Origin of the sequence: Variovorax multivorans, assembly GCF_051216835.1 — a bacterium.
GTDB lineage: Bacteria > Pseudomonadota > Gammaproteobacteria > Burkholderiales > Burkholderiaceae_C > Variovorax.
This window is the reverse complement of the sequence record NZ_JBPJZL010000007.1, coordinates 218,970-276,191: the sequence shown is the minus strand read 5'-3', so window position 1 is coordinate 276,191 and position 57,222 is coordinate 218,970. Positions and strand designations below refer to the sequence as shown.

Here is a 57,222-nt window from a genome sequence, read left to right as displayed (position 1 = left end):
GGAGCCCGTGATGCTGCGGGAAAACGACCTCAAGGCTCCCGCGTAGGGCCTCAAACCTTTCGCTTGAGCACGATCCCGCGGATCGTTGCGAGTAACAGCCGCGCGCCCTCCCCCAGCTCGCCGCTGCGGCGCACCGTGAACCCGACCGGGCCTTCGGTGCTCGACGTATCGATGGCCACGCGCTTCAACTCGCCGCGCGCGATGAAGCCTTCCACCGCTCCTTGCGGCGCGAACCATACTGCGTCGCAGCGCTGCAGCAGCCCCACCACGAAGCTCGTGTCGGTCGCCTCCACCAGCCGGTTGGGCAGCGCGAGGCCCTGCGCGATCAGGAAGGCATCGGCCGTGTGCCGGATGAGCGTGCCCGACACCGGTAGCACCAGCGGGTGTGCGGCCAGTGCGTCGAGCGTTGGCTTGCGCCGTGACGCGAGCGGATGGCCGGGGCGCACCACCAGCAGCAGCGGCTCGCTGAAGAGCTGCTCGAAGGCCAGGTCGGCCATGGCAGAGGCCTGCGCGAGGCGGCCGAGCACAACGTCGATTTCGCCCTGGCGCAGCTGCGTCATCAGCTGCGCGTTGGTGCCGCTCATCACGCGCACGCGCAGCGCGGGGTGCGCGTCGTTCAGCAGGGCGACGGCTTCGGGCAGCAGGTTGGCCACCATGTTCGGCAGGGCGCCGACGGCCATGCGCAACTGGTCGGCCTCGGGCTGGTCCATCGCCAGGCCCATGCCTTCGCGCAGACCGCGCAGGGCAGAGACGGCATGGCGCACCAGCACCTCGGCGGCCGGCGTGAGCTCCACGCCGCGGCGGCGGCGCAGCAGCAGCTGGCGGCCGACGATCTCTTCCAGCTCGGCAACGGTCTTGGACACCGCCGGCTGCGTGAGCGAGAGCGCCTCGGCCGCGCGCACGAGGTTGCGCTCTTGCGCCACCGTCACGAGGCATTGCAGATGGCGCAGCTTCAGGCGTGCAAAGTTCATGGCTGACATGGGGCTTTCCTTGAGCGAGCGGCCGTTTGAATATAACCAGCAGGAATACCTGGCAGAAGAGCTTTCAGTTGTGCAGTCCGCGCTGGCCTCCTAGAGTTGCCTTCGACACGAAGACATAAGGAGACAACAGAGACATGACCACCGGTTCACCGAACGCCTTCGGCGGCACGCGCCGCCTTGCCATTGCCATCACTACCTGCGCGGCACTCGTCCTTGGCACCATCTCCACCCACGCCACCGCAGCCGACGCGCCCTACCCCACCAAGCCGGTGAAGTTCCTCACCAACTTCCCGGCGGGCGGCCCCATCGACATCCTCGCCCGCGCGCTGGCCGATGCGCTGCAGAAAGACCTGAAGCAGCCCTTCATCGTCGACAACCGGCCCGGTGCCGGCGGCAACATCGGCGCCGACCTGGTCGCCAAGAGCCCGGCCGATGGCTACACCGTGCTGCTGGGCATCGACAGCACCTTCACCATCAACCCGCATCTGTACGCGTCGATGCCCTTCGCGGCCAAAGACCTGAAGCCGCTGATGATCTTCAGCTCTTCGGGCCTGAGCTTCGGCGTGGCCCCGGGCGTCAAGGCGAAGACGCTGCCCGAGTTCATCGCGCAGGCCAAGGCCGAGCCGGCCACCTTCAGCTCGGCCGGCAACGGCAGCCCCGGCCACATTGCCGCCGAGATCTTTGCAACCGAGACGGGCGCGAAGATCACCCACGTGCCCTACAAGGGCAACTCGCCGGCCGTGCTGGCGCTGATGGGCGACGAGGTGCAGGCCGGCATCCTCGCCACGCCGGGCCTGCTGCCGCAAGTTCAGTCGGGCAAGCTGCGCGCGCTGGCCGTTACCGGCAAACAACGCTCGCCGCTGCTGCCGCAGGTGCCCACCGTGGGCGAACTGGGCCTGAAAGGCCTGGAGTTCGAAGTGCTCTATATCTCGATGGTGCCCGCCGCCACGCCCGAACCGGTGATGCAGACGCTGCGAGCCTCGCTGCAGAAGGCGATGGCCCTGCCCGAGGTCAAGGCCCGGCTGGCCTCGCTAGACATGGTGCCGCTCGCAGAAACCGGCAACGCAGCCAGCGAGCACCTGGCCGCCAGCCAGGCGCGCTACGGCCGCATCGTCAAGGCAACCGGCATGAAGGTGGACTGATGAGGCCGGTGTTGTCGCGGGGTAAACCCCGGCAATGGTTGATTTGATCAATCGAACGCAGCGTCTTCAGAATCGTCCGCAACCGCGAGCCTCGCGGTCACACTTACTGGTCACCGCCCGACCGAAGACGACGACAAGGACTTGCCCATCATGCTGCCGACCTCCCTTTTCACCCGCCGCACCGCCGGCCTGCTGGCCATTGCCGGCTTTGCGGCAGCCTTCGCCACCCAGGCAAGCGCCCAGGCCAAGTTCGACACACCCCTGCACATCGTGGTGGGCTACGCTCCCGGCGGCGCCACCGACCGCGTGGCGCGCATCGTGGGCGACAAGCTCGGTGCAAAGCTGGGCGTGGCGGTGGTGGTAGACAACAAGCCCGGCGCGGGCGGCCGCCTTGCGGCGCAGCAGGTGAAGATCACGCCCGCCAACCAGAACGTGCTGATGCTCGCCAACCCCGCCGTGATGATCGTGGCGCCGCTGGTCTTCAAGGACAACAACTACGACCCCGAGCGCGACTTCGTGCCCGTGTCGTACGTCAACGACTACAACTTTGCGCTGGCCGTGTCGCCCAGCCTGCCCGTGCGCGAACTGAACCACCTGCTCGCGTGGATGCGCGCCAACCCCACGCAGGCCAATGTGGGCGTGCCGGCCACCGGCAGCCTGCCGCACTTCTTCGGCCTCATGGTCGGCGAAAAGGCCAACGTGCAGACCCAGGTGATCGGCTACCGCGGCTCGGCGCCGCTGCTGAACGACCTGATCGGCGGACAGGTGCCCATTGCCGTGGACACCGAAGACGTGGTGCTGCCGCAGCACGCGGCGGGCAAGCTGCGCATCCTCGCGCTGTCGGGCACCAAGCGCTCGCCCTTTGCGCCGAACGTGCCCACCTTCAAGGAAGCTGGCCTCGACCTTGCCGCCACCGGCTGGAACACCTTCTTCGCGCCGAACAGCATGCCGAAGGACAAGGTCGAGCGCCTGTCCAACCTGATCCGCGAAGTCATGCAAGACCCGGACACGCAACGCAAGTTCAAGGACTCCGGCATGACCCCGGTGGTGAGCACACAGGCGCAGACCGCCGCGATGCTCAAGGCCTACCGCGCGCAGTGGGCCCCTGTCGTCCAGAAATCGGGCTACCAGCCCTGAACCCCTTCAGAGAAAAACGTCAAAGAGACATGACCAGACCCAACATCATCTTCATCGTTGCCGACGACCTCGGCTATGCCGACCTCGGCTGCTACGGCGGCCGCGACGCCGTGTTCGGCCCCGTGTCTCCCGTGCTCGACGGCCTGGCCGCCAATGGCTTGAAGCTCACGCAGGGCTACGCAAACTCGCCCGTGTGCTCGCCCACCCGCTTCGGCATGATCACCGGCCGCTACCAGTACCGCCTGCGCGGCGCCGCCGAAGAGCCCATCAACAGCAAGAGCCGCGGCAGCACCACCCTCGGCCTGCCCACCGACCACCCCACCCTGCCTTCATTGCTGAAGGCCAGCGGCTACCAGACCGCGCTCATCGGCAAATGGCACCTGGGCTACCCGCCCACCTTCGGCCCGCTGCGCTCGGGGTACGACGAATTCTTCGGGCCCATGTCGGGCGGCGTCGACTACTTCACCCACTGCGATTCCACCGGCCGCCACGACCTGTGGCTTGGCGAAGAAGACAAGCAGGAAGAGGGCTACCTCACCGACATCCTGTCTAAACGCGCGGTCGAGTACGTGGAGCGCATGTCAGAGCAGGAAGCGCCCTTCTTCCTGAGCCTGCACTACACCGCCCCGCACTGGCCATGGGAAACCCGCGACGACGCGGAGAAGGCCCCCACCGTCAAGGACAACCTGTTCGACCTGGCCGGCGGCAACATTCATGTGTACCGCCGCATGATCCATCACATGGACGAAGGCATCGGCTGGATCATGGCCGCGCTGCAAAAGCACGGCATGGCCGACAACACGCTGGTGGTGTTCACCAGCGACAACGGCGGCGAACGCTTCTCGGACAACTGGCCACTGGTGGGCGGCAAGATGGATTTGACCGAAGGCGGCATCCGCGTGCCATGGATCGCGCACTGGCCTGCGGTGATCGGCAAGGGCGGCGAGAGCACGCAGCTGTGCATGACCATGGACTGGTCAGCCACCATGCTCGACGCGGCCGGGGTTTCAGCGCACTCGGACTATCCGCTGGACGGCGTGTCGCTGATGCCCGTGCTGAAAGATGCGAAGAACAGCTTCCGCCGACCGTTGCACTGGCGCATGAACCATCGCGGGCAAGAAGCGATGCGCGATGGGGACTGGAAGTACTTGAAGGTGGACGGGAACGAGTACCTGTTCAACATTCCTGCGGATGAGCGCGAGCGGGCGAATCTGGGGAAGAAGGAGCCCGAACGACTGGCTGCTATGAGGGCGGATTGGGCGGCTTGGAATGCGACGATGCCTGCTATTCCGGAGGATGCGACGGTTAGTTTGGGGTATTCGGTTAGGGATATGCCGCAGAGGTGAGGGGCCCGCGCGTAGCCGCAGAACACGCGTAAATGCGACCTCCAAAGTTACAAGGATTGCTTTACTGAATCGCTTCAAATTCGCCGTCGGCCAACCAGCCGCTATCCTTTATTCGCGTTAGAGCAGCCGCAGGATCGGCAGACCAGAGCACCAGCGCCAACGACTCTTGGGCACGGCTACAGGTGACGTACAGGAGGCGCAAAGTGCGGTCGATAGTCGTCTCCTTGCCTATTTCTACGTTATGCCTGTCTGCCTTGCTGAGCTCGGTGCCTCCAAAAATCTTGTCGTAGGAAATTTGGTTGCCGCCGGCCTCCGTGTCGTCCATCACCACCATGACATGGGGGAATTCAGAGCCCTTGACGACCTGGTGGGTGGCAAGCACAGAATTCCCTGCAAGGTAGGTGCGGTACTTTTGGAGTTGATCCCAGGGGGAGGCAAACAGCGCGCACCAGCCACGACGCATCCGGTCCTGTTTGGACTCCTCTTCACCTCGGCCAGGCGCCGAAGGTGCGGGCGACTTGTCGGCATACGCCGCTGAAAGGCGTTGGTCAACCTCAAACAGATTTGCGCTCAAAACCGGCTTCAGCACCTCTTCCACAGTGGACTTCGGATTTGCACAGGCGGCGGCGAAAGCCGCAATGGCTTTAAGCATCTCTTCGACACGGCTTGTTCGCGCTGCCGTGTCTTCTGGCATGTCCTCGAGGCGACCGTAGCGCCGAAAAACTTCTGTGGCCTTGAACTCATCCACAGCACCATCGGCGCCGATGCATGCCTCTAAATAGGCAAGTTCGTTCAATAAAACCTGTACTGCGGCGGGACCCTTGTTTTCGCCACTTCCAGTAGGTGCGGCAGCATTCGGGTCTAGCAGGACCATGGCCCTAAATGCATCGAGAAACGAGCCGCGAGTTGCGACAAGCTTGTGTTCCAAGGCGAGCAGTTGGAATTCGCCTTGACTCCAGGCGACTGCCCCGCTCGCCTGCCACATCTGGTCTGCGCACCAACGTTCGCCACGCACCTTGTCTTCCGGAGTAAGCGACGTGTCACCGACGTAGAGCCGAACCACTCCGCCCGTCTTCTCTGTTCGTGGATGCTGTTCGACACCACTTGCAGGTTGGGTCCGGCCTTCGAGCTCCGCTTCCCAGATTCTGTTGATGAGGGTGACGATTCGGCGCTGGCTGCGATGATTCATTTGCAGCTCTGGCGTAGCCCAGCTCGGCGGAACCAAACTCGGAAGGTCCGAGTGCCCGTCGGGATAAATGCGTTGTCGATGGTCGCCAAGCAATCCGAGGGTCAGACCGCTACCCCTTGGCTCCGCAAGGCCCATCAAGGCATCCAGAACGCTCTTCATCGTGTCCTGCGACTCATCGATGAGTACGACGGGGTGACGGTCCTTGAGGATGGTCTGGAGCGTAGGCCTGTTCCGGAGGAGCCAAGCCGTGGCGTCGAGGACGTAATTGTGAGCAAGCGCTCCGGGGCCGTATGTATTCCGGTCCGGATGATAGATGAACACATCCGTCGTTCTAAACGCTTCAATGTCTTCCTTGATTTCATCAAGGTCCCGCTGCTTAGTAGGGGTAATTCCCCTTGGCTTTGCTAACGCCTCCGATGTTTCCTTTTCGAGTTGAGCTTCCTTGACGGCGATGAGTGCCGCTCGGATGTCGTCATTGAATCCGCTGATGAGCTCCCAGCAAAACGAGTGGATGGTGGATACCCCGACCAAGTCGTTATCCCCAAGGCGTCCATTAATGACCGAGACCGCGTTCTTCGTATATGTGACCACCCGTATGGACCGTCCATACATCCGCAGGCGTCGAGCAAACTGTCCTCCCCTCTCATGCTCCAGGACGCCTGTCAGCCGACGTAGCACTTCAACTAGCGTTCGTGTCTTCCCTGAGCCTGCGCCGGCGAAAAGGAAGTAGCTGCGGGGCGACTCCTCAGTGAGATAGCCACAGATTTCTTCGACAACCCCAGCATCGCGGTCGTTGTCGGCAAAGATGGGGACCGCGCTCATACCTTCGGTTCCTGGCTAGGCTCAAGTTGCGCCTGCAGCCAGCCCAGAGCGTCTGCGATGTACTTTGGGCATATGACCGGCTCTTCGGTCGAGACCCTTTCGAAGATGCTTGCTGCGAAGTCCCCTTTTTTGAACGAGTTATGCATGAGCGTGTGCAGTTTGCCTAGAAGGTCAGGGACGCTTCCGGCCTCAGCAACCCTTTTGGCGACAGAGCGAAGTGCCCCTGTGGGTGTTTCAATCTCAACGCCATCCTTATCAACCTTCTCATCCATCAGGCCCTTAAACCAGGGCATATTCGCGAGAACGAGCGAGTCTTCAAACGTGCTGGGCCAGCTGCCGTCTGCTTCGGCGACTGGCAACTGCCAGGCGAACCGTACAAGGCAATCTGCTGTCTCGTTCCAAACCAACTGAGCGTCAGTCGGAGTCTTGAAATCTTCGAGCTTGTGCAGCTTCGGATGCCAGACTCGGAGAGTTGGGTTGCCGCAATAAAGGCCAGCTTGACCCGTGTTCGCAACGGCGACCAGCTTCTTAGTCGGCTCACCATTCTTCTTGGGCTTGCCTTCCTTTTCTTCTGAGGGGTCGATGTCGGTAATGATGACCGTGGGAATCCTAAGTTTTTCGACCAGCGGCCTGAGCCGATGGGCATGACTCCCGCCGATATCAAGAAAAGACACGTAGCGGCTATTCAGTGCCTTGAAGTCCCGCTCAATGAAAAGCGGTACCAGCATGCGCTCTGCGGCGCCCTCCACGAAAATGGCCGCGTTGGCAAATAGAAGGTCTGTGTGCTGAACGCGGAAGTAACGTTCCGCGAATTGGCGCGTCTTCTCGTCATCACCAAAAACCTGCCCAAGATTGACCACTTCGGTCGTCGGCATTGGGCTCGCGGCGCTCTTTGCGATGCGCCGAACGTATCGAAGCCGGTCGAAGTTCTCCGCATGAGCAAGGTGGCTGGAATGGGTACTGATGAGTAGCTGACTTTTGAGAGCCGACCCATCCTTCTCGGTCGGGCTGATGAGCTTGTGTGCCTTGTCAGGAAAGATGCGCTGCACCTGAACATGAAGGTGTGCCTCAGGCTCCTCAATCATCACCAGATGAACGGGTGCCGGAGACCCTTTCTCAGGCTTGAGCCGGGCTGCTTTGAAGGAGACCAGTTGGTAGCTGAGTGACTGTAGATTCTGGTAGCCGAGCCCGATGGAGTATTCGGGGAGGAGCTCCTCGAGTGACTCCTTCTGCATGCTGTACTGGACGGCGGTCCCATGGTCGAGCAAGTCAGCCGTCTGGATGCGCGTGCGGAAGCGAATCTCCTGAGGGTCATGCAAGCCCGGATATCCGAGTTCCTTCACCTCCTCAACCGAATCGGCTATGGCCTCGTGGATTTTCTTGTCCAGGTCCCTCTGTGCTTCGGCCACGGCCTTGATAAGGTCCGCGCGATGGCCGTGTCCGGTGCTAGCCACGTTCAAGTGCTGTCGGGCAAACTTGAGAAGTTGGTTAGAGAACATGCCGACCCGATGCGGGCCCGAGGCAGACCGCGAATCGGCTTCTTCGCTGCCGAGCCCGCGCTGGGCTGCGACGAAGTCAACACGTATCAACTTCGATAGGTGCTTACGTTCAATTGGGCTCGCGTCCGCGGCCAGTGTCTGAGTACCGTAGGTCGCGAAGCCAGTCACCGGGTTGTTATCTGCATCTAGCTTATACGCGCGAACTTGGCCGAGCTTCGATGGCTCACGTAGCCAAAAATCGAGAAGATCAATGGGCCAAGCCAGCGAGTCCGCACCCATGTCCTTTACTGGCAACCGTGCCGTGTGATACGTCCAGGCCAGCTGCTTCAGCTCATCGATGCTTGCGGCCGGCTCCAGTCGCAAGCGAACACCGACGGCGCCTCCCGTCCAGCTGAACTTAGAGAGGAACGGCGCGACATAGTGGTACATGCCAGCCTCTGCATCGAACCAGAGGTCCAGTGTGGGCATGGCTGAAAGAATTGCCTGGAGCTGCTCCTTCCACACGTCTTCGGGTCCGGCCACTGTCAACGGGTCTTCTGTCAGCGCTTCCCAAGCTTTGCCAAGAGCTCGCAGTTTTGGCCACTGCGAGAGGCTGATGTCGAAAGCGCCAAAGGGCACCCCGTCTGCAAGAAAGTGGCGGAGAGCGGCAAGCACCGAGGTTTTCCCACTGTTGTTTGCGCCGACAAGGATGGTGGTCTTCTTATCGATATCCAATTGGACTTTGCCGAGGCGGCGGAACTGGCAGAGCTCTAGGAATCGCAGCTTGATGTCGCCGGATTCCGGGGTGGCAGGGGCAGCGTTTGGCATAGATGTACTTCTCAACCGAAATGTAGGGAGGCACCGTTACACAAACAGTGCGGGAGCGCCGGGCAACAAGCCCATATCTGACTCATGGAAACAATTCACGGAATACGTCCTCACAGTCTGAGTCCGAGCAGATAGAGTTGTGAAACCGAGCGGACAGTCTGCTCCTAGCGGCTTGCGACTGTCGGCTTCTGGCAGCCATACGGGCGCTCCTACTGCTCATGCCGAATAGCCGCAACCGTCGCATATATCCGACGACAGGATTCTGAGGACCACACCAGCGGCAACTGGCGCACTGTCGACCGACAGCCAAGAACTCTTCTTGGCTTAGTGAACTACCCGCTACGTCACCAAAGAGATAGCCGCGCCAAATCATTTGAAGGCTTAGTAGATCGCGCGCCAGTCAATCGACCGCATAGTCACCAGGAGATGCCACCGTCGCATTCGGCGCTAGTCGAAATACGCACTCCACATACGGCCGAACCTCCAACCACTCCGCTTGGCGGTCATAAAACTGCGCAAGCACCCGTCCAACGTCCACCGCACTTGGTGCTCCAGAAGACCAGTGAGCGGAAAACGCAGCCCGAACATCCGCGGCGGAATGCTTGTCCGAGTCTTGGTGACCGTAAGCGTGAAACTCTCTGATGGCGCCTGGCGCCGCGTAGTCGCTGGCGCCCGGGCACTTGGCTCCCTTCGTTACTTGCTCTCGCTCGACATGCGCGCGAGAGAACGAATCCTGAACGGTGTGCAAGAGGCTTCCGAACGCAACCGCGCCCAGATAGGAAGGTTTACGGATGTTCGGGTTGCCGAGAGCAAAAAGGTCTTGCACGCTCCATCCGTTCAAGCCGAAGACATCGCGAATACCTGCCACGTCCTGGTTCGCAACGATGCCATTGGCAGGGATTTTTCTGGTCGCGACCTTCCACGTGAACTCGGCCCACATCATGATGCGCCCGTAGGTGATGTCCGGCGGCTCACCATCGACCGAGCCCATTGCATGGAGAAACTGCATATCCCCGAAGTGGGACCGTACAAGCAGCGGCGCGGTCTTGGCGTTCAGCGCTTCACCGCGAGCTGCCCTTTTCTTCCCGTCGTAGAACACTCGCCCCCAGCACTCCGGTTGCACTACAAGGCGCACCGTGTCTCCGGCCTTGCATCCTCCGTACTTGCCGAACGAAGACTCGAATCTGAATGGAGGGTCATCATTCCAACGTACTCCAGCAAGTACGTAGGCCTGCGCCGGGTCCCAATCAGGGTCGGCGCAGATATCCGCGTCTCCATCGCAATCCAATGACCGGTTTGCGATCTCTTCGTGAACCGGGCTGCCGAACTTTCGAACGCCCAAGTCCACGAGCTTGCTGAGCAACTTGTCTCCGGTTGGTTGCCCCTTCTTCGCGAGCTTCTTCTCGAAGGACGTTCCGTCCGGCGATAGCTCGAAGGCGAAGGATGCGCCCGGCATCAACATGAATGCCGCTGTGGCTACGCTCGCCGCTTTCCAAAGCATCTTCGGCCTCCCATACCTTTGTGGTACTCCCCTGCACTACGGTAGCGGGGGTGAGAGGTCCTGGGCATCCCTACTTTGTGGGATGCCCAGTTGAAGTCGACTGAGAGCGCTAACGCCTGCGGCGGCCAAATTTTGATTTGGCCACTCTGTCGGAGTTGAACCGCGGCAGAGCGAACAAGGTAAGTGTCTAAGCGAGTCATGCTTGACGCTTACGAACAAACTCCTGGTATCACCGGCACCCTATGATCCGCGCCCCCCAAGCTCAGAGCCCACCAAGGCAGCAGCACCCGCAACCAGCATCGCCATGGCCCCAACAGCGATCTGAGTGAGCATCAGGTAGTTGCTGGTCGCCGAGAATGCCCCTCCCCTCCATCCGAATGCATAAACAGCCCAGAAGAGAACAACCAAAACGAGCCACGCGATCAGTGAGACAACAGTGGTCGCCCGCGTGATGCGCTTTCTCCCGAGGAAGGTGTGAAGGAACTTGCCGACCAGTGCGCCAATCGTGGATCCCACCAGGATGGCATAACCGAATGCTGGATCGGGCACCAGCAGCTTCGACGCCGGCACTGTCAGGATGGCAGCCACAATCGCGCCACCGTATTCCATCAAGAGCTTCTTCATTCTCCGCTCGCCACGGTGGGGAAAGTGAACACGTACCAGACCACCTTGTCACTGGGGCTGAAGACCATAACGGGCATGTCTTTGATCTTCTCCGTCTTGGACGGAAGAGAAAACTTCACTGAGAGGCCGTCGCTGCTTACCTTTTTGGTTTCGAGCACCAAGACGCGCATCGAGTTGAATTGCGTTTTGATCAGGCTCTCCGACTTGGTGCCACGCACGCTTCCAAGGCAAGCCTTGGCGATCTCATCTGGGCTTGAAAGGATACGGGCCTCGGAGACGCCTTGCGACTTAAGGCCCTTCAGCGTGTCTTCCTCGTTCCTCCGCAGCGCACCCTCTGGCAGCCCGATGCAGGTGATCATGCTGGATGGGAAGTCAACTCGAAACTGAACCGTTTCGCCAACCTGCCCACGGTAGGAGTTGATGACCACGCGGCGCTGTGGCTCGCTCGGCATTCCCTCAGGAAGCGAATACCCCGCAGCCGTAACCCAGTCGAATACCTTGCGCGTCCAGCTTCCCTCGTCAATGACGGTGGAGATCTTTTTACTGGTCAGTTCACGCGTCACAAGAACCTCGCGCAAGTCCGGCTTGCCAATAGCTCCAACGGGCGGCCGACTGTAGAAGAAGCAGCCTCCAGCCTTCGGTGTGTTCAACGCACCGCTCCAGAAGCCAGCTCCTTTCCAAACGAAGTACAACTCCGGGCCAGAAAGATTGCACACGCGATAGCTTAGGCGCTCATCCTTGGATCCCTTTGCCCCGATGGAGTCGGAAAAGAAGGTCGCCTCGAAGTTCTGTGCTTGCACGCAGACTCCTTTCCCGATGTCACCGCCCCCGGCGTGGCTTAGGCAAGGCTCTTCAGCGGGGGGCCAAGCATGAGCTTGGCCGCACATCAGCAGAAGGAGAACCGGTGTCCAAGCCAAGTAGCCTCGAATCGTCATACAGACCTCCGCGGTGGTTTGGGTGATGAATCCTCGTGAATGCAACCTAGCTTAAGACGGCCGCTCTGTACCCTCGGCAGTTACCACACGGCATCCAGCGCCGGCAAAAACTTCAACTCCGCGAGCCGTCGAAACCCCTCAGGCGTGGGATGCAATTCATTGGCCCATTGATCCATCGCCAACGTACCTGTCGTCTTCAGCGCAACGATCTTTCCCAAGCCAGGCTCTGCCACCAATGCGTCCTGTGCTTTACCAAAGGCAGCTACAAGATCTGCGAAAAGTTCTTTGCGCAAGGAGGTCGGGACCTGGCATTTCTCCATCGGCACCTTGAGCCAATCTGCCGGGCCAAAAACGCCATGGCCAGTTGCGTACGCGTCGTCATAGTTGTGGAGTACGACGACGGCAGTCTGGTTATAGGTTCTGAAGAGTTTGATCAGCCTTCGGTAGTGGCCGATGATCTTGTCCAGTGCTGTCGAAGGCTGCCCATCCGCGTAGCAGGACGGAACCGACTGACAAGCCGAGCAATTGGCTTTGATCAGTTTCGGAAAATTCTTCTGTCCCACGATGTCGTTTCCACCGCCGCTAAGCAGCAGAGCCTTGACCAGAGGGCCGCGTGCATAGAAATCGAAAGTGGCCTTGATCGACCCGGCGTACTTGCCCTGCCACTCCGAAGCCTCTGAGCCGTTGTAGCCTGCCACGACTATCGACTGCAAAACGCGGCGCGTCGCGATCTCGCCGAGCAGGTTGTCGAACGGGTACCAGAACCAGGAGTCGCCCACGGCGAGCGTTGTCGGAGACGCGCCGCGCGTCAGGCCATCTTGGTGCCCGTAGAACAAGTTTGGGATCGGCATAGGAACCCTCCTCGGCGCCACGTTAGCGCAGAGGAAAGTTCTAGGGCATCCCGCTTTTGTGGGATGCCTTACCCCAGCCCACTCTCCTGCGCGCGTGCCACATTGGAGCGTTGCAACTGGCCCTGCATGCAGCCAATCACACGCGTGGGTGTGTACTTGTTCACGCATAACGCAATGCTACTTTTAGGTGCTTACCTAGAAGGGATTGGGGCTTACATAATCGAACAAAGTCCGCCCTGGCTCACAGCGGCGGTCATCTGCAGGGAGCTCCCATGTCCATTCACGACTGTGCGTACGTACGCACAAGCGCGTCGCCATGACTCGGCGCGTCACCATCACCACGCCGGCAGGCGATGCGCTTCAGTTCCATCGCCTGACCGGTCGCGAAGCCCTCAGCCAGCCGTACACCTTCGACGTCGACCTGCTGGGCAACAGCAACTCCATTGATCCGAAGGCCCTCCTCGGAAAGAGCGCCACCGTCGCCATCCAGACCGAGCACGGCGACATCCGCCATCTCGGCGGCATCGTGACAAGCTTTGGCTTGTCTCAGGAAGACAGCCGCCAGTCCTTCTACAAGATGCGACTGCGCCCCTGGTTGTGGCTCGCAACACGCAGAAGCGACTACCGCATCTTTCAGGATCAAACTGTTCCCGACATCGTGACGGCCGTGCTCGGGCGCTACGGCTATCCCATGGAGCAGAAGCTCAGCCGCAGCTACCGTGCCTGGGACTACTGCGTGCAGTACGGAGGTCCGAACGGCGGAGAAACGGACTTCGAGTTCATCTCGCGCTTGTGCGAGCACGAGGGGATCTACTACTTCTTCCGCCACGAGGCCGGGCAGCACACGCTGGTCTTCGCCGACGACATGGCCAGCTCCCATGGCCCCTTGCCCGGTGGCGAAGAGGTTCGCTACCACCCCGATGAAAAGGCCGGCATGACCGGCGGCCTGGAGCCCGGCGAACGCATCATCGAATGGATGCAAAGCGAGGGCATACGCCCGGGCCATCACCAGCGTCGCCACTATGACTTCGAGAAGCCCAAGGCCGATTTAACCAGCCAGCGGCAAATGCCGCCCGGCCATGACCACGACGACTTCGAGCGATACGAGTGGCCCGGCAACTACACCGAGCTGGGCGATGGTGAGACCTATGCGCGCATCCGCAACGAAGAGCAGCTGAGCGAGCGCAGCCGTGCCAGCGGCCGCTCCAACCGGCGCGACCTGGCACCAGGCTTCACCATGCGCCTGGCCAGCCATCCTCGTAGCGATCAGAACCAGCAGTACCTGCTGCTCGGTGTGGCCTACGACCTTCAGGAAAACCTCCAGGCCAGCGAAGGCGCGAATGCTTCCGAAGGCTCCGTCCAGCGCTTTGCCTTTGATGTACAGCCCACCACCTACGCCTGGCGGCCGAAGCGCACGACGGTCAAGCCTCGCACACGGGGTCCTCAGACCGCCGTTGTTGTCGGCCCTGCCGGCGAAGAGATCTGGACCGACAAGTACGGCCGCATCAAGGTGCAGTTCTTCTGGGACCGCCTGAGCCAGAACAACGAGAACTCCAGCTGCTGGCTTCGGGTGTCGCTGGGGTGGGCCGGCTCGACCTTCGGCATGGCCGCATTGCCGCGCATCGGCCAGGAGGTCATCGTCGACTTCCTCAACGGCGACCCGGACTACCCCATCGTCGTCGGTCGCGTGCACAACGCCGATGAGATGCCCGCATGGCAGTTGCCCGAACAGAAGCATCTGGCGGGCCTGCGCAGCCGCGAACTCAAGGGCGGCCAGAGCAACCATCTGGCGCTCGACGACACGAGCGGCAAGATCCAGGTGCAGCTCAAGAGCGATCATCAAAGCTCCAGCCTGAGCCTCGGGCACATCGGACGCATCGACGACACCGCGGGCCGCAAGGACGATCGGGGTCAGGGCGTCGAGTTGCGCACCGACGGCCATGGCGCGGTGCGCGCCGCCATGGGCTTGCTGATCACCACAGAGCCGCGTGCCAACGCCCAAGCCCACATTACCGACATGCGCGAGACCGTCGGCCGGCTCACGCAAGGGCGCGACCTGCATGAAAGCCTGTCGGAGGCCGCCAAGGGCGCCAAGGCCCATGAGGCTGGAGATCAGGACGAAGTCGCCAAGAGCCTCAAGGAGCAGAACGATGCGATCAAGGGCAGTGGTGGCAATCCGGCGCAAGGCCAGTTCCCCGAATTCCAGGAACCGCACCTGACGTTGGCAAGCCCGGCCGGCATCCAGAGCACGGCGCAAGGCTCCACTCACATCGTCAGTGTCGAACACACCGCCATCACCAGCGGCGCACACGCCAGCTTTGCTACCGGCAACAGCTTCCTGGTCAGCGCCAAGGATTCCGTGCGCATGGTTGCCTTCAACAACGGCATCCGCATGGCTGCGGCGGCGGCCGACATCGACATCACTGCGCTCAAGGACAGCATCAACGTGCTGGCCAAGCTCAACATCAAGATAGAGGCCAACCGGATCACCATCACGGCGAAGGAAGAAGTCCTCATCAATGGCGGCTCCAGCTACACGCGATGGAATTCCGGCGGTATCGAGAGCGGGACCAATGGCCTGTGGCGCGCGCATGCGGCGACGCACTCGATGGTGGGGCCGAAGAGCGATGGGCAACCCCGGCTGCCGCAGCCACCACAGCTCCCCAAGGGGCAACTCGACCTATATCACCAGTACGTCAAAGGTGATGGCGCCAAACGCATGGGAGTCAAGCAAGGCGACTACACCGTGGTCGACTCTGACGGCGGCACGCACACCGGCAAGCTCGACAGCAATGGCTTCGCATCCGTCTCTGGACTGCCCATTGGGCAGGCCAAGGTCACGTTCGGCAAAGACCCGAGCGATCCGTGGGACAAGGGCAGTTATTTCGGCAAGCCCGATCGATGGCCCGCCAAGCCTGCGAGCACCGATGCGGCATCGGATGCAGGCGGTGCCAGTGCGCTCGAACAGGCCGGCGGCTTGCTGGGCCAGGCCGGTCAGATCGGCCAGATGGCCGGCACGGTCCAGCAATCCGTGGCTGCGGTGCAAGCGGTGCAGCAAGGGGGCGCTCAGGCCCTCATCGGACAAGTCAAGCAGGTAGCCGGAGGTTTGGCTGCTCAGCGGATAGGGGCGCTGGTCCCCAAGCTGCCCGGCCAGATATCGGGAATCGCGGGCTGATTGCAGGCGCCGCGTCGACAAAAAACAAATCAGGGAATCGATAGATGGCTGACGAAGCTCCAAAGGACGCACAAGGCTCGCAAGAAGGCAAGGAACGCGAGCGCCAGACCGCGGTGGCGCCGCTGAACACCATCGGCCTGGAAGACATCGGTGCCGGCAAGGCGAAGATCGATGCGTGGCTGTCCAACCTCACCGGTGGCTACGTCACCCTGAGCACGCTGATCAATGTCGCGGGCAGCATCCCGGTGATCGGCAACATCATGGCCTTGATCGATGCCGTCTGGGACATCATCGACATGATCACCAAGAAGCTGTACACGGACGTGTTGCAGTGGGTCAGCCTTGCTCTCAATCTGCTGGGCGTCATTCCGTTGCCCCCCGGCACCAACGCCGCGCGCATGAGCCTGCGGCCCATGCTGCACCTGCTCCGGCAGGAGCTTGCGAAGACGGCAGAGAACGTCATCAGCGCAGTGTTCATCGACGTCATCACCCGCCATCTGAACGACACCATTGCCGGACCGCTCGACAAGTTCGTGGACGAGGCGGAGGGGTACCTCGATGATTTCCTGCAGAAATGTGCCAGCAAGGCCGAGGAGATCGCCGACGGGGTGATCGGCGCGCTGCAGATTGCACTGGGCGACAAGCAGTTGTTCTCGACAGATGCCGGGTCGGACAAGAACACCTACGACCCCAACAACTCGACCCGTTTCGGTCGCCTGCTGGGACGTCTGGAGCGCGGGAGCAAAAGGGCCGCCAATGCCGTGGCCGCGACCACGTCGAGCCTGGTTGTGTCGGCGCCCGTCAGGGCCATGGTCAACGAGGTCATCGGCAGCCTGAACAACCTCAAGCGCTACGCCAAAGACAAGATTCTCCAATTGGGCAAGGAGGCGGTGACCTTCGGTATCAAGTGGATGATCGTGTCCCTCAAACAGGCCTTGCGAAAGCGCAAGGGCTCGGTCGGCGCCTCCGTGTCGGCGACCCGTGGTGCCGAGGCCAGGAAGGATGCGCCTGGTGGAGAAAAAGGCGCTATCGGACATCAGTCCCTGGACTCCACGGACCCCGGCTGCAAAAACAGTCCTGCCTGTGCGGGCACCTCGAACTCCATCAGTTTCTCGATGGGCTGCGAGACTTTCACGCACGTCGACTTCGAATTGGTCGCGCCGTTGCCCATCACATGGGCGCGCACCTACCGCAGCAATCTTGGCGCCTTCGATCAAGCCAGCCTCGGCGCACGCTGGCTCACGCCGTACAGCACCCGCGTGGACCTTGCGACGCCAGCCAAGGGCAAGCGCCGAGGGAAGAAGAGCTTGATCTATCACGGCTCCGACGGCCGAAGCCATGCGTATCCTTTGCTCGCCGTGGGGCAAAGCCATCGCGACCCGGTCGAAGAAGTGACGCTCACGCGCGTGAGCGACACACTTTTGACGCTCGATTTCGGCAAGCCCATGCCGGCCGGCACGCCCAGCAATTGGCGCGAGACCTACGAACTCGTCGAGACCGTAGCCAGCAAGGTCAAGACACAAGGCAAGCAACACTTCCGCCTCGTGGCACAACACGCCAGCGACGGTGCTGCCATCGGGCTGCGCTACGACCATGTAATTGCTGGCACCGGCGAGCAAGTCCTGAGCGACATCGTCAGCAAACAAGGCGAAGCGACGCTCGCTCATGTCGGCACCCGCCCTCACGCGCAGAGTGGGCTCATCGAAAGCCTGTGGGAGATCCAGGACGGTCAGGTCGTACGCCAACTCGCGGCCTATGTCCACGATGCCGAAGGCGACCTGGTCTTAGCGCAAGACGAGAACGGTGCAGGATGGAGCTACAGCTACAGCCATCACCTCGTGACCCGCTATACCGACCGCACCGGCCGTGGCATGAACCTCGAATACAACGGCACCGGCGCCGACTCCAAGGCCGTGCGCGAATGGAGCGATGACGGCAGCTTTGCGTTCACGCTGGAATGGGACAAGAACATCAGGCTGACCTATGTCACCGACGCTCTCGGCCAGGAAACCTGGCACTACTACGACATCCTGGGCTACACCTATCGCATCATCCATCCCGACAAGCTCGAGGAATGGTTCTATCGCGACAACGACAAGAACGTCACCTGCCATGTGCACACCGACGCCAGTGCCGACACCTACGCCTACGACGCCCACGGCAACCTTCGAACCCATACCCGTGCCGACGGCGGCCGCATCCACTTCGAATACGACGCACGCCATCGGGTGACGGGCATCCTCGACGCCGAAGGCGGTGTCTGGAAGCGCGACTACGACGCCCAGGATCACCTCACCGAGGAAATCGACCCGCTGGGCAACAAGACCGAGTACGCCTACGACAAGGCCGGGCGACCCGAGCGCATCACCGATGCCAAGGGCGGCATCAAGGCACTGACCTACACGAGCGCCGGTCAGTTGGCCAGCCATACCGACTGCTCGGGGAAAACCACGCAGTGGGCCTACGACGGCCGCGGCCGATTGATCAAGACCACCGATGCGATGGGCCAGGCGACCCGGTACCGTTACACCGATCCAGCCGAATCGATGCAAGCCGCACGAACAACTGCCAATGCGGCCAACGCCAACCACCCGGGGCAACTCGAAGAGATCGTTCATCCCGACAGCACCAGCGAGCACTTCGTGCATGACGCCGAAGGCCGCCTGCTCGCACATACCGATGCGCTGGGGCGTCGAACGACCTATGGCTACACCCGTGCCGGCCTTGTGGCCGAGCGCACCGATGCGGCCGGTCATACGCTCAAGTACGCCTGGGACCTGTTGGGCCGGCTGAGCGAACTGCGCAACGAGAACGGCAGCCGCTACAACTTCAAGTACGACCCAGTCGGCAAGTTGCTTGAGGAGACCGGCTTTGATCGCAAGACCACCGGATACCTTTATGAGCGCACCACCGGTGTGCTGGCCGAAGTTATAGAAGCCGGCCAACACACCGAGTTCGAATTCGATGCACTGGGCCGCCTCGCCGAACGCAAGGCTGGCGATCAGACCGAGCGCTTCGCCTACGACGGCAATGGACAACTCATCGAAGCAACCAACAGCAATGCGAAGCTGCAATGGTTCTACGACCGCGCGGGCAATCTGGTGCGCGAGCACCAGCACTACCTGGACGAAGGGCATACAGCGGTCTGGCAGCATGGCTACAACGAACTCAATCAGCGCATAGCCACCATCCGCCCGGATGGCCACCTCACCCAGTGGCTGACCTACGGCTCGGGCCATGTCCACGGATTGCTGGTCGACGGGCAGGACATCCTGGGCTTCGAGCGCGATGACCTTCACCGCGAGGTCGGCCGAGACCAAGGCAACGGACTGCACCAGGGGCTGAAATACGACCCGGCCGGGCGGCTACTGGAGCAGCAGATTTCCTTTACGAAATCCGGCACGAAAATGTCGACAGCCAACGCGACCGAGATCCGTCGCAACTATCAGTACGACAAGTCTGGCCAATTGATCGCCATCGGCGATAGCCGCCGCGGCAACCTGAGCTATCGGTACGACCCCGTGGGGCGTTTGCTCGAAGCCAACAGCCGTCTGGGACGCGAGACCTTTGCTTTCGATCCAGCGGGCAACATCGGCAACCCGTCCGATTTCGGAGCTGTAGCCCAAGCTGCAGGCCGCATCACCAACCGCGTGGCCGTTCGCCTGGACGGCGAAGGCCGCAGTATTGCCGGGCGGTTGATGGACAACCTGATCAAGGACTACGCCGGCACTCACTACAAGTGGGATGAGCGGGGCAACCTGATCGAACGCAGCCGCAACGGTGAAAAGACCACCTTCACCTGGGACGGGTTCAACCGCATGCACAGTGCCGAGACCTTCGGCGAGACCACGAATTTCAGCTACGACGCATTGGGAAGGCGCATCACCAAGCGCACCTCACACGCTACGACCTTGTTCGGTTGGGATGGGGATACGCTGGCGTTCGAGAGCACCCAGAGCACCGAGGGGCAGCAGGAGTGGGCCTGGCGCGGAGACAGCGTGCACTACATCCACGAACCTGGCTCGTTCGTGCCGCTGGTGCAGATCAGGCAGGCGCAAGCCGTCGCATTGAGCGAGACCACGGATGTGAAGGCGCTGATCGTGGCCAATGGCGGGCACTACGACATCGAGCAGGATCCGTTGTGGAACGGAGAACAGAGCCGAACACCTGCGCCCTTCCGCAAGGAAGAGATCGCGTTCTATCAATGCGACCACCTGGGCACGCCGCAGGAGCTGACGGATCATGAAGGGCGGATCGCCTGGTCGGCCAGCTACAAGGCTTGGGGTGAGGCAAAGCAGGCGATCAGCGAAGCAGGTCGGAAGGCGGGGTTCAGGAATCCGATTCGGTTCCAGGGGCAGTATTGGGATGAAGAGACTGGGCTGCACTACAACCGGTATCGGTATTTTGATCCGCAAAGCGGTCGCTTTGTCAGCCACGACCCGATTCGTCTGGCGGGCGGGATCAATTTGCAAGAGTACGCATTCAACCCGTTGGAATGGGTGGACCCTCTGGGATTGGCAAAGGCCGGAAAGGCCGGGCGGTATCACGGACCAAAGCCTGAATACACAAATCCTGGCCATCACGACACGACGTCGCCCGATTTCCGGGGGGGAAGAAAAACATCCAAGCTGCCTTGCCACCACGAAGCATTGGCATCTCGTGCAGTGCCTGATGCCGAAGGAAAGCACTGGTACGCTGTCGATGACAAGGGGGTCTACCATCGTTTTGGGAACAGCAACGATGGAACCATGCATTGGAACGGCGACTCGATCCAGAATGGCGGCTTTCCCGTGCCTCCGACTGTACAAAAGCGCTTGGATGGCCTGTTAAAAGATGGCAGGGCGATCAAATCCAAATGTCCATAATTATGAAAAATGCTATTGAAATCTCTACTCGAAGATCGAGTGATGGTCGGCGCGTTTTTATTGACCGCATGCTGATCTCCATAGAAGATTTGACTTTTGGGGATGAGGAGGCCGTTTCTGTCTCAGGATTGATGATTGGGGCAATAGACGATCTTCTGTCAAATATTGAAAAGCAAAAGATCAACACTGATTTCGCAAAAAAAGTCTTTGGCAAGAAATTTCCTGCGGCCCATTTTTTTCATCTACTGCACAATGCTTGCTGGAAAGAAGGTGATTGGCCGAGAGATTTAGGCAATAGCGTGATAGCACCCAGCGCATATATCGGCCTCCCAAGTGGCACTGAAATATTTGATGCGGATGAGGCTTATTTTGTGGTTCTTGATTTGAAGGAGGCAATTTTTTTTGCCAAGGATAAGATTGAAAATAAATTTGTTGCGCTGAGGATGAATGTGCTTGATTACACAAGGGTTTGGGAGCAGATAAGGGCAGAGATTTTTTTGAGAAAAATTGAATCGAATAATTAATTCACAGCAACTCGGAAGCGATTTGCCAATTGAATTTCCCCCATTGTCTTCGAATTAAATTTAATCATCCGAACATGCCGCAGGAGTTGACAAATCATGAGGATGGAGTGTTGCCCGGTCGACCAGCCATTTGCAGGAGTTTCGATTAGCCGATCACTTCAGTAAAGAAGAGGCTTTCCGAAATTAGAACTGACTCGGTAGTGCTTGACCGAAAAACAGCCAGGTCAATGACGGCCATCCTTGGCGATTTCGAGCGCGAAAACGTCTCGCACCGATAACGGCAAGGCAAATGCTCTTGGTGCCTGCGCTCTGGATGATTCGCCAGTTCGGATCCAAAAAATCTTTTGGGCGATTTGAATATTTTTGCGTATGCGAAAAATTCGACCAATTACATTGATCCACTTGGGCTGGCAACAACACCACCAACGATCACTGCGTCCGAGATTACCGACAAGACTCGGTCTGAAATAAGAGCATTAGCAGCTTCCAAGGGGTTGACTCCTACCGGGCAACCCGATTCCACTGGTTTGCCTCGCAAATGAAAGTGCCCATGTACTGAAAATCAAAGATTGCGCTTAGATCGAGGTCATATTGACCAGTAAACAGGACTGCCCTATAACGATCCGAAAGCTACGGTTGATCCGTGCACGCATATCAACCGGATGGAATAACAAAAATTGTGTCGCCAGTTGATGGAAACGCACATTTCCCTACAAAAGGGCCATAAAAATGAAAGAGTCTATAAAACGTTACACCTCCGTAGATGGCTGTGTTGATGCTTGGATTGAGCAAGACTCATCTATTCAGTTGAAAGTGATATCAAAGTTCGGAGATCCGGTTGAGCTTACGCCGGTGAAGTTCGAATACTGGCTGAAAACTAAAAAATGCTAGCTGAACTATTGGATGAAATGGATCAGTAACTAGTTGAGGCCGATCAAAGCCGTCGGCATTCGACACAGCTATTAGTACGACAAGTCTGGCCAGTTGGGATCATTACCGAGTATCCCGAACTGAGGGTGGGGAGGCCCTGATTCATGCGAATCCTTCTCGACTACATCCATGAGATGTACTACTACTTGCTTTCCATGAGCGATGACGATATTGACAATTCCACCTTAACAACGAGGTTTGTCGCGCCAAGTTGTTTGATGCGATGAAAATCGACTTCGATACTTATGGGCCGGTGAGCAAGCAAAGGGTTCTGGAGGCTATTGAGTTCATTCTGTCATCGGGGGATATCAATGGGTATTGGCGCGCCGTGGTGCCGCATGCGGTGCCACTCGATGAGGTTGAAGACAAACCTGGCTACTTGCGTGCGCTGTACGAGAAACTAACGGGGCATTCGCCTCTGCCAAGAGACTTCGGTCCCGAAGTGGAACTGATCAATGCTATTGGACCTCAGGGAATTGATGTAAGGCTCTAAGGTCGATCGCGACGATCCCAGACCATGGCACGAGTTTCAGCTACGACGCATTGGGAAGGCGCATCGCCAAGCGCACGTCACACGCTACGACCTTGTTCGGGTGGAACGGGGACGCGCTGGCGTTCGAGAGCACGCAGAGCACTGAGGGGCAGCAGGTGTGTGCCTGGCGCGGCGGCAGCGTTCATTACATCCACGAACCGGGCTCGTTCGTGCCGCTAGTGCAGATCAGGCGGGCGCATACCGTCGCATTGAGCGAGACCACGGACGTGAAGGCGCTGATCGCGGCCAATGGCGGGCGCTACGACATCGAGCAGGATCCGCTATGGAACGGAGCGCAGCAGCGAACGCCAGAGCCCTTTGCCAGAGAAGAGATCGCGTTCCACCAATGCGATCACCTGGGCACGCCGCAGGAATCGACGGACCATGAAGGGCGCATCGCCGGGTCGGCCAGCTACAAAGCTTGGGGTGAGGCGAAACAGGCAATCGGCGAGGTCGGTAGGAAGGCAGGCTTCAGGAATTCGATTTGGCTCCAGGGCAGTATTTGAGTGTTCGTCGCCCACAGAGAGGGGCGACTTGTCGATGGGGCATTCACTGTAGAGAAGCGAAGCCGCGCAAGGGAAAAGATTTCGTCGAGGATTTCTCGAATCGAAGAGATATCTGCCGGGGCGCTGCGGCGAGACACAAAGCTCTGACAGTCGAGCGGCTGTCGCTTGCCAAAGCGGCTCGGCACGGCGCAAAGGCAGCGTGCTTTTCGTGCCGGGCACAATCTGCCGCATGTCGACGACCATCACTCTGCACCTTCAGGCGCCAGCACGGCTGGGCTGCTGACGTGCGCAAGAGTCCATTTGCCCCAGGCGGCAGTGCATGCGAATCCACGAACTGAAACAACGACTCCGCGAAGCCGGCGCGGGCCCGAGCCACGAGCAGCGCATCTTGCGGCTGTGGTCGCATGCGCTGCCCCGCAACAGCGGCAGGCGCCTGCCGGGCACCTTCTTTCCGTCGTCGCTGCTGGCTGCCCTGCCTGCCATCGAGGCCGAGCTTGCGGGGCTGGCGCGCATTCACGCGGTGCACCCCGGCGCCGATGGCTCGGAGCGGCTGCTCGTGGCCCTCGCGGACGGCCAGACCGTAGAGAGCGTGTTGCTGCCTCGCGATGGCCTGTGCGTGTCTTCGCAGGTCGGGTGCGCCGTCGGGTGCCAGTTCTGCATGACGGGCCGCGACGGCTTGCTTCGCCAGGTAGGCAGCGCCGAGATCATTGCCCAGGTCGCCCTCGCGCGCATGCGCCGGCCGGTGCGCAAGGTGGTGTTCATGGGCATGGGTGAGCCGGCCCACAACCTGGACAACGTGATGGAGGCCATCGACCTGCTCGGCACGGTGGGCAACATCGGGCACAAGAACATCGTGTTCTCCACCGTGGGCGATCCGCGTGCGTTCGAGAGGCTGTTGCAGCAACGCGTACGGCCTGCGCTGGCGCTTTCGCTGCACACGACCAAGGCCGAGCTGCGCAAGAAGCTACTTCCGCGTGCGCCGAACATGACGCCCGATGAAGTGGTCGATGCAGGCGAGCGCTATGCGCGGGCCACCGGCTACCCCATTCAGTACCAGTGGACGCTGCTGGAAGGCGTGAACGACGGACAGGATGAAATCGACGGCATCGTGAAGCTGCTCTCCGGCAAGTACGGCGTGCTGAACATGATTCCGTTCAACGCGGTGGATGGCGTGGCGTTCAGCCGCCCGTCTTGGGAGCGCTGCGAGCAGATTGCCCGCACGCTGCATGAGCGGGGCATTCTGACGAAGCTGCGTAATTCAGCCGGGCAGGATGTCGATGGCGGGTGCGGTCAGTTGAGGGCGCGTGCGGCCGAAGTGCGGGTAACGCTTCATCGAAGGGCTGAAGACTCTCGTTGAAGGCGGCCCGCTCCCTCATCTCACGTGAGGGAGGCCACCCAATCCCAGACCTGCCCGGGCGCCTCGACCATCACGTTGTGGCCGTGCGGGCCGAGGTCGCGGGCGTTGGGGTCGAGGGAGCGGGTTTGCTCCAGCGTTACCAGTGCGTCGTTGCCTCCGCGGGCCAGATGGATGGGGCAGCGCGCCAGGGTCATCAGTTCGGACAACGGGGGCTTGCCTACGGCGTTGGCTCGTGGGTCCATTGCGAGGCGCCAGCCGTCGTTGTTGTCGCTATGCGCGATACCGCGTGTGGCGATGGGTGATGCTGCGTTGGTGATTCCGACGAGGCCGGAGACCTTCAGGTATCTCTCCCATGCTTCTGCTTCCGTGGGGAAACTCTTGGCAGGCTGGGATGCCAGCGTCTCCATGCGGCGGAGTTCATCGTCGCTCCACGCGATCTTGATGCCGGCTGCGAAGACCCTGTGCGGTGTAACGCCGAACCAGCCCGTTGCCAGAGCGAGGCCGATCACACCGCCCAACGAATGCCCAAGAACCACGAGGCGGCCTTGGGGATGGATGTGCGGCAGCACGGCGCGGCCAACGCTTGCTGCGTATTGGCCGATGGCATAGGAGTCTTGCCGGTCAGACTGGCCGTGGCCAGGCAGGTCCAGAACGAGCCAGCGGCCACGCCAGCGAGCGCCAGCCTCGGCGCACATGGGCGACCACACAGCGCCTGTTGCGCCCATGCCATGCAGCATGAGGAGGAGGTCTGGGCCTTCGCCGCCTTGTTCTGTGTACATGTCCGCTGTCTCCGTCGACGATGGGCAAAAGGGCAACTTCAGATCCGGGGTGCGGGTGACGGAAGGCGGCGGGCTAGCCGTTATGCCGCCAAACCCCTGGTGACACGCCGTACTCTCGCTTGAAGGCACGGTTGAAGGCCGCTTCCGATTCGTAGCCGACGCCCTCGGCGATGCGCGCAAGGTTGGCCTGGTCTCTGCGCAACATGCCTGCGGCCAGGATCATGCGCCAGTGCGCCAGGTAGTGCATGGGCGGCGCGCCCACCAGCTCTGTGAAACGGTCCGCCAGCACGCTGCGCGAGATGTGGGATTCCTGCGCCAGTGCCTCCACCGTCCACGCGCGTGCGGGCTCGCCGTGCATCAGCGCCAGGCAGCGGCCCACGTGGGGGTCGCGCAGGCCGGCCAGCCAGCCGGGGTTGTTGTCGGGCATGGATTCGATATAGCCCCGCACCACTTCCGCGAACAGCAACTCGGCCACCTTGGCGACCAGCAACTCCGAGCCGGGCGCTCGCGCGGCTGCGTCGCCCAGCACAAAACTGACGGATTGCTCGATCCACGGCCCCGCCGGCCTGCTGCGCAGCGCCGTGATGAAGAGGCCCGGAAGGTTGGACATGACGGGGTTGGGCGCATCGCCTTCGTAGGTGAGCCAACTGCATACGAGCACCGTGCGATCGCCATCGCCGCCGTAGCGAATGCGTTGCACCGCGGGCACCTGCGGGCGCACGACATGTTCGACGTCCACGGCCGCGTGGCGCAGGTGGCTCCCCAGGACATGCGGATCGCCGTGCGGCACGGCGATGACTTCGCCGGCGTTCACGCGAATCGGCTCTGCCCCCTGGAGTTGCGCCCAGCACTGCCCCTGCAGCACCAGATGGCAGATGGCAAGGCGTGGCGCGCCGGGCTTGAGCACCTGGGCCATGTCCGAGCTCTTGGGGACGTTGAAGCACCAGGGCGCGCGCATGTCTCCGTTCAGGAACAGGGCGCCCTCCAGCCGGATGGTCCGCAGCACGTCCGACAGCACGTCCATAGTCACCTCTCGAGCAGCAAGGCCGGGGTTTCGGTCAATAACTCCGGAGGGGCGGTCAAACCACGGGCCTATCGGTTCGGCACCATGGGGCCTGGTCGCTTTTGGCCGATTCTACAAACAGGAGTATTAATATGCCCAAGTTCGTAATCGAAAGAGACATCCCCGGCGCCGGCAAGCTCACGCCATCCGACCTGAAGGCCATCTCGCAAAAGTCCTGCGGCGTCCTCAGCAGCATGGGCACCGACATCCAATGGATCCACAGCTACGTGACGGGCGATCGGATCTATTGCGTCTACCAGGCGACCGACGAGGACCTCGTGCGCCGGCACGCCGAGCTCGGCGGCTTTCCGGCCAACCGGATGGACCGGGTGTACAGCGTCATCGACCCGGCTACAGCCGAGTAAGGAGAGCGCAAGAATAGTCGAGGGTGCAGGCTGGTGGAGATCAACCGGAACAAGCAGAATTCCGCCACGAATGACTACCCGGCAAGGTCGACTTTTCTTCTTTTCGTTTGGCGCAGTCCTGGCCATCGTCGGTGGCTTGATGTGGCATTGGGGCGAGCCGGCCGGCCTCTGGACCCTGGGGCTTGCCGGCTGCGCGTGTATTGCCGTGAGTGCCGTGCTTTCGGACGCCCTCTTCGAGAAGACGATCAAATTCTTGAGCCTGTTCTGGTAGTGCCAATCGGCTAATACCCAACATTCATCTTGCCGGCCAGAAGAAGTATGTTTATGCGATTTCTCAAGCTGTTTCTTTGCGTCGCAGGTGCTCTCTTCACCGGAGCCTTCATGTTTCTCCATGGTTTCAATGCATGGCGCAATGGAGAGATCGTTGTCAGGCACAAGGGGAAAGAGCCGTTCACTGCAATGGCTGAAGGCCCCTTTCCCATCACCTTCGCGACAGAAGTTTGGGGGGTGGATGACTATCGGGGCAGCACAAGAACCATCGGACCTCCGGTTCAGTAACGGAATTTCTGTGAGTCCGACGAACACGACCAGACACCTGGCGCACAACCTCAACGAGCCACCATGAAACGCATTGCCCTGGCTGCGATTGACGGATACCAACGGTTCATATCGCCATACAAGGGCTTCAGTTGCGCTCATCGGGTGCTGACGGGCGGAGCTTCGTGTTCGCAGTTCGCAAAGCGGGCCATTGCCCGTCTCGGGATGAGGGGCGGCGTTCTGGTCATCCTGCGGCGCTTCAGTGCCTGTGCTGCCTCGGCGCAGACCCTCTCGAACTCTCAAGTGCAGGCAGCCGCTACGCCGCCGGAAGCACCCGCGGAAGCCTGCCCACTTTGGTCCCGTTGGGGTGCGAAGAAAATGTCGGGGTGCTGGGCATGCTGCGCGTGCTGGCCTGGCTAGACGAACTTGCAGCCAGAACCAGATAGGTGCAATGTGTTCGACGTTAAGTGCACTTCGATTCTGGTCTGCCTCGATGCAGAGCTCGTCTCCGATCTGACCACCTGCTATTCGTGGCGAGCTTCGCACGCAACGAAGCCCCGTCTCACGCAATCGGCATCAGGGCGCGCATGAGCGGCCATTCCGCAGTGGGGCAGAATTTGCCCTGGCCGCCTGGCAGTGGACGCCCAAGGCAAACGCCGGGTGCCCTGCATAGACACTTGTGAGAATCCACATGATTCAAATGAGACAACCCGAAGACGCGCCCCACGCATTTCAAGCCGCCTGGAACAACCACGACATGGCGTCCCTTGGAGCCCTGTTCCATGAGGATGCGACATTCGTGAACCGGTTCGGGCACTACGTGCGCGGCGTCGAGGAAATCGTCAAGCTGCATGCGCCCATTCACGCAACCATCTACAGCGATTCCACGCTTGAGAACGAGCTGATCGACGTGGTCGCCATCAGCGATGGTGCGGCAATCATTCACTTCTGGAGCCGCCTCACGGCCGGTGCGGCTCACCCGGCGGGCTCGCACGCTGTCGATACGCTGATCCTTGCCGTGCTGACGCGGCAGGCTGGCGAGTGGCGAATCAAGGCGCTCGAGAACGTCACCCTGACGAACCCTCGCACTGGAGAAGCCGTGCTGAGAGACGACCGGGGTTCTTGATCGAGCAGACAATCGAAGAAGCTCAATTCGAAATCACAGCCACGATCATGTCCCGCCTCGACGACCCCCTCCACGACGCCGAAATCGGCTCCCGCGACAGCACACTCGACACCACCCGGATCGACGACGTGCGCATCGGCGCCGTTCGTCCGCTCATCACCCCTGCCCTGCTGCAGGAACGCGTGCCGGTGCGCGACAACACGCTGGCGCTGGTCGAAGGCAGCCGCAAGGCCATCGCCGACGTGCTGCACGATCGCGACGACCGGCTGGTGGTGGTGGTCGGTCCATGCTCCATTCATGACCACGACCAGGCCATCGAATACGCACAGCGTTTGAAGAAGATCGCCGACTCCCTGCAGGACGACCTGCTGATCGTGATGCGTGCCTATTTCGAAAAGCCGCGCACCACCGTCGGCTGGAAGGGCTACATCAACGACCCGCACCTGGACGGCAGTTTCGCAATCAACGAAGGGCTGGAGCGCGCGCGGCGCCTGCTGCTCGAACTGACGACCCTGGGCCTGCCGACCGGCACCGAGTTTCTCGACCTGTTGAGCCCGCAGTTCATTGCCGACCTGATCGCCTGGGGTGCCATTGGAGCGCGCACCACCGAGAGCCAGAGCCATCGGCAACTGGCGTCAGGCCTGAGCTGCCCGGTCGGCTTCAAGAACGGCACGGACGGCAGCGTGAAGGTTGCGGCCGACGCCATTCTTGCGGCACGCGCGCCACATGCCTTCATGGGCATGACCAAGATGGGCATGGCGGCGATCTTCGAGACGCGCGGCAACGACGACTGCCATGTGATCCTGCGCGGCGGCAAAGCGCCCAACTATTCGGCCGCGGATGTCGCGTCTAGCTGCGAGGCGCTGCTGGCCAACGGCCTGCGGCCGCAGGTCATGATCGACGTCTCGCACGGCAACAGCAGCAAGCAGCATCAGCGGCAGATCGTGGTCGCCGAAGACGTGGCGGCGCAAATCGCGGCCGGCGAGCGGCGCATCACGGGCATCATGATCGAGAGCCATCTCGAAGAAGGACGGCAAGACCTGAAGCCCGGCGTCGCGCTGAAGCACGGCGTGTCGATCACCGATGCCTGCATCGGCTTTGCCCAGACGGTGCCGGCGCTCGAGGGACTGGCTTCGGCGGTGAAGGCGCGGCGGCGCCTGTCGAAGGCGTAAGGCACGACCTGAATCAGCAAGGACTTATCAAATGAGTTGCCTCGGTGTTCATTTCGCTCTCACCCAAGACGATGCGACTGCCTTGGAGGCCATCGAAGACGACGATGCTCGCCTCGAATATGTGACAGAGGAGATAGAGGCACGCTACTTCGAAGAAGCCGAGGCTTACGTTGCGGAGTCCGACAAGTCATGGGATGCAATGCATCGGGCCCTTTCGGACGGAACGCTGTCATGGACGGGTGGAGCTTACCCGCTCAACCACGTCGTCTTGGGCGGCCGCAGCCTTTACTCCAACGACGACTACATCATGAGCCTGAAGACTCCGGCTCAAGTGCGGGATATTGCGGCAGCCCTGGAGCCTATTGGCGAGGCTGAATTCAGGCAGCTCTACAACAACATCAATGCCAAAAATTACGACGGCGACATCTCCGACGAAGACTTCGAGTACACATGGACCTGGTTCGTTGGAGTGAAAGATCTGTACGCCAAGGCGTCTGCTGAAGGTCGCTTCGTACTTTTCACCGCCGACCAGTGAAGCCGAGTTCGGCCAGGAGCACACCTTCGCGGTAACGCACGTCGGCGATGCCATTTTGCAGCCCGAGCGAACTGCAGGTTGACGCCTGCATGTACCCGTAGCTACATTCTCCAAAAGCTCTTGGAGAGGCTACGTTGCCCAGGCATGTGTACTTCTTGCTTGCTTTCATTGCCATCGCAGTTCTCGCAGGCAATCTGATCGCAACGGTGATTGTGTTGCGCAGCGATTTTTACTCGCCGCTGCAACGACGACTCCAGTTGGCGCTGGTGTGGTTGATTCCCGTGATCGGGGCGGCTTGCTGCGCGAGCTTCGCATCCATTCACAGGCGCGCAGTTCCCAAGCCCGACAAGAGATTCCCGAGGCCCGACTCCTTCGATCTGCCCGGTGGCGAGGCCAACGGTCTTTGAGTCTGGCGGTGCCTGCCTGCCATCAGTGGCGATCCAACGCGCAAGGAACGAATGAAGATGGGTAGTTTTTCGATGGAGCACTGGCTCATCCTCCTGACCACGGTAGTGATATTTGGAGTACCGCTTTGGCGGATCGTCGCGCGCACAGGCCACCCCGGCATCATGGCGATCCTGTTCCTCATCCCTCTGGTGAATATCGGCGTACTCTGGTGGCTTGCGTACAGCAAGTGGCCCGGCATGCCCGAGCAGTCCTGACGCAACACACTGCCCATCGGCACCAGCAAGATGGCCGGCAAGATTCAAGCGCATGTGATCGTGGCGGCGGGATAGCGGAGTTCTGGCGCGAGGCTCGCGTGGGCTAGTCAGGCGCCAATCGCCTCATAGGAGGCTACGCCTCTTATGCGGTCGTCCTTGATTGGCGCCACTGCCTGCTCGCCCGCAATAAGGAGCGGTGTGGCTTCGTTGTTGGACCCGAAGTAGCAATCCGAGAACGCGAAGCCATCGGCTGGAAATTCGCCCGGCCGGCTGAGAACGATTTGTTTGAATCCTGCGACGTCACGATATCGATCGCAGGCTTTGCAGCGCCTCTTCCTTTCGGTTCCCATTGCTTCATGGTCGAGCGACACGGGCGATCGACACTTCAAATGAAAGAAGTCTGGAGTGCTTCTCAGCGGTTCGAACCTGAGCAGCCGATCATCGAGATATGCAAAGGTGCTTTTGAACTTCTTGCTCACGATGACTGCACCGTCGTAGCAACACGATATGTCGTATCGCTTTTGTTTCAGCTTGAAGTTCGATGCGGTGTAGTCGGGGTCTACGCGGTACCCACAAACGCTGCACGCTGGGCAGCCACTGCTTGGGTCCAGCCGATCGCAGGAACCAACCATATGGGAATGGTTGTCCTGCACGAATAGGGCGTATGGCAAGTGGGCACCTGACGCGGATGAATCCAGACATCGCACAGCGCCAAGGCTGCGCGCCGTTTGTTTACGATGGGTCGTAACCCGGCGCCGAACTGATCTCGTTCGGCTTGTAGATCTTGTGCTGCGCTACCCCGCTGCCCGCATCCGTCACAACCAGCAGCCGCCACAGCGGCTCACGCACAGAACAAGCCCTCTCTTCGCTGCTGAGCTTGAAGCTGGGCACCCCGGGCGCCGTGCCCTTCACCACGACGCGCAGGAGCGTCTGGCCCTTGGCGTTCGACACTTCGAGGTCGAAGCCGATGTTCTGGGCGATCACGTTCTCGGCCTTGTAGCCGTAGCCGGTGAAGTGCTTCGTCACGTACTCGATGGCGGCTGCGTGCACTTCTTCGGGCGAAGCCTGGCCGGTTGCGACTGCTGCTGCGGGCTCGGCCACCTTCGGCACGCTGCCTCGCGCCTTCGCGGCTTGCAGGTCGGCCTCCGTTGGCACCCAGCCGCGCGAGCCGCGCACCAGCACCGCGAGCTTTTTCTCAGGCTCCCAGGTGGCAACGTGCCATTCGTCGTCGTCGCGCACGCGGGTGGAAACCTTGGCGTCCTTGTTGCTCTCCAGCTCGGCGATGGCGATGCGGTTGGTCTGCAGCACGGCGCGGAAGCCCTGGCCTGCATCGAAGGTGCGCTTGAGCAATGCGAGCCGGTCCTTGGCGCGCTGCACCTGCTGCGCGTTGCGCGGGCCGCCGCCAACGCGATGCTGCGTATCGAGCGACTCGATGCAGAACCATCGCCCACCCGAACCGACACTCACGAACTCGCCCCAGATGGTGGCAATGACGTTGTCGCCGGTCGCCAGCCAGGCGTGGTCGAATGGCTTGTCCCGCGCGTCGAACACACCCATCTTGGCGACGATCTCGACCGGCGTGAGCCGTGGTCCTTTGAGCCGCATTTCGTCGATGACGGCGAGTACGTGGGGTTCGACTTCCTTGTCCATTCAGTGGAATTCTGGTGAGTTTGAGGGGGGGTGGGAGTATGCCGCATCGCTTGCCGCGCCCACCGGGGCAGACGCGATCGTATGGCAGGATCAAAGGATGAACGAGCCCTCACGTCGAATACCGTATCGCACCTGGCCGGGCGCGCTCGCGGTGCTTCTCGCCATTGCCGTCTACGTGGGCGGACTGACTTTCTGGGACCGCCATACCTCGGGCAGCAGGCCGTTGCCCGTGGGGGAGACGATCGACGTCGGCCAGGCCCGGTTCATTCCCGCCGACGGATGGGAGATGGACGTGTCGCGCTCGAAGGCAGGCAAGTCGCTGATGCTGTTCAAAGGCGGCCACAAGTTTCTGGTGACCACGGGCCCGTGGGTCGGCGGCCCCGACGGCCCCCTGATACGGCAGCAGCGGCTGATGGAGCGCGGCCAGCGCCTGAGCATCGAGGGCGACGTGTCCGACTTCGTCACTTCCTGGGGCTTGCAGGGCAAGACTTTCGCTTACTACGGCTCGAAGCTGGCCGGCCGGTTCTGGCAGGTGGTCGACCTGCGGCGCAAGTCGCTGGTGCAGATCGATTTCTACGGCTCCAACGACGGCATGGACGATGCGCTGACGGAAGCGCGGCGCATGCTGGACTCAATGGACCTGGAGGCGCCGCAATGAGCTCGCCCGTCTTCGAGCAGGGCGACACGGGCTGGCCGGTTGGCACCGATTCATTCTTCCAGCCGCAGCGCGCCGCGTTCTGGGTGCTGACGGCGCTGATCGTCAACGGGCTGTTCTACACGGTCAGCATGTTCTCGATGGGGTTCCGCGTGGTGCCAGTTACCGCGTTTCTGGGGCTGCTGGTGTGGGGGCTCTACTCCCTGGCTTTCTTTCAGGCCTTTCGCACGCTGGACTTGCTCGAGCAGCATCCGCCAGAGGCTTATGTGCTGGCCTTTGCGTGGGGCGGAATGGGCGCGGTGTATTTCGCTGCGCCGGCCAACATCGCCATTCAGAGCCTGTGTGCGAAGCTGGTGTCGCCGGAGTTCGTCGCGGTCTGGGGAGCGGCAATTGCGGGGCCGATCACGGAAGAATTTTTGAAGCTTGCCGGCGTCATCCTGCTGGTGCTGGTCGCGCGCAACCAGTTTCAGACCTACCTGTCGGTGCTGATCGTCGGTGCCATGGCGGGGCTGGGTTTTCAGGTGATCGAGAACCTGAGCTACACCGTCAACTCGTCCATGCACTTTCCGCTCGAAAACCAGGTGTATCCGGTGCTTCTGAACCTGCTGACGCGCGGGCTTCTGAGCGGGCTGTGGAGCCACGCGGCCTACACGACGATCGCCTCCTTCGGGGTTGCGTGGTTCCTGCTGCATCCGGAGCGGCCGATGGTGATGCGGGTTGCCTGCGCTCTGCTGTGCTTCGGCCTTGCGTGGGCCATGCACTTCGTGTGGAACGCGCCGTTTCTGGAAGACCTCTTCGATGGCGGATACGGCGAGATGGCTGTGCTGCTGATCGTCAAGGGCATTCCCGTTGTCATCGCGGCAGGGCTCTTCTGGCGGGTTGCCGTTCGCGAGAACGGCACTTACCTGCATGCCCTCGCGGCCTGGTTCGTGCCGGAGCGCGAGCTGATTCACGACGACGAATGGGTTCGCCTGGGCGCGCCCATGCAGCGATACAAGGTCCGCAGGGAGATGGGATGGACCTTCGGCTGGAAAGCAAGGCGCCTGAAGACGCAACTGCAGCGCGAGCAGCTGCGGCTGATCCGCAAGGCCGGCACCTACGGGCGCGGGGCGCAGACGCTGCGGCATGAAGTTGCCATAAGGCGGCTGCGCGCGGAGCTGGATCCGCTCATCGGGGCGAAAGCATGAGGGCACTGCTGTTGTTGATGCTCGCGGTGTTGGGAGCCGGATGGAGCGTTCCTTCGCGGGCCGTCACGCTCATCGAGCAGGCGCAGCTCACGCTGGCCTTGCGCGGTCAGGCTCCAGCCCAGGCACCGCAGCCGCAGACCGTCGCACTGCCCTATGACTGGGATCAGCGGCAAGGCGCAGTCGACGGCGAGGCGCGGTTCGCGTTCGACATACCGGTGGCCGACCCTGCCGCGCCGCTGGCGCTGTTCGTGCCGCGCCTGGGCAACAGTTTTCGTGTGCTGGTGAACGGCCAGGAACTGGCCCGATTCGGCGCCTTCCCGCCAGGCCCCTACGACGATGCCTCCGTTGCGCCGCAGTACTTCGTGCTGCCGGCCTCGGGCTCGACGGCGCCGCATCGCGTTGAAGTCGTCATCGCGGCGCAGGCTGCGAGGCAGGGAGGGCTGTCGCCGGTGGTGGTCGGCAGCAAGGCCGAGGTTCTTCCGTTGTACGAAGACGCCCTGTTCTGGCATGTCAGTGGCGGACGCTTCATTGCCATCGTGAGTGGCGTGCTGGGAGCGCTGTCGCTGCTGGTGTGGCTGCGACAGCGCGAACCGATCTACCTCTACTACGGCCTGGGAGAGTTGCTGTGGTCGGTGCAGACGGCGCGCGTGCTGTTCACGCATGTGCCGCTGCCCTGGCCCTGGTGGGGCGTGCTGCCGCTGGCTGCGTTCCAGGCGGCGGTGCCGCTGCTGTGCCGTTTCGCCCTGGCCGTGGTGGGACGCGACGACACCCGCCTGGCGCGCCTCCTGGGCCTGATGGCCTGGCTGGCACCGGTTGCGGCCGTACTGGGCATCATGGTGCCTTTGCTGTGGCTGATGCCGCTGTGGCGGTTGCTGAGCCTGCTGGCCGCGCTGGCAATGATGGTCGTCGTGGTGCGCGTGGCGCTGCGCAGTGCCGTGCTGGAACACCGCGTGCTGGGCGTGGCCGTGGTGCTGGTCGTGTTGTGCGGCGCGCGCGACGTCTGGGTGATGCGCACCTCGCCCGAGGCCTACGCGATGGTGCCGTGGATCCGCTTCGCCTGGGTTGGCTTCGCGATCACGCTGGCATGGGTCATCGCCGAGCGCATGCGCAAGGACGCCCGGGCGATGGCGGCAATGAACGCCTCACTGGAAGCTGAGCTCGCAGAGCGCAACGCCGCCCTGGAAGCCTCCTTCGCGCGCGAGCGGGAAGGAGAAAAAGCGCGCGGCGCGCTGGAAGAACGCCAGCGCCTGACGCAAGACCTGCACGATGGTCTCGGTGGGCAGCTGGTCGGGCTGCTGCAGATGACCCAGCAACCGGGAACAGCACTCGACGATGTGGCGCTGCACCTGCGCGACGCGGTGGACCAGCTCAAGCTCACGGTGGACGCCATGCACGGCTGCGAGGGCGACGTGGCCTCGGCGCTGGGCAGCGTGCGCTACCGCCTGGGGCCGCGCCTGCAGGCTGCCGGCATCGAACTGCACTGGGATGTGGGGCCCCTGCCGCTGATGACGGGTTGGAGTGCGCGCGAGTCCCATCAGACGCAGATGCTGCTGTTCGAAGCCTTCGCCAATCTGATGGCGCACGCGCAGGCGACACGGGCCAGCCTCGATGCGAGGCTGGTGCCTGCTGATGGCGCAGATGGCGAGATCATCGAGATCGAATTGCGCGATAACGGCCGCGGCTTCGATGCAGAAGCCAAGTTCGCTGGCAAGGGGCTGACGAACATGCACACGCGCGCCGCCGCTCTGGGTGGCGCACTCACGGTGCGCTCCAAGCCCGGAGAAACCTGCCTGCACCTGCGTCTGCCCGTGCCGGCGGCGACAGCAGCCGGCAAATGAAAAAAGGGAGGTGGGCTGCACGCCCTCCTCCCTTTCGCTTCAGAGCAACGCCTGAGTTCAGGGCTTCTGGGAGAAATCGAGCGCTGCGGTCAGGTCGCCCATCGGATGGCTGCCGTTCTTCACGAGCGCGGCGTCACGCTCGACAAGGCCCTTCAGCGGCGGCAGCGACCAGCGGTGCGTGATGAAGCGCAGCGTCGAAGCGGTGTCGTACTGGGTCTTGTCGATGAAGCCCTTCTTCGCGAACGGCGAGACGATCAGCGCGGGAATGCGCGTGCCGGGGCCCCAACGGTCGCCCTTCGGCACGGTCGCGTGGTCGTAGAAGCCGCCGTTTTCGTCGTACGTGACGACCACGAGCATGTTCTTCCACTGCGGGCTGGCCTGCAGCTTGGCGAGGACGTCGGCAATGTGCGCGTCGCCGTCGGCCACGCTCGCGTAGCCGGCGTGCTGGTTCAGGTTGCCCTGCGGCTTGTAGAAGCTCACGGCGGGCAGCGTGCCGGCGGCGGCGTCCTTCAGGAAATCGGCATCGAAGTCCTTCAGGTGCGTGGCGCGCGCATCGGGGTGGGCGCTCGGGTCGAACGCGGCGTAGTAGTTGAACGGCTGGTGGTGGAACTGGAAGTTCGGCGTCTGCGCGGCCGGTGGCACTGCTGCCGGGAAGACGCGGCTGCCCGTTGCGATTGCCGTGGTGTCCTTCCACGCACCGCTGTACCAGGCCCAAGTCAGGCCCTTGGCGGTGAGCAAGTCGCCGATGGTGGCCTGCGTCTGCGCTGGCAGCGTGTTGGCCTTGGTCGGGTCGGCGAAGAGCTTGCTGGTGTCGCCGGCCGCTGGGGCGTTGTTGCTGGGCTGGTATGGCGGCTGCATGGTGTTGACCGCGTAGAAGTTGCCGGCAGCGTCCTTCGGCGTCAGCGTGTTGTCGTTCAGGTACGTGGGCGCGGCGCTGAGCACCGAGGTCGACGCACCCGCGGCGGGCGTGAGGCGCACGAAGTTGCCGGCGCCGTCGGTGTCGATGGCCGAGATGCTGGCCTTGGCGGGTGACGAGGCAGCATCTGCGTTGGGGTACAGCGGCGCGCAGGCGCATACGAGGTACTGGTGGTTCAGGAACGAACCGCCGAATGCGCCCATGAAGAAGTTGTCGGCCAGCGTGTATTGCTTGGCCACTTGCCACAGCTTCATCTTGTTGCCGTCGTAGTAGCCCATGCTCAGGCCGCCGGCATCCGAGTAGGCGGCGAACTTGTCGTTCTTGCCGCCGTTGATCTGCATCTGGTTGTTGTAGAAGCGATGAACCAGGTCGCGCGAGATGACGGTCTGGTCGACTTTGGTGCCGGTGTTGAAGAAGCCCGCTTCGGCGTCGATCTGGAACATCTGGTTGGGCATGCCCACGGTCTGCGCCTGCGTGACCATGGTGGTCTGGCCGGCTGCGGTGACACCGCCCCACACAGGCGGCAGGGTCGGCAGCGTCGAGCCGTCGAAGTCCTTCTGCGGATCCGGCGTTTTGGTCAGCGAAGTCGGGTTCACTCCCGGAATGCCGTTGGCGCCGGGAAACAGGCCGTACAGGTTGTCGAAGCCGCGGTTTTCCGCGTAGATGACGACGACGTTGGTGATCTGGTCGAGCGCGAAGCGGTTGCGCAGCGCAGCGATCACGTCGCCGCCGGCACCGGCCTCGGCCACCGCTTCGGCGATGCGCTCGATGGCCTGGTCGATCTCGTTTTGCAGCGCGGTCTTGATGCCGGCGTCGGTGATCTTGTTGTGGTCGGCCAGCAGTTGGGCTTCGCTCACGCCCAGGCGTGCGGCCAGCGCGGTGCGCGCGGCGGCGAGGTTGCCGCCGTTGGCATCCATCAGCGCCACCAGTTCGGTGGTGATGGCGCTCACCACGCCGTTGGCTGCGGCCGGTGCGCGGAACACCAGGGGCTGCGTGACGGCTGTCTCGGTGCTGGTCGTGGGGTCGAAGCGCTTGCTCGACGTGCCGATCTCGGCCACCACAGCGCCTTGGCCGGAGAGCGTGAAGGCGCCGTTGGCATCGGTGGTGGTGGCGAGTTCACCGCTGTCGCAGCGACCGTTGTTGTTGGTGTCGATGCAGACCTTGGCGTTGCGGTAGTAGCTGCCGGTGACGACGCCGGAAGTGCTCGTCGTGCTGGTGCCGCCGGAAGGGAATCCGAAGAAGCCTGAGTTGTTATCGGAACCGCCACAGGCCACGACCATCGCCGCCGCCGCAATGGCTGTCGGCCAGGGAGTCAGGTGGCGTACGAGTTTGCGTCCGCGCAAGGACGCGCTGCTACGTTGGAGTGAATTCATCATGAGTGGAGTTATGAGGTGTGGATGAACCAGACCAGCGGCCGGGCGCCGTGATGCTCGGCGTGACGCGTGACAGCCATGTTGCAATTCGTCGTACACCGGGCTTGCTAATTCAGGGCTAAGAAATCTCCGCCAAATGTCACGCCGCTGACATGTGCGAAACCGATCCTCGCCGGTTGCCTTGCGGTTGCGTCCGCCCATCCTTTCTCCACGTGCCCCCGACGACGCGCTCTCTTCGCCGACTGGCCGTGCTTGCCGCGGCTGCCTTGCTGTGTGGCGTGCTTGCCGCCTGTGGCCGCGATGCGCCCGCATCGCTGACTGCATCGACGCTGGTACCGCCCCCCCAAGCCGCACCAACGCCGGCCCCCGTAGCGCCCCCTGCGCAGCCCGCCTACGTCGGCGCCACCTACGCCCCCGTGCCCGGCCGGCCACAGCCCAGCGCAGCACAACTCACCGAGATCGGCCGGCGCATCTTCTTCGACGGCAGCCTCTCGGCCACGGGCAAGGCCTCATGCGCGAGCTGCCACGATCCGCAGCACGCCTGGGGGCCGCCCAATGCGCTGTCGGTGCAACTCGGCGGCGCCGACGGCAAGCAGGAAGGCCCGCGCGCCGCGCCCTCGCTGCGCTACCTGGAAACGCTCATCGCCTTCACCGAGCACCACCACGACAACGACGGCGACGACAGCATCGACGCCGGCCCCACCGGCGGCCACATGTGGGACGGCCGCGCCGGCTCCGCGCACGAGCAGGCTGGCATGCCGCTGCTCTCGCCCGCCGAGATGGGCAACGCGTCGGTGGTGGAAGTGGCGGCCAAGCTCAAGCGCGCGGCCTACGCCGATGAACTGCGCAAGGCCTTCGGCGACGACGTGTTCAAGAACCCCGACACCGCCTTCAAGGCCGCGGGCCTTGCGCTGGAAGTGTTCCAGCAGTCGCCGAAGGACTTCTATCCGTTCACGAGCAAGTACGACGCGGTGCTGCGCGGCCAGGCCAAGCTCAGCGTGGCCGAGGCGCGCGGGCTGCAGCTCTTCAACGACGAGAACAAGGGCAACTGCGCCTCGTGCCACATCAGCGTACGCACGCAGGACGGCGCGTTCCCGCTCTTCACCGACTTCGGGCTGATCGCGCTGGCCGTGCCGCGCAATCGCAAGCTCAAGGCGAATGCCGACCCGGCGTTCTACGACCTCGGCCTGTGCGGCCCATACCGCACCGACATGAAGGACCACCCCGAGTACTGCGGCCTGTTCCGCACACCCACGCTGCGCAACGTGGCGGTGCGGCAGAGCTTCTTCCACAACGGGGTGTTCCACACGCTGGAAGAAGCGATCCGCTTCTATGCGCAGCGCGACACCACGCCGCAGCGCTGGTATGCGCGTTCGGCCAAAGGCATCGTGCAGCAGTACGACGACCTGCCGCCGCAGTACCACACCAACATCAACACCGATGCGCCCTTCGGGCAGAAGCGCGGCGACAAGCCGGCGCTGACCGAGGCGGAGATTCGCGATGTGGCGGCGTTTTTGCGCACGCTGACAGACGCGGACCAGAAGAACGCGCCCGTCACCGCTACTCGCTAGCCTCCGCCCATGCGCTCGACGTTCGCGTTGAGCCGCACCAGCAGCGCCGTCAGTTGCTCGACCTCTTCCGGGGAGAAGCCGGCCAGAGCCTCTTGCGTGTGCGCATCCATCACGGCCTTGGCCTTGGGCAGGCGCCTTGCGGCCAGTGGGGTCAGCGAGATCAGGCGGCTACGCTTGTCCACGGGGTCGGGCACGCGTTCGACCAGACCGTCGCGCTCCATGCGAGCCAGCAGCTGCGCCATGCTGGGCTGCTCCACCTGCGCGATGCGCGCGAGCTCGGCTTGCGACAGCGCCTTGCTTTTCTTGAGCGACACCAGCACCGGCAGCTGACCCACGGCAAAGCCGAGTTCACGGACCCCCACGTCGGCAATGCGGGTGAAGCCGCGCGTCACGCGGCCGATGAGCTTCAGGGGGTTGGGTGTCTCGGTGTCGGTCATGCTGGATATCTTATATGCATAGCCTCCTATGTTAATATAAATAGGAACCTATCTTTTATTGTGGAGCAATCCGAATGCACACCAATACCAATCTACGCATTGCCATCGTCGGCGCCGGTCCCGGCGGACTCACGCTGGCACGCATCCTTCATCTGTCCGGCATTCATGCCACCGTGTTCGAACGCGAAGAGGGCCCGCTCGCGCGGCCCCAAGGCGGCACGCTCGACCTGCACGAAGACTCCGGCCAGCTGGCCGTGCAACGTGCCGCGCTCGACAGCGAGTTCCAGCGCATCGCACGCTACGACGACCAGGGCTCGCGACTGCTCGACAAGACCGGCCACGTGCTGTTCGAGGAGCCCGACGCCTCCGCCGGCAACCGCCCCGAGGTCGACCGCACCGCGCTGCGCGACATGCTGCTGGCGTCGTTGCCGGCCGGTTGCGTGCAGTGGGGCCGTGCGCTGGGCGATCTGCGGCTGCAGGAGGGCGGAGGCTGGAAGCTCTTGTTCGCCGACGGCAGCGAGGCCGGCCCGTTCGACCTGGTCGTCGGCGCGGACGGCGCGTGGTCACGCGTGCGGCCGCTGCTGTCGCCCTACAAGCCGCAGTACAGCGGCCTGACCTTCATCGAGTTCGGCATCGACGACGTCGACCGCAGCCATCCGGCCATCGCGCAGCTCGTCGGCCGGGGCAAGCTGGACGTGCAAGGCGACGGAAAGGAAATCATCGCGCAGCGCAACGGCAACGCGCATATCCGTGGCTACGCGATCTTCCGCGTGCCGGCGGACTGGGCAGCGAAACGCTTCGACTTCTCGTCGCCCGCGGCGGTGCGCAGCGCACTGCTCGCGGAGTTCGCGGGCTATGCCGATGCCGTCACCGACCTTTTCCGCGCGAGCAACGACCAGTTCGTCCCTCGTCTCATCCACGCGCTGCCGGTCGGCCATTGCTGGGCGCCCCGGCGCGGGCTCACGCTGCTGGGCGATGCGGCGCATGTGATGTCGCCGTTCGGCGGCGAAGGCGTGAACGCCGCCATGCGCGACGCCGCCGAGCTGGCCGCCCTGCTCACCGGACAGGAAGACTGGGCCGCAGCGGTTGCCACTTACGAAATGGAGATGTTCGAGCGCGTCGTCGAAGCGGCGGAAGGCTCCGCCGAAGCCGCCGCCGTGCAGATGTCGCACATCGGCGAGGCACTGTCGCTGGCGCACCTGCAGGAGCACCGGGCCGGCGCTGCCTGACACCCATGCCGGGTATCCCGGTGTGTATCAATTTGACTTTATTTTAGATATATCTAAAATAATTCCGATACACATCACAAAGGATACCCACCGTGAGACATTTCCATCTCAACCATCACCACTGCCGCACCGCCCGCGGCGAACATGAAGACGGCCTTTCCGGCGGCCGCGGACACCGTGGCGGACGCGGCGGCGGACGCGTGTTCGGCCATGGCGGCCTGCGCTTCGTGCTGCTGCAGCTCATCGCCGACAAGCCGGCCCACGGCTACGAACTGATCAAGGCCATCGAAGACCGCCTCGGCGGCAGCTATGCGCCGAGCCCCGGCGTGGTCTACCCCACCCTCACGCTGCTCGAGGAAATGGGCTACCTCAGCGTGGAAACCGCCGACGGCAGCGGCCGCAAGCGCTACAGCATCACGGCCAGCGGCCAGGAATTCCTCACGGCCAATCGCGAGATGGCCGACGCCATGATGGCCCGCATGAGCGGCGGCGTCGACGGCGCCGGCCCCCGCGGCGGACGCCCGCCGCAAGTCACGCGCGCCATCGAGAACCTCAAGCTCGCAATGCGCATGCGCCTGTCTGGCGTGCTGACCGAGCAGCAGGCCCACGACTTTGCCGCGGTGCTCGACAGCGCCGCGCAACAGATCGAAAAGATCTGACCCCCATCTCAACCCGCCCTGCTCACCCAGGACTTCTGCAATGACTGACTTCAGTACTTCATCTGCTTCCACCACCCCCGACCGCACGCCGCGCCGGGTGCGCCACGACCTGCGTTTTCGCCAGCTCACGGTGAAAACCGCGCAGCGCGTAACGCCGCACCTGATTCGCATCACCCTCACGGGCGACGATCTCGCGGGCTTCACCAGCCCCGGCTTCGATGACCACGCAAAGATCTTCTTCCCCGATGCAACCACCGGCAAGCTCACGCTGCCCACGGCCGGCCCCGAAGGCCCGGTGTGGCCCGCAAGCGGCCGCCCGACCATGCGCGACTACACGCCGCGCCGCCACGACGCCAAGGCCGGCACGCTCGAAATCGACTTCGCGCTGCACGACGCCGGCCCCGCCACGCAGTGGGCCGAGCAGGCCAAGCCCGGCGACATCCTCGGCGTGGGCGGCCCGCGCGGCTCGTTCATCGTGCCGACCGAGTTCGACTGGCACCTGCTGATCGGCGACGACACCGCCCTGCCCGCCATCTCGCGTCGCCTGGCCGAACTGCCGGCCGGATCGCGCGCGGTGGTGCTGGCGGAAGTCGACAGCGAAGCCGACGAGATTCCGCTCGACACACAGGCCGAACTCACGCTGAAATGGGTTCACCGCCGCGGCGTTGAGCCGGGCCTGAGCCCCGTGCTGCTCGACACCCTGAAGGCCATGCAGCTACCGGCCGGCGACTTCCATGCGTGGGTGGGTTGCGAATCGGCCATCGCCAAGGCGCTGCGCGCGCACCTGGTGGGCGAGCGCGGCGCGAACCCGAAGTGGACGCGGGCCTCGGGCTACTGGCGCCGCGGCGCCGTGGCAACGCACGACACGCACGACGAGTAACGGGTCTCTTCAGTGCGGCACTTCAGCAGGCCCTGACGCTGCCGCACTACGCCTCGGACTCTTGATCAGCAACAGCAGCGGAATCGCCAGCACCGTGATGATCATCATGATCGCGAAGTCGTCCAGGTAGCCGATCAGCGCGCCCTGCCGCGTCACCTCCGCATTCAGCAGCGCCAGCCCCGTCATCGTGTCGGGCGACATCATCTGCGGCAGCGTCGACAGCGCGGTATTGCCCGGCGCCACGGTCGACGCGATCTGCGCGTGCGCCTTGCTCGAGCCTTCGGTCAGCAGCGCCTGCACGATCGAGATGCCCACGCTGCTGCCGATGTTGCGCAGCAGGCTGAAGATGGGTGTGCCCTGGTTGCGCAGCCGCGGCGCGAGCGTGGCGAAGGTCGCGGTCGACAGCGGCACGAAGGTGAAGCCGATGCCCAGGCCCTGGATGAAGCCCGAGACGATGATCAGCGTGCCGTCCATCTGCAGCGTGAGCCGCGTCATCTGGTAGAGCGAGAACGCCGTGAGGCCGAAGCCCACGGCCATGATCGCTCGCACGTCCACCTTCTGCACCAGCCGCCCCACGATGATCATCGCGATCATCGTGCCGACGCCCCGCGGCGCCGTTACCTCGCCCGTGTAGACCACCGGATAGCCCATCAACCCCTGCAGGAAGTTGGGCAGCAGCGCCATCGTCGCGAACAAAATCATGCCGACGATGAACGCGAACAGCAGGCCGGTGACGAAGTTGCGGTCTTTCAGCAAGTCGCGGTCGAAGAAAGACACGCCCTGCACCGTCCACGTGTGGACCACGAAGAAGCCGAAAGCCACCAGCGCGGCGGCGGCTTCGAGCTTGATCTCCCACGAGTCGAACCAGTCGAGCTGCTCGCCGCGGTCGAGAAACAGCTGCAGCATGCCGATGGCCAGGCTCAGCGTCACGAAGCCGAAGATGTCGAGCTTCTCGCCCTGCGGCCGGCTCTCGGGCAGGTAGCGCGCGATGCCCCAGAAGGCGAAGATGCCCACCGGCAGGTTGATGAAGAACACCCAGCGCCAGTCGAAGTTCTCGGTGAGCCAGCCGCCCAGCAGCGGCCCGAGGATGGGCCCGACCATGATGCCCGCGCCCCAGATCGCCATTGCCTGGCCGACTTTCTCGCGCGGGTTGATGTCGAGCAGCACCGCCTGCGACAGCGGCACCAGTGCCGCGCCGAAGATGCCCTGCAGCAGCCGCGCGGCCACGATGCCGACCAGCGAGGTCGCCAGTCCGCACAGCGCCGAGGCCACGGTGAAGCCGATCACCGAGATGATGAAAACGCGCCGCCGTCCCCAGTGGCCGCACAGCCAGCCGGTCAGCGGCAGCGCGATGGCCGAGGCCACGATGTACGAGGTGAGCACCCAGGTGATCTGGTCCTGCGAGGCCTGCAGGCTGCCCTGCATGTGGGGCAAGGCGACGTTGGCAATCGTGGTGTCCAGCGCCTGCATGATGGTCGCCAGCATGATCGAGATGGTGATCATGCCGCGGTGCGGCACCTTGGTTCCGGGCGCGACGCTCATGGCTTCTTGCCCTCGCCCGAGCTGATGTCCACCAGGCTGCCGTGCACCTTGGCGAGCAGGCCCAGCAGTTGCGCGCGCTCGGGTTGCGACAGCACCGCCATCACGCGGGCGTTGAGCCCGTCGCTGAGACTGAGCGCGCTGTCGAGCGCTTTCTCGGCGCTGGGCTCCAGGTGGATCTTGTTGACGCGGCGATCCGTGGCGCTGGGCTCGCGACGGATCCAGCCGGCCGCGGCCATGCGGTCGCACAGGCCGGCCACCGCCATCGGGGTCAGGTCGAGCCGCTGCGCGAGTTCGGCCTGCGAGAGTGGCTCTTCATCGCCATGCATGGCCAGCGCGCCGAGCAGGCGGCACTGGGCGCTGGTGAGGCCGATGCGTTCGCGCGCGAGGCGGTCGAACTCTTCGCTGTAGAGCTTGCCCACGCTCTTGACGAGGAAGCCGAAGCGCTGGGTGAAGTCCCTTTTCATAAGGGACTTGATTATCTACATGTTTATTAATTGAGCCTTAGCAAGCCCCGCCCACACTCACAGTCACAGCCAGCCGGCGCGCCTGAAGCGGTAGTAGAGATAGCCGCAGGTGCTGACGATCAGCCCCAGCGCCACCGCATAGCCATAGCGGAATTTCAACTCCGGCATGTTCTCGAAGTTCATGCCCCAGATGCCGGCAAAGGCGGTGCACACCGCGAAGATGCTGGCCCAGGCCGCGAGGCGCTTGGTGACTTCGCTCTCCTCGATGGTGACCATCGACAGGTTCACCTGGATCGCCGTGCCGATGGTGTCGCGCATCGCGTCGATCGAGCCGTTGATGCGCCCCAGGTGGTCGCCCACGTCGCGAAAGTACTCCTGCGAGCTCATGCAGATCTGCGGCACGCGCCCGCCGTGCATCTTGCCCGAGGCCTCCAGCAGCGGTGCCACCGCGCGCTTGAGGATCATGCTGCGCCGCTTCAGGTCGTAGAGCTGCTTGATCTTGTCGCGCGCCGCGCCGCCCTGGCCGAAAAGCTGCTGCTCGATGGCTTCGAGCTCGTCCTCCAGCGCGTCGATCACCGGAAAGTAGCGGTCGACCACCGCGTCCATCAACGCATACAGCACAAAGCCCGCGCCGTTGCGCAGCAGGTCCGGCTCGCGCTCGCAGCGCTCGCGCACGCCCAGAAAGCCCTGCTTGCTCCGGTTGCGTACCGACAGCACGTAGTTGCTGCCGACAAACACGTCGACCTCGCCCACGTTCGTGCAGTGCTCGCCCTCGGGCGATGGCTCGACCATGTGCATGACGACGAAGAGCGAGTCGCCGTATTCCTCCATCTTCGGCCGCTGGTGGCCGTTGCGGGCGTCTTCCACCGCGAGCGGGTGCAGGCCGAATTCGTGCTGCATCACGCTCAGTTCCTCCGGCGAGGCGTCGCTCAGCGCCACCCAGACGAAGCAGCCCGGCCGGCCGATGTAGTCGCTGATGGCCTCGACCGAGATGTCGGCGAGCTTGGCGCCGTTTTCGTACGCCACGCAATTGATCAGCATCGGTACTCTTCCATGTTCAATCTGGACATCGATCAGGTCGTCGCGTTGGAATTCGAAGTTGCGGCCAGTTGGGCGGTGGCCGCCAGCGAAGCCTCGATGGCTTGCGTTTCGCTCCTGAGCAGCGCGAGCCCCTTTTCAGCCAGCGCGGAATGGCTCGCAACATCGGCCCACAGGCTGGCCGCAGCTTCGGAGCAGGTCAGCGATGCGAATCGGATGCGGCCTTTCGCGAGATCGACGAAGCGCGCCTCGCGCAGGGGGTCGGTCCGGTCCCAGGCACCGCCGATGATCACGCGCTTGCCGCGCTTGATGCGGGGTTCGAGTTCCGCGAAGAAAGGCAGCTTCGCCGACACCCAACCCAGCATGCCGGTGCTGGCCGCGGTGTCGAAGGCGGATGGAGCGGCGTGCGCTTTCGCAAAGTCGCGCAAGGTGCCCAAGTTGTAGAGCACCGGGTCCTTGGGCCCCGCTGCGCCGCCTTCCACCGGCCTGATGACAGACGGGCTGTGGCCCGCGCGCCCCTCGGGCCGTTTCGACTTTCGCAGCTCCGCAAGCTGGGCCGGTGTTATGCACAGATACAGCGCGGCAAGCTCTGCGGGCAAGGTGGCGCTGCCGGGCAGCGCAGCCGCGTTCGCTTCAGGGCCTTTGAAATCATCCAGCTGGGCCATGGGCGCCTTGTTTGTTCTTCACGCGGGGGTCGCGCCGGGGGATTTTAGAGTGGTGGGTACAGGCCCGGCCGGCGCCTTGCGGATGTCCCATACAAGATAATCCGAGCCAAGGCTCGCTCGGATACCCCGACACAGACACAAGGCGAAATCATTGAATTCGAAGGATAAATCGACGGCATCCCCTGGCGGGGCAGAAGCAACGCTCGGGCACACCCCGATGATGGCCCAATATCTAGGCCTCAAAGCGGACCATCCGGACACCCTGCTGTTCTACCGGATGGGCGATTTCTACGAACTCTTCTGGGCCGACGCCGAAAAGGCCGCGCGCCTGCTCGACATCACGCTCACCCAGCGCGGCCAGTCGGCCGGCCAGCCGGTGGTGATGTGCGGCGTGCCCTTCCATGCGGTCGACACCTACCTCGGCCGCCTCATCAAGCTGGGCGAATCTGTCGCCATCTGCGAGCAGGTGGGCGAAGTCGGCGCCAGCAAGGGCCCGGTCGAGCGCAAGGTGGTTCGCGTGGTCACCCCCGGTACGCTGACCGACTCCGAACTGCTGAACGACAAGAGCGAATCGCTGCTGCTCGCGGTGCATGCGGGCTCGCGCAATTTCTGCGGGCTGGCGTGGCTCAGCGTGACCGGCGCCGAACTGCGGCTGGCTGAATGCCCAGCCGACGCGCTCGAAGCCTGGATCGCGCGCATCGCGCCCAGCGAGCTGCTGTACAGCGCTGAAGTAACGCCGGCTTTCGAGCAACGCCTGAAAGCCGCGCGCAGTGCCACGCCTTTCACGCTGTCGATCCGGCCGGCGTGGCAGTTCGACGGCGGCCTGGGCGAGCGCAAGCTGGCCGAGCAGATGGGCAGCAACAGCCTTGCCGCCTGGAACGCCGAATCGCTGACCAATGCACACGCCGCGGCCGCCGCGCTGCTGGGCTATGCCGAGCACACCCAGGGCCGCGCGCTCTCGCACGTGCAGCGCCTGTCGGTCGAGCGCGACGGCGACCTGATCGAGCTGCCACCCACGACGCGCCGCAACCTCGAACTGGTGCAGACGCTGCGCGGCGAAGACTCACCCACGATGTTCTCGCTGCTCGACACCTGCATGACGGGCATGGGCAGCCGCCTGCTGAAGCGCTGGCTGCTCTCGCCCCGGCGCGAGCGCTCCGAGGCACAGGCCCGGCTCGAAGCCATCGGCGCGTTGCAATCGACCGTGCTCGGCGGCACGGCCGCGCCCTGGCGCACGCTGCGCGAGCAGCTCAAGAACACGAGCGACGTGGAACGCATCGCCGCCCGCATCGCGCTACGGCAGGTGCGCCCGCGCGAACTGCTGGCGCTGCGCCTGGCGCTATCGAAAGCGGAGCAGCTTGCGCCGCTGCTGCCCGGCACTGCGGCGCTGCTGGCCCAGATCACCGAACGCCTGGCCCCGCCGCCCGGCTGCGCCGACCTGCTGACCAGCGCCATCAAGCCCGACCCGTCGGCGCTGGTGCGCGACGGCGGCGTGATCGCTACCGGCCACGACGCCGAGCTCGACGAGCTGCGCGCCATCAGCGAGAACTGCGACGACTTTTTGCTGAAGCTCGAAATCAGCGAACGCGAGCGCACCGGCATCAGCAACCTGCGGGTGCAGTTCAACCGCGTGCACGGCTTCTACATCGAGGTGACGCAAAGCGCGCTCTCGAAGGTGCCCGACAACTACCGCCGCCGCCAGACGCTGAAGAACGCCGAGCGCTTCATCACGCCCGAGCTGAAAGCCTTCGAGGACAAGGCCCTGAGCGCGCAAGACCGCGCGCTGGCCCGCGAGAAGTGGCTTTACGAGCAGTTGCTCGACGCGCTGCAGCCCTCGGTGCCCGCGCTCACGCAGCTGGCCGGCGGCATCGCCACGCTCGACGCGCTGTGCGCGCTGGCCGAGCGCTCGCACACGCTGCACTGGCGCGCACCGAGCTTCGTGGCGCACCCCTGCATCGAGATACAGCAGGGCCGCCACCCGGTGGTGGAGGCGCGGCTGGCCGAGAAGTCGTCGGGCGGCTTCATCGCCAACGACACGCAACTCGGGCCGCAGCAGCGCATGCAGGTCATCACCGGCCCCAACATGGGCGGCAAGTCGACGTACATGCGGCAGGTGGCCATCATCGTGCTGCTGGCCTCCATCGGCTCGCACGTGCCGGCGGCGGCCTGCCGGCTCGGGCCGATCGACGCCATCCACACCCGCATCGGCGCGGCGGACGACCTGGCCAATGCGCAGTCGACCTTCATGCTCGAGATGACCGAGGCCGCGCAAATCCTGCACAGCGCCACCGCGCAGTCGCTGGTGCTCATGGACGAGATCGGCCGCGGCACCAGCACCTTCGACGGGCTGGCGCTGGCCGCCGGCATCGCGGCCCAGCTGCACGACCGCAGCAAGGCCTTCACACTGTTCGCCACGCACTATTTCGAGCTGACCGAGTTTCCGGCCACGCACCACGGCGCGGTGAACATGCACGTGAGCGCGACCGAGGCTGGCCGCGACATCGTGTTCCTGCACGAAATGCAGCCCGGACCGGCCAGCAAGAGCTACGGCATCCAGGTGGCGCGGCTCGCCGGCATGCCCGCGGCGGTGGTCAACCACGCGCGGCAGGCGCTGGAGGCGCTTGAATCGCAGCATGCGCAAACTCGTGCACAAGTCGACCTGTTTGCACCGCCTCCAGTGGCCGAGACACCGCTGGCCAGCGCCGTAGAATCCGCGCTGGCCGCGCTCGACCCCGACACCATGAGCCCGCGCGAGGCCCTCGATGCCTTGTATGCCCTTCAAAAACTGAATAAACGTGAACTCGGTGCCGCATGAGCCGGCGCCGGTCACGCCAGACGAACCCATGACTTACTGCGTAGGCATCAAACTCAACGCCGGCCTGGTGTTTCTCTCCGACTCGCGCACCAACGCGGGCGTGGACCACATCAGCACCTTCCGCAAGATGATCGTCTACGAGCAGCCGGGCGACCGTGTCATGGTGCTGCTGTCGTCGGGCAACCTGAGCATTTCGCAGTCGGTGCGAGAAATCCTCCAGATCGAGGAACTGCGCGAAACCCGCGAAGACGGCACGCAGGGCGAGCCCATCACCATCTGGAACGCGAAGAGCATGTTCGACGCCGCGCGCGTGCTCGGCTCGGCGGTGCGCCATGTGTACGACCGCGATGCCGAGGCGCTCAAGCATGCGGGCCTGGACTTCAACGTGTCCTTCATCTTCGGCGGGCAGGTCAAGGGCGAAGGCATGCGCCTGTTCCTGGTCTACGCGGCCGGCAATTTCATCGAAGCCACCACCGAGACGCCCTACTTCCAGGTCGGCGAATCAAAGTACGGCAAGCCCGTGCTCGACCGCGTTCTCACCCCTGAGACGCCGCTCGACGAAGCCGCCAAGTGCGCGCTGGTGTCGATGGACTCGACCATGAAGTCGAACCTGTCGGTCGGCCTGCCGCTCGACCTGGTGGTGTACGAGGCCAACAAGCTCGAAACCGACCGCGTGATCTGCATCGACGCCGACAACCCCTACTACCGCATGGTGCACAGCAGCTGGGGCCAGAAGCTGCGCGAGGTGTTCGACAGCATCGAAGACCCGGTGTGGGACGACAGCCAGACCGAGCACCCGCTGAAGATGCCTGCCACGCGCCACAGCCCGCTGCGGAAAATCTCCACGCCAGACGAAAAGCTGATCTGAGCCCCGTGCCCCCGGTCGTCTTCTCGCACGGCAACAGCTTCCCCGCGAGCACCTACCGCGTCGTCCTCGACAGCCTGCGCAACCGCGGCTTCGAGGTCGATGCCATCGAGAAATTCGGGCACGACCCGAAATACCCCGTCACCGACAACTGGCCGCACCTGGTGCAGCAGCTGGCCGACTTCGCCAAGCTGCGCGCCGACCGCGCGGGCGGCCCAGTGTTCCTGATCGGCCATTCGCTTGGCGGATTCCTGAGCCTGATGTGTGCGGCGCTGCACCCGGAGCTGGCGCGCGGCGTGGTGCTGATCGACTCGCCCATCCTCGGCGGCTGGCGCGCGAACACTCTCAACGTGGTCAAGCGCACACCGCTCATGAAGAGCATTTCGCCCGGTGCCATCAGCCGCAAGCGCAAGAACAGCTGGGAGCACCGCGAGGCGGTGTTCGAGCATTTCCGCAGCAAGAAGGCGTTCGCGAAGTGGGACGAGCAGGTGCTGCACGACTACATCGACCACGGCACCTTCGATGCCGACAAAGCTGGCGAGGACGGCCGTTCACTGAGCTTCGACCGCGACGTCGAAACCGCCATCTACAACACCCTGCCCCACAACCTCGGCGCGCTGCTGCGCAACCATCCGCTGAAATGCAAGGCCGCCTTCATTGGCGGGCGCCAGTCGCCCGAGATGAAACGGGTCGGCATGGCGATGACCGAGCAGGTCACCAAGGGCCGCATCGCCATGATGGACGGCACGCACCTGTTTCCGATGGAAAAGCCACTGGCAACAGCCGCGGCCATCGAAGCCGCGCTGCGCAACCTGCTCTGAGCGACCGCGCCGTCACCCCTGAGTGACGTGAACTCCCGGCCGCCGGCCCGCATTCCACTTGCCTCCGATGGCCCGCTCGATCTGCGCGGCCAGCTGCAGCAGCAGCCCGTCGTTCGCCTGCGCCGCCTGTGCCTGAATGCCCAGCGGCATGCCGTTTTCCTGCGCGGCCATCGGCAACGAAATGCCCGGCATGCCGCACAGGTTGGCCAGCGGCGTGTACGCGAAGTTCTTCCAGAGATTGGCGAACCAGTCGTAGACGGACGGGTTCGTGCTTGTCGTCAGGTACTCGCTGGTGCCAACCTTGGGCGTGGGCAGCGCGGTGATCGGCGTCAGGATGATGTCCCAGCGCTGGAAGAAGTCGCCGAAGGCGCGCGAGGTGCTGTTGAACACCGCCTGCATCTTCGAGCGCTCGGTGTACGAGGTGTGCAGCCCGGCTTCCCAGATCTTGATGTTGATCGGCTCCAGCAGTTCGGCCGGCGGGCGCTCCAGCCCCAGCCGGTGCAGATGGCCGTCGATGACCTGCGCGAAGTTGCTGATGTAGCAGGTGGTCTGCGCGGCGAAGGCGGCTTTGAAATCGACCTCGGGCAGCACCCATTCGACGTGATGGCCCAGCCCTTCGAGGAACTTGCCGACACGCTCCAGCTCGGCCACGAAATGCGGCGTTGCGCGGAAGTCACCCCACTCGTGCGACAGCGCGATGCGCAGGCGGCCCGGGTCGCGCCGGATGAGTTCGCTGTACGGCTCGGCCGGCGACCAGAAGGGCATGAACTCGCCCGGTGCGCCGCCGCGGCAATGGTCGACGAAAGCCGCCGTGTCGCGCACGGTGCGGCTGTGGCAGCCCTGGATCGACACCAGCCCCGAAAGGTCCGACAGGCCCGGCGCCAGCGAGAACACGCCGCGCGACACCTTCAGGCCGATGTTGCCGTTCACGCCCGCCGGAATGCGGATGGAGCCGCCGCCGTCGGTGGCATGCGACAGCGGCAGCACACCGGCGGCGACTGCGGCGGCCGTGCCGGCCGACGAACCGCAGGTGGTGTATTCAAGGTCCCAGGGGTTGCGCGTGACGTGGAATGCGTTCTCCGCCGAGCTGCACACGCCGAACTCCGGCGTCGTGCTGCGGCCCACGATGTTGAGGCCCGCCTTGCGCAACTGCTGCGTGAGAAAGCTGTCGGCCGCCGGGCGATGGCCCTGCATCATCATCGAGCCGAACTCCTGCAGCCGGCCCTTCAGCGTCGGCCCGAGATCCTTCATCAGGTAGGGCAGGCCCGCGAAAACGCCCTCGGGGTTCATGCCGTCCTTCAGCGGATCGGCCACCACGTCGTCGAAAACCTCGACCACCGCATCGAGTTGCGGGTTGACCTTCGCGATGCCGGCCGCGGCCTGGGCCGCCAGCTCCGCCGCCGTCACGTCGCCCTTGCGGACCCTCTCGGCCAACCCGACGCCGTCGTGTTCGGCCCATTCGTTCCAGCTCATTGCCAGCGTCATCTCATGCTCTCCATTTCGCTTCAAAAATATCCGAGTCACGGCCAGCCGAAGCCCAGCCGCAGCAACATCAAGGTACCCGTACCGACCAGGATCGTCCCGGCCACATCGTTTCGCCGGACAAGGTAGTAGGCCAATGCGGCGCCCACTGCAAAGAGCCGCGCATCATGCCAGTCGGCCAGCAGGCGCCCGTTGCTCAGGAAGACATCGGGCACCACCATCGCCAGCAGTGCCGCCACGGGCGCGTGGCGCAGTCCGCGCCACAGCCAGCCCGGCAATTTCGGCTCGCTGTCGGGCAGCAGGAAGAAGCTGCGCGTGAGCACCGTCACCAGCACCAGCGCGCCTACCGCGAGCCACACGTACGCCTCATGCCCCAGGTGCATCAGCGCGCGCTCCACCGCCGGTCGGCCCAGGTGCCGGCCACGAAGGCCGTGGCAATGGCCGCGACCACGTTGAGCCCCATCGGCAGCGACGCCGTTGCCAGCGCCACCCCGCCGGCGGCCAGCGCCGAGCAGCGCACGGCGCGGTCGGTGAGCATGGGCAGCGCCAGCGCCAGCAAGGCGAGCACGCCGATGAAGCGCAGGCCCCAGGCCGCGGGAATGGCGTCGGCCAGGAAGATGCCCGCCAGCGATGCAACGTGCCACGCCGCCCAGTTGGTCAGCGCCAGCCCGAGGAAGTAGCCCTGCTGCTGCGCCGTGGCGCGCCCAGTGGCCGACGGTTGCGGATGCCGATGCACGAACTGCGCATACACCGGGTCGCCCGCCAGGTACGACAGCAGCACGCGCGACAGCCGGCGGTGCCTGCCGAAGTAGCGTCGCCAGTTCGCGCTGAACACCACGAATCGCAGGTTCAGCACGCATGCGGTCGCCACGATCACCCACAGCGGTGCGCCGGCCGCAATCAGCGGCAGGCAGGCCAGCTGCGAGGCGCTCGCGAACACCAGCAGCGACATCGCCAGGATCACACCCAGCCCGACGCCGCTCTTGGCCATTGCCACGCCCGCCACGAGACCCATGGCCATGGTGCCGAGCGCGGCGCCCGCGATGTCGCGCCGCCCTTCAGCGAAGGCGCTGCGCCACGCCGGGTCGTCGACGGCTGCGCGCCAGGCGCGCCGCAAGGTCACTGCGCGCACGCGAGTTCCGCGCGGGGCGCGGCCGCCAGCAGACGGCGCGTGTAGTCGTTGGCCGGGGCGCTGAACACCTGCCCCGTGGGCCCCTGTTCGACGATGCGGCCCTGGCTCATCACGATGACGCGGTCGCACAGCTGCGCGGCCACGCGCAGGTCGTGCGTGATGAAAAGAATGCCCAGCCCCAGGTCGCGCTGGATCTCGCGCAGCAGGTCGAGGATCTGCGCCTGCACCGACACGTCGAGCGCCGACACGGCCTCGTCGGCCACCAGCACTTGCGGCTGGCAGGCGATGGCGCGCGCAATGGCAAGGCGCTGGCGCTGGCCGCCGGAGAACTGGTGCGGGTAGCGGTCCAGCGCGGTGCGCGGCAGCTGGATGCGGTCCATCAGCTCTTCGGCGGTCTGGCGCGCGTGCAGCTTGCTCAGGCCGAAGTTCATCGCGCCTTCGACCATCGACGAGCCCACGGTGCGCCGCGGATTCAGCGAGCGGTTGGGGTCCTGGAACACCACCTGCACGCGCGAGCGCAAGGGCCGCAGCCGGCCTTCGGGCAGGTCGCGCACCTCGGCGTCGCCCCACAGGATGCTGCCCGCGCTGGGCGCGATCAGCCGGATCATGCAGCGCGCGAAGGTCGACTTGCCCGAGCCCGACTCTCCCACCACGCCCACGGTTTCGCCGCGATGCACGGCCACGCTCGCATCCTGCAGTGCGGTGTTGTGCTTCGCGCGGCCGAGCCAGTCGCGACGCGTGTAGATCTTGCCGACGCCCGTGCCGGCCAGCAGGGGCCTGCCGCCGGGAAGCTCGCGCGCGGGCGGCGGCGTCATGCCGGGCACGGCGTCCAGCAGCATGCGGGTGTAGGCCTCGCGCGGATGGCGCAGCACCTGCTCGCACGGCCCCTGCTCCACCAGCTTGCCGCGGTGCATCACCATCACGTCGTCGGCTATCTCGGCGACCACGCCCATGTCGTGCGTGATGAACAGCACGGCGCTGCCCTGCTCTGCCTGCAGCTCGGCGATGAGCTTCAGTATCTCGGCCTGCGTGGTCACGTCCAGCGCGGTGGTCGGCTCGTCGCAGATCAGCAGGCGCGGTTTCAGGATGATGGCCATCGCGATCACGATGCGCTGGCGCTGTCCGCCCGAGAGCTGGTGCGGGTAGCTCGCATGGATGCGCGCCGGCTCGGGCAGCCGCACGCGCTCGAAGATCGAGATGATGTGCGCCTTGCGTTCGGCCGCGCTCCACGTGGTGTGCGTGCGCAGCAGCTCGTCGACCTGCTCGCCGCAGGTGAGCACCGGGTTCAGCGCGGTCATCGGCTCCTGGAACACCATGCCCATGCCGGTGCCGCGCAACTGGCGCAGCCGCTTGTCGGAGGTGAAGCGGCCGTTGTCGACCAGCTTCTCGCCGGCGAGCATCACGTCGCCAGCCTTCACCGTGAGCCCCTTGGCCAGCAGGCCCATCACCGTGGTGGCCAGCACGGACTTGCCCGAACCGGACTCGCCCACGATGCACAGCGTGCGCCCCGCCTCGATGCGCAGGTCCAGGTGTTCGATGGCGTGCGGCCGGTCGGCATCGGCGGGCAGCGCGACCTGCAGGCCGCGCACTTCGAGGATGGCAGCGCCCGGGTTGGAATCAGTCATGGAATCTGCGCCTCACACGCGTTTGGAGAACTTGGGGTCGAGCACGTCACGCAGGCCGTCGCCCAGCATGTTGATGGCGAGCACCGTGGGCACCAGGAACAACGCGGGAAACAGCACGTTGCCCGGGCTCTGCGCGAACTGCACGCGCCCTTCGGCCATGATGTTTCCCCAGGTCGGCACGTCCGACGGAAGGCCCAGGCCGAGGAAGCTCAGGATGGCCTCCGTCAGTACGGCAGAAGCGGCGATGAAGGTGCCCTGCACGATCAACGGTGCAAGGGCATTCGGCAAGATGTCGCGCCACAGGATGGTGGCGTCGGCGGTGGCAAGCGCCCGGGCCGCCTCCACGAAGGGCTCGTCGCGCAGGCTCATCACCAGCGCGCGCACCAGCCGGGTCACGCGCGGCACCTCGGGCACCGCGATGGCCAGGATCACCGTGGACAGGCTCGCGCCGAGCACCGCCACCAGCGTGATGGCGAGCAGCACGGCGGGAATGGCCATCACGCCGTCCATCACGCGCATCAGCACGGCGTCCACCGCGCGGAAATAGCCCGCCAGCATGCCCAGCAGGCAGCCGAAGGCGACGGCGACGAACGCGGTGAACAGGCCCACCGTCATCGAGATGCGGGTGCCGTAGAGCACGCGGCTCCACACGTCGCGCCCGACGCTGTCGCTGCCCATCCAGAAGGTGTGGGCGAACTGTGCGCCGTCGGGCATCGTCACCTGGCCCGAGGTGCCCGCGCCGACCGAGATGAAGCTCGGGTCCATCGCGGACGGGTCGAAGGTGCCGAGCCAGGGCGCGAACATGCCCAGCAACGCCAGCGCCGCCAGCACGACGACGCCGCCGCGCACGGCGGTGTTGCGCCAGAGTCTTTTCAGGGTGCTCATGTCAGTAACGGATGCGGGGATCGATGAAGAGATAGCTCACGTCGACCAGCAGGTTCACGGCGACGTACACCACGGCAAAGAACAGCACCACGCCCTGCAGCACGGGAAAGTCGCGGTTGAGCACCGCGTCGACCGTGAGCTGGCCCAGGCCCGGAATGGCGAACACGGTTTCGGTGACCACCACGCCGCCCAGCAGCAGCGCCGCGCTCACGCCGATCACCGTGACCACCGGCACGGCCGCATTGCGCAGCGCGTGGTGCTTGAGCACTTCCAGCTCGGTGATGCCCTTGGCGCGCGCGGTCCGGATGAAGTCTTCGGTCAGCGCCTCGCTGACTGCAGCACGCGTCACCCGCGACAGCAGCGCCACGTAGGTGATAGCCAGCGTGAGGCACGGCAGCACCAGCTGGTTGAGCCACGGCCCCACCCCTTCGCCGATGCGCCGGTAGCCCTGCACCGGAAACCACTGCAGCTTCATTGCCAGCACATAGATCAGCACGTAGCCGACCACGAACACCGGCACCGAGAAGCCGGC

52 protein-coding genes (2 of these 52 running past the window's edge) are annotated in these 57,222 nt (G+C 63.6%); 29 read left to right on the top strand and 23 right to left on the bottom strand.

What is annotated here, in order from left to right:
• Positions 1-46 carry the end of a DUF1488 family protein gene (locus ACSFCA_RS20285; protein WP_435460731.1) on the top strand. 209 nt of this gene lie to the left of the window's left edge, so only the last 46 of its 255 coding nucleotides appear in the window; its start codon lies beyond the left edge, outside the window; it ends in the stop codon at positions 44-46.
• 4 nt (positions 47-50) lie between these two features.
• On the opposite strand, the gene ACSFCA_RS20280 is transcribed toward ACSFCA_RS20285, so the two are convergent.
• Positions 51-980, bottom strand: a complete 930-nt coding sequence (locus tag ACSFCA_RS20280) for a LysR substrate-binding domain-containing protein (protein WP_435460732.1) — start codon at positions 978-980, stop codon at positions 51-53.
• 134 nt (positions 981-1,114) lie between these two features.
• On the opposite strand from ACSFCA_RS20280, the gene ACSFCA_RS20275 reads away from it, so the two are divergent.
• The 3 genes from ACSFCA_RS20275 to ACSFCA_RS20265 all read left to right on the top strand — a co-directional run bounded on the left by ACSFCA_RS20275 (position 1,115) and on the right by ACSFCA_RS20265 (position 4,605).
• Positions 1,115-2,122 carry a Bug family tripartite tricarboxylate transporter substrate binding protein gene (locus ACSFCA_RS20275; RefSeq protein ID WP_435460733.1) on the top strand — a complete coding sequence of 336 codons (1,008 nt, stop codon included), beginning with the start codon at positions 1,115-1,117 and terminating at the stop codon, positions 2,120-2,122.
• 150 nt (positions 2,123-2,272) lie between these two features.
• Complete coding sequence (locus tag ACSFCA_RS20270) at positions 2,273-3,259, top strand: Bug family tripartite tricarboxylate transporter substrate binding protein (protein WP_435460734.1); 987 nt, start codon at positions 2,273-2,275, stop codon at positions 3,257-3,259.
• Positions 3,260-3,288: 29 nt separating this feature from the next.
• A complete protein-coding gene (locus ACSFCA_RS20265) occupies positions 3,289-4,605 on the top strand; it encodes a sulfatase family protein (protein WP_435460735.1) in 1,317 nt (438 codons plus the stop codon).
• A 61-nt stretch (positions 4,606-4,666) separates the two neighbouring features.
• On the opposite strand, the gene ACSFCA_RS20260 is transcribed toward ACSFCA_RS20265, so the two are convergent.
• The 6 genes from ACSFCA_RS20260 to ACSFCA_RS20235 form a co-directional block, all read right to left on the bottom strand.
• Positions 4,667-6,616 carry a UvrD-helicase domain-containing protein gene (locus tag ACSFCA_RS20260; protein WP_435460736.1) on the bottom strand — a complete coding sequence of 650 codons (1,950 nt, stop codon included), beginning with the start codon at positions 6,614-6,616 and terminating at the stop codon, positions 4,667-4,669.
• Positions 6,613-8,922 carry an AAA family ATPase gene (locus ACSFCA_RS20255; protein WP_435460737.1) on the bottom strand — a complete coding sequence of 770 codons (2,310 nt, stop codon included), beginning with the start codon at positions 8,920-8,922 and terminating at the stop codon, positions 6,613-6,615. The genes ACSFCA_RS20260 and ACSFCA_RS20255 overlap by 4 nt, the downstream gene beginning before the upstream one ends.
• A gap of 400 nt (positions 8,923-9,322) precedes the next feature.
• On the bottom strand, positions 9,323-10,423 hold the full coding sequence (locus tag ACSFCA_RS20250) for a hypothetical protein (protein WP_435460738.1): 1,101 nt from the start codon (positions 10,421-10,423) through the stop codon (positions 9,323-9,325).
• A gap of 240 nt (positions 10,424-10,663) precedes the next feature.
• A complete protein-coding gene (locus ACSFCA_RS20245; protein ID WP_435460739.1) occupies positions 10,664-11,047 on the bottom strand; it encodes a hypothetical protein in 384 nt (127 codons plus the stop codon).
• A complete protein-coding gene (locus ACSFCA_RS20240) occupies positions 11,044-11,847 on the bottom strand; it encodes a hypothetical protein (RefSeq protein ID WP_435460740.1) in 804 nt (267 codons plus the stop codon). The genes ACSFCA_RS20245 and ACSFCA_RS20240 overlap by 4 nt, the downstream gene beginning before the upstream one ends.
• Positions 11,848-12,062: 215 nt before the next feature.
• A complete protein-coding gene (locus ACSFCA_RS20235; protein ID WP_435460741.1) occupies positions 12,063-12,833 on the bottom strand; it encodes a hypothetical protein in 771 nt (256 codons plus the stop codon).
• Between the two features lie 316 nt (positions 12,834-13,149).
• Between ACSFCA_RS20235 and ACSFCA_RS20230 the strand changes: the two genes are divergently transcribed.
• The 6 genes from ACSFCA_RS20230 to ACSFCA_RS20205 all read left to right on the top strand — a co-directional run bounded on the left by ACSFCA_RS20230 (position 13,150) and on the right by ACSFCA_RS20205 (position 24,722).
• Positions 13,150-16,008, top strand: a complete 2,859-nt coding sequence (locus ACSFCA_RS20230; protein ID WP_435460742.1) for a type VI secretion system Vgr family protein — start codon at positions 13,150-13,152, stop codon at positions 16,006-16,008.
• A gap of 44 nt (positions 16,009-16,052) precedes the next feature.
• A complete protein-coding gene (locus ACSFCA_RS20225) occupies positions 16,053-20,873 on the top strand; it encodes an RHS repeat-associated core domain-containing protein (RefSeq protein WP_435460743.1) in 4,821 nt (1,606 codons plus the stop codon).
• 68 nt (positions 20,874-20,941) lie between these two features.
• A complete protein-coding gene (locus ACSFCA_RS20220) occupies positions 20,942-21,397 on the top strand; it encodes a hypothetical protein (protein WP_435477307.1) in 456 nt (151 codons plus the stop codon).
• Between the two features lie 1,153 nt (positions 21,398-22,550).
• The gene (locus ACSFCA_RS20215; protein WP_435460745.1) at positions 22,551-22,820 is read left to right on the top strand and encodes a hypothetical protein; all 270 of its coding nucleotides are present in this window, start codon (positions 22,551-22,553) and stop codon (positions 22,818-22,820) included.
• A 92-nt stretch (positions 22,821-22,912) separates the two neighbouring features.
• The gene (locus tag ACSFCA_RS20210; RefSeq protein WP_435460746.1) at positions 22,913-23,365 is read left to right on the top strand and encodes an RHS domain-containing protein; all 453 of its coding nucleotides are present in this window, start codon (positions 22,913-22,915) and stop codon (positions 23,363-23,365) included.
• 319 nt (positions 23,366-23,684) lie between these two features.
• Positions 23,685-24,722 (top strand): RNA methyltransferase, encoded by a 1,038-nt coding sequence (locus ACSFCA_RS20205; RefSeq protein WP_435460747.1) that lies wholly within the window; start codon positions 23,685-23,687, stop codon positions 24,720-24,722.
• A gap of 20 nt (positions 24,723-24,742) precedes the next feature.
• Here the strand turns inward: ACSFCA_RS20205 and ACSFCA_RS20200 are convergent, their stop codons facing one another.
• Complete coding sequence (locus tag ACSFCA_RS20200) at positions 24,743-25,501, bottom strand: alpha/beta fold hydrolase (RefSeq protein WP_435460748.1); 759 nt, start codon at positions 25,499-25,501, stop codon at positions 24,743-24,745.
• Between the two features lie 73 nt (positions 25,502-25,574).
• The gene (locus ACSFCA_RS20195; protein ID WP_435460749.1) at positions 25,575-26,525 is read right to left on the bottom strand and encodes an AraC family transcriptional regulator; all 951 of its coding nucleotides are present in this window, start codon (positions 26,523-26,525) and stop codon (positions 25,575-25,577) included.
• A 131-nt stretch (positions 26,526-26,656) separates the two neighbouring features.
• Between ACSFCA_RS20195 and ACSFCA_RS20190 the strand changes: the two genes are divergently transcribed.
• The 9 genes from ACSFCA_RS20190 to ACSFCA_RS20150 all read left to right on the top strand — a co-directional run bounded on the left by ACSFCA_RS20190 (position 26,657) and on the right by ACSFCA_RS20150 (position 30,961).
• Entirely contained in the window at positions 26,657-26,929 is a 273-nt protein-coding gene (locus ACSFCA_RS20190) for a DUF4242 domain-containing protein (protein WP_435460750.1), read from the top strand.
• 70 nt (positions 26,930-26,999) lie between these two features.
• Positions 27,000-27,200, top strand: coding sequence for a hypothetical protein (locus tag ACSFCA_RS20185; protein ID WP_435460751.1), 201 nt, complete (start codon positions 27,000-27,002; stop codon positions 27,198-27,200).
• A gap of 53 nt (positions 27,201-27,253) precedes the next feature.
• Positions 27,254-27,487: a hypothetical protein gene (locus tag ACSFCA_RS20180; RefSeq protein ID WP_435460752.1), complete on the top strand. Its 234-nt coding sequence runs from the start codon at positions 27,254-27,256 to the stop codon at positions 27,485-27,487.
• Positions 27,488-27,550: 63 nt separating this feature from the next.
• On the top strand, positions 27,551-27,886 hold the full coding sequence (gene yidD / locus ACSFCA_RS20175; protein WP_093059081.1) for a membrane protein insertion efficiency factor YidD: 336 nt from the start codon (positions 27,551-27,553) through the stop codon (positions 27,884-27,886).
• A 280-nt stretch (positions 27,887-28,166) separates the two neighbouring features.
• Positions 28,167-28,592 carry a YybH family protein gene (locus ACSFCA_RS20170; RefSeq protein ID WP_435460753.1) on the top strand — a complete coding sequence of 142 codons (426 nt, stop codon included), beginning with the start codon at positions 28,167-28,169 and terminating at the stop codon, positions 28,590-28,592.
• Between the two features lie 47 nt (positions 28,593-28,639).
• A complete protein-coding gene (locus ACSFCA_RS20165; protein WP_435460754.1) occupies positions 28,640-29,764 on the top strand; it encodes a 3-deoxy-7-phosphoheptulonate synthase in 1,125 nt (374 codons plus the stop codon).
• Between the two features lie 31 nt (positions 29,765-29,795).
• Positions 29,796-30,299, top strand: coding sequence for a YfbM family protein (locus ACSFCA_RS20160; protein ID WP_258350253.1), 504 nt, complete (start codon positions 29,796-29,798; stop codon positions 30,297-30,299).
• Positions 30,300-30,454: 155 nt separating this feature from the next.
• Positions 30,455-30,706, top strand: a complete 252-nt coding sequence (locus tag ACSFCA_RS20155; RefSeq protein WP_435460755.1) for a hypothetical protein — start codon at positions 30,455-30,457, stop codon at positions 30,704-30,706.
• Between the two features lie 51 nt (positions 30,707-30,757).
• The gene (locus tag ACSFCA_RS20150; protein ID WP_435460756.1) at positions 30,758-30,961 is read left to right on the top strand and encodes a Sec-independent protein translocase family protein; all 204 of its coding nucleotides are present in this window, start codon (positions 30,758-30,760) and stop codon (positions 30,959-30,961) included.
• A 107-nt stretch (positions 30,962-31,068) separates the two neighbouring features.
• Here ACSFCA_RS20150 and ACSFCA_RS20145 read toward each other — a convergent pair whose 3' ends face one another.
• Positions 31,069-31,440 carry a hypothetical protein gene (locus ACSFCA_RS20145; RefSeq protein ID WP_435460757.1) on the bottom strand — a complete coding sequence of 124 codons (372 nt, stop codon included), beginning with the start codon at positions 31,438-31,440 and terminating at the stop codon, positions 31,069-31,071.
• A gap of 253 nt (positions 31,441-31,693) precedes the next feature.
• Positions 31,694-32,611 carry a protein NO VEIN domain-containing protein gene (locus ACSFCA_RS20140; RefSeq protein ID WP_435460758.1) on the bottom strand — a complete coding sequence of 306 codons (918 nt, stop codon included), beginning with the start codon at positions 32,609-32,611 and terminating at the stop codon, positions 31,694-31,696.
• Between the two features lie 97 nt (positions 32,612-32,708).
• Between ACSFCA_RS20140 and ACSFCA_RS20135 the strand changes: the two genes are divergently transcribed.
• From ACSFCA_RS20135 to ACSFCA_RS20125, 3 genes are read left to right on the top strand one after another with little or no spacing between them, the layout of a single operon-like run.
• Entirely contained in the window at positions 32,709-33,269 is a 561-nt protein-coding gene (locus tag ACSFCA_RS20135; RefSeq protein WP_435460759.1) for a hypothetical protein, read from the top strand.
• Positions 33,266-34,453 carry a PrsW family intramembrane metalloprotease gene (locus ACSFCA_RS20130; protein WP_435460760.1) on the top strand — a complete coding sequence of 396 codons (1,188 nt, stop codon included), beginning with the start codon at positions 33,266-33,268 and terminating at the stop codon, positions 34,451-34,453. Before ACSFCA_RS20135 ends, ACSFCA_RS20130 begins: the two co-directional genes overlap by 4 nt.
• The gene (locus tag ACSFCA_RS20125; RefSeq protein WP_435460761.1) at positions 34,450-36,291 is read left to right on the top strand and encodes a sensor histidine kinase; all 1,842 of its coding nucleotides are present in this window, start codon (positions 34,450-34,452) and stop codon (positions 36,289-36,291) included. Before ACSFCA_RS20130 ends, ACSFCA_RS20125 begins: the two co-directional genes overlap by 4 nt.
• Before the next feature lie 57 nt (positions 36,292-36,348).
• Here ACSFCA_RS20125 and acpA read toward each other — a convergent pair whose 3' ends face one another.
• Positions 36,349-38,487: an acid phosphatase gene (acpA, locus tag ACSFCA_RS20120; RefSeq protein ID WP_435460914.1), complete on the bottom strand. Its 2,139-nt coding sequence runs from the start codon at positions 38,485-38,487 to the stop codon at positions 36,349-36,351.
• A gap of 305 nt (positions 38,488-38,792) precedes the next feature.
• On the opposite strand from acpA, the gene ACSFCA_RS20115 reads away from it, so the two are divergent.
• On the top strand, positions 38,793-40,151 hold the full coding sequence (locus tag ACSFCA_RS20115) for a cytochrome-c peroxidase (protein WP_435460762.1): 1,359 nt from the start codon (positions 38,793-38,795) through the stop codon (positions 40,149-40,151).
• Here ACSFCA_RS20115 and ACSFCA_RS20110 read toward each other — a convergent pair.
• On the bottom strand, positions 40,148-40,588 hold the full coding sequence (locus ACSFCA_RS20110; RefSeq protein WP_435460763.1) for a MarR family winged helix-turn-helix transcriptional regulator: 441 nt from the start codon (positions 40,586-40,588) through the stop codon (positions 40,148-40,150). The two genes, ACSFCA_RS20115 and ACSFCA_RS20110, sit on opposite strands and share 4 nt — an antisense overlap.
• A gap of 74 nt (positions 40,589-40,662) precedes the next feature.
• Here ACSFCA_RS20110 and ACSFCA_RS20105 point away from each other — a divergent pair, with 74 nt between their 5' ends.
• From ACSFCA_RS20105 to ACSFCA_RS20095, 3 genes are all read left to right on the top strand, one after another.
• Positions 40,663-41,817 carry an FAD-dependent oxidoreductase gene (locus tag ACSFCA_RS20105; RefSeq protein WP_435460764.1) on the top strand — a complete coding sequence of 385 codons (1,155 nt, stop codon included), beginning with the start codon at positions 40,663-40,665 and terminating at the stop codon, positions 41,815-41,817.
• 92 nt (positions 41,818-41,909) lie between these two features.
• Complete coding sequence (locus ACSFCA_RS20100; RefSeq protein WP_258350263.1) at positions 41,910-42,476, top strand: PadR family transcriptional regulator; 567 nt, start codon at positions 41,910-41,912, stop codon at positions 42,474-42,476.
• Between the two features lie 40 nt (positions 42,477-42,516).
• Entirely contained in the window at positions 42,517-43,356 is an 840-nt protein-coding gene (locus ACSFCA_RS20095; RefSeq protein WP_435460765.1) for a siderophore-interacting protein, read from the top strand.
• Positions 43,357-43,365: 9 nt separating this feature from the next.
• Here ACSFCA_RS20095 and ACSFCA_RS20090 read toward each other — a convergent pair whose 3' ends face one another.
• The 4 genes from ACSFCA_RS20090 to ACSFCA_RS20075 form a co-directional block, all read right to left on the bottom strand.
• Positions 43,366-44,898: a DHA2 family efflux MFS transporter permease subunit gene (locus ACSFCA_RS20090; protein WP_435460766.1), complete on the bottom strand. Its 1,533-nt coding sequence runs from the start codon at positions 44,896-44,898 to the stop codon at positions 43,366-43,368.
• On the bottom strand, positions 44,895-45,362 hold the full coding sequence (locus ACSFCA_RS20085) for a MarR family winged helix-turn-helix transcriptional regulator (protein WP_435460767.1): 468 nt from the start codon (positions 45,360-45,362) through the stop codon (positions 44,895-44,897). Before ACSFCA_RS20085 ends, ACSFCA_RS20090 begins: the two co-directional genes overlap by 4 nt.
• Positions 45,363-45,425: 63 nt before the next feature.
• Complete coding sequence (locus ACSFCA_RS20080) at positions 45,426-46,403, bottom strand: magnesium and cobalt transport protein CorA (RefSeq protein WP_258350267.1); 978 nt, start codon at positions 46,401-46,403, stop codon at positions 45,426-45,428.
• A 32-nt stretch (positions 46,404-46,435) separates the two neighbouring features.
• Positions 46,436-47,065: a hypothetical protein gene (locus tag ACSFCA_RS20075; RefSeq protein WP_435460768.1), complete on the bottom strand. Its 630-nt coding sequence runs from the start codon at positions 47,063-47,065 to the stop codon at positions 46,436-46,438.
• Between the two features lie 217 nt (positions 47,066-47,282).
• Here ACSFCA_RS20075 and mutS point away from each other — a divergent pair, with 217 nt between their 5' ends.
• From mutS to ACSFCA_RS20060, 3 genes are read left to right on the top strand one after another with little or no spacing between them, the layout of a single operon-like run.
• A complete protein-coding gene (mutS, locus tag ACSFCA_RS20070; protein WP_435477296.1) occupies positions 47,283-49,880 on the top strand; it encodes a DNA mismatch repair protein MutS in 2,598 nt (865 codons plus the stop codon).
• Between the two features lie 28 nt (positions 49,881-49,908).
• Complete coding sequence (locus ACSFCA_RS20065) at positions 49,909-50,748, top strand: proteasome-type protease (protein WP_093059103.1); 840 nt, start codon at positions 49,909-49,911, stop codon at positions 50,746-50,748.
• Between the two features lie 5 nt (positions 50,749-50,753).
• Positions 50,754-51,566 (top strand): alpha/beta hydrolase, encoded by an 813-nt coding sequence (locus ACSFCA_RS20060; protein ID WP_435460770.1) that lies wholly within the window; start codon positions 50,754-50,756, stop codon positions 51,564-51,566.
• 12 nt (positions 51,567-51,578) lie between these two features.
• On the opposite strand, the gene ACSFCA_RS20055 is transcribed toward ACSFCA_RS20060, so the two are convergent.
• The 6 genes in view from ACSFCA_RS20055 to ACSFCA_RS20030 are tightly spaced (at most 35 nt apart) and all read right to left on the bottom strand, a layout consistent with a single transcriptional unit that may run on beyond the window.
• A complete protein-coding gene (locus ACSFCA_RS20055; RefSeq protein WP_435460771.1) occupies positions 51,579-53,051 on the bottom strand; it encodes an amidase in 1,473 nt (490 codons plus the stop codon).
• 35 nt (positions 53,052-53,086) lie between these two features.
• On the bottom strand, positions 53,087-53,431 hold the full coding sequence (locus ACSFCA_RS20050) for an AzlD domain-containing protein (RefSeq protein ID WP_258350272.1): 345 nt from the start codon (positions 53,429-53,431) through the stop codon (positions 53,087-53,089).
• Complete coding sequence (locus ACSFCA_RS20045; protein ID WP_258350273.1) at positions 53,431-54,180, bottom strand: AzlC family ABC transporter permease; 750 nt, start codon at positions 54,178-54,180, stop codon at positions 53,431-53,433. Before ACSFCA_RS20045 ends, ACSFCA_RS20050 begins: the two co-directional genes overlap by 1 nt.
• Positions 54,168-55,805 (bottom strand): dipeptide ABC transporter ATP-binding protein, encoded by a 1,638-nt coding sequence (locus ACSFCA_RS20040; RefSeq protein ID WP_258350274.1) that lies wholly within the window; start codon positions 55,803-55,805, stop codon positions 54,168-54,170. Before ACSFCA_RS20040 ends, ACSFCA_RS20045 begins: the two co-directional genes overlap by 13 nt.
• A 12-nt stretch (positions 55,806-55,817) precedes the next feature.
• The gene (locus ACSFCA_RS20035; protein ID WP_258350275.1) at positions 55,818-56,690 is read right to left on the bottom strand and encodes an ABC transporter permease; all 873 of its coding nucleotides are present in this window, start codon (positions 56,688-56,690) and stop codon (positions 55,818-55,820) included.
• Between the two features lies 1 nt (position 56,691).
• Positions 56,692-57,222: the 3' portion of an ABC transporter permease gene (locus ACSFCA_RS20030; RefSeq protein WP_258350276.1), read on the bottom strand. Its footprint extends 411 nt past the window's final position; only the last 531 of its 942 coding nucleotides appear in the window; its start codon lies off the right edge, out of view — the gene reads right to left on this strand; the stop codon is at positions 56,692-56,694.

Coding starts and splice junctions, on each gene's coding strand:
- ACSFCA_RS20270 (WP_435460734.1), top strand. CDS start 2,273: ATGCTGCCGACCTCCCTTTTCACCCGCCGCACCGCCGGCCTGCTGGCC.
- ACSFCA_RS20275 (WP_435460733.1), top strand. CDS start 1,115: ATGACCACCGGTTCACCGAACGCCTTCGGCGGCACGCGCCGCCTTGCC.
- acpA (WP_435460914.1), bottom strand. CDS start 38,487: ATGGTCGTGGCCTGTGGCGGTTCCGATAACAACTCAGGCTTCTTCGGA.
- ACSFCA_RS20150 (WP_435460756.1), top strand. CDS start 30,758: ATGAAGATGGGTAGTTTTTCGATGGAGCACTGGCTCATCCTCCTGACC.
- ACSFCA_RS20140 (WP_435460758.1), bottom strand. CDS start 32,611: ATGGACAAGGAAGTCGAACCCCACGTACTCGCCGTCATCGACGAAATG.
- mutS (WP_435477296.1), top strand. CDS start 47,283: ATGATGGCCCAATATCTAGGCCTCAAAGCGGACCATCCGGACACCCTG.
- ACSFCA_RS20130 (WP_435460760.1), top strand. CDS start 33,266: ATGAGCTCGCCCGTCTTCGAGCAGGGCGACACGGGCTGGCCGGTTGGC.
- ACSFCA_RS20165 (WP_435460754.1), top strand. CDS start 28,640: ATGTCCCGCCTCGACGACCCCCTCCACGACGCCGAAATCGGCTCCCGC.
- ACSFCA_RS20040 (WP_258350274.1), bottom strand. CDS start 55,805: ATGACTGATTCCAACCCGGGCGCTGCCATCCTCGAAGTGCGCGGCCTG.
- ACSFCA_RS20245 (WP_435460739.1), bottom strand. CDS start 11,047: ATGAAGAAGCTCTTGATGGAATACGGTGGCGCGATTGTGGCTGCCATC.
- ACSFCA_RS20195 (WP_435460749.1), bottom strand. CDS start 26,525: ATGGACGTGCTGTCGGACGTGCTGCGGACCATCCGGCTGGAGGGCGCC.
- ACSFCA_RS20170 (WP_435460753.1), top strand. CDS start 28,167: ATGAGACAACCCGAAGACGCGCCCCACGCATTTCAAGCCGCCTGGAAC.
- ACSFCA_RS20220 (WP_435477307.1), top strand. CDS start 20,942: ATGCTGATCTCCATAGAAGATTTGACTTTTGGGGATGAGGAGGCCGTT.
- ACSFCA_RS20160 (WP_258350253.1), top strand. CDS start 29,796: ATGAGTTGCCTCGGTGTTCATTTCGCTCTCACCCAAGACGATGCGACT.
- ACSFCA_RS20280 (WP_435460732.1), bottom strand. CDS start 980: ATGTCAGCCATGAACTTTGCACGCCTGAAGCTGCGCCATCTGCAATGC.
- ACSFCA_RS20260 (WP_435460736.1), bottom strand. CDS start 6,616: ATGAGCGCGGTCCCCATCTTTGCCGACAACGACCGCGATGCTGGGGTT.
- ACSFCA_RS20035 (WP_258350275.1), bottom strand. CDS start 56,690: ATGAGCACCCTGAAAAGACTCTGGCGCAACACCGCCGTGCGCGGCGGC.
- ACSFCA_RS20185 (WP_435460751.1), top strand. CDS start 27,000: ATGACTACCCGGCAAGGTCGACTTTTCTTCTTTTCGTTTGGCGCAGTC.
- ACSFCA_RS20065 (WP_093059103.1), top strand. CDS start 49,909: ATGACTTACTGCGTAGGCATCAAACTCAACGCCGGCCTGGTGTTTCTC.
- ACSFCA_RS20265 (WP_435460735.1), top strand. CDS start 3,289: ATGACCAGACCCAACATCATCTTCATCGTTGCCGACGACCTCGGCTAT.
- ACSFCA_RS20110 (WP_435460763.1), bottom strand. CDS start 40,588: ATGACCGACACCGAGACACCCAACCCCCTGAAGCTCATCGGCCGCGTG.
- ACSFCA_RS20075 (WP_435460768.1), bottom strand. CDS start 47,065: ATGGCCCAGCTGGATGATTTCAAAGGCCCTGAAGCGAACGCGGCTGCG.
- ACSFCA_RS20095 (WP_435460765.1), top strand. CDS start 42,517: ATGACTGACTTCAGTACTTCATCTGCTTCCACCACCCCCGACCGCACG.
- ACSFCA_RS20255 (WP_435460737.1), bottom strand. CDS start 8,922: ATGCCAAACGCTGCCCCTGCCACCCCGGAATCCGGCGACATCAAGCTG.
- ACSFCA_RS20050 (WP_258350272.1), bottom strand. CDS start 53,431: ATGCACCTGGGGCATGAGGCGTACGTGTGGCTCGCGGTAGGCGCGCTG.
- ACSFCA_RS20125 (WP_435460761.1), top strand. CDS start 34,450: ATGAGGGCACTGCTGTTGTTGATGCTCGCGGTGTTGGGAGCCGGATGG.
- ACSFCA_RS20225 (WP_435460743.1), top strand. CDS start 16,053: ATGGCTGACGAAGCTCCAAAGGACGCACAAGGCTCGCAAGAAGGCAAG.
- ACSFCA_RS20080 (WP_258350267.1), bottom strand. CDS start 46,403: ATGCTGATCAATTGCGTGGCGTACGAAAACGGCGCCAAGCTCGCCGAC.
- ACSFCA_RS20230 (WP_435460742.1), top strand. CDS start 13,150: ATGACTCGGCGCGTCACCATCACCACGCCGGCAGGCGATGCGCTTCAG.
- ACSFCA_RS20215 (WP_435460745.1), top strand. CDS start 22,551: ATGAAAATCGACTTCGATACTTATGGGCCGGTGAGCAAGCAAAGGGTT.
- ACSFCA_RS20135 (WP_435460759.1), top strand. CDS start 32,709: ATGAACGAGCCCTCACGTCGAATACCGTATCGCACCTGGCCGGGCGCG.
- ACSFCA_RS20085 (WP_435460767.1), bottom strand. CDS start 45,362: ATGAAAAGGGACTTCACCCAGCGCTTCGGCTTCCTCGTCAAGAGCGTG.
- ACSFCA_RS20250 (WP_435460738.1), bottom strand. CDS start 10,423: ATGCTTTGGAAAGCGGCGAGCGTAGCCACAGCGGCATTCATGTTGATG.
- ACSFCA_RS20105 (WP_435460764.1), top strand. CDS start 40,663: ATGCACACCAATACCAATCTACGCATTGCCATCGTCGGCGCCGGTCCC.
- ACSFCA_RS20205 (WP_435460747.1), top strand. CDS start 23,685: ATGCGAATCCACGAACTGAAACAACGACTCCGCGAAGCCGGCGCGGGC.
- ACSFCA_RS20180 (WP_435460752.1), top strand. CDS start 27,254: ATGCGATTTCTCAAGCTGTTTCTTTGCGTCGCAGGTGCTCTCTTCACC.
- ACSFCA_RS20055 (WP_435460771.1), bottom strand. CDS start 53,051: ATGACGCTGGCAATGAGCTGGAACGAATGGGCCGAACACGACGGCGTC.
- ACSFCA_RS20200 (WP_435460748.1), bottom strand. CDS start 25,501: ATGTACACAGAACAAGGCGGCGAAGGCCCAGACCTCCTCCTCATGCTG.
- ACSFCA_RS20090 (WP_435460766.1), bottom strand. CDS start 44,898: ATGAGCGTCGCGCCCGGAACCAAGGTGCCGCACCGCGGCATGATCACC.
- yidD (WP_093059081.1), top strand. CDS start 27,551: ATGAAACGCATTGCCCTGGCTGCGATTGACGGATACCAACGGTTCATA.
- ACSFCA_RS20235 (WP_435460741.1), bottom strand. CDS start 12,833: ATGCCGATCCCAAACTTGTTCTACGGGCACCAAGATGGCCTGACGCGC.
- ACSFCA_RS20190 (WP_435460750.1), top strand. CDS start 26,657: ATGCCCAAGTTCGTAATCGAAAGAGACATCCCCGGCGCCGGCAAGCTC.